Origin of the sequence: Brevundimonas sp. VNH65 (assembly GCF_049445955.1) — a bacterium.
Classification (GTDB): Bacteria; Pseudomonadota; Alphaproteobacteria; order Caulobacterales; family Caulobacteraceae; genus Brevundimonas.
Window position 1 is genome coordinate 55,561 of sequence record NZ_JBMSDX010000004.1, and the last position, 54,109, is coordinate 109,669.

61 protein-coding genes (2 of these 61 running past the window's edge) are annotated in these 54,109 nt (G+C 68.3%); 30 read left to right on the forward strand and 31 right to left on the reverse strand.

From position 1 onward, the window contains the following. Window positions 1-97, reverse strand: partial view of a TadE/TadG family type IV pilus assembly protein gene (locus ACO2Q1_RS08605; protein WP_423329090.1) — the 5' portion only. Its footprint begins 443 nt before the window's first position; the window shows 97 of its 540 coding nt (coding positions 1-97); the start codon lies at window positions 95-97; its stop codon lies beyond the left edge, outside the window. 2 nt (window positions 98-99) lie between these two features. Continuing rightward, entirely contained in the window at window positions 100-519 is a 420-nt protein-coding gene (locus ACO2Q1_RS08610) for a pilus assembly protein N-terminal domain-containing protein (protein ID WP_423329091.1), read from the reverse strand. A 281-nt stretch (window positions 520-800) separates the two neighbouring features. On the opposite strand from ACO2Q1_RS08610, the gene ACO2Q1_RS08615 reads away from it, so the two are divergent. The 10 genes from ACO2Q1_RS08615 (at window position 801) to ACO2Q1_RS08660 (ending at window position 10,661) form a co-directional block, all read left to right on the forward strand. After that, window positions 801-968 carry a Flp family type IVb pilin gene (locus tag ACO2Q1_RS08615; protein WP_423329092.1) on the forward strand — a complete coding sequence of 56 codons (168 nt, stop codon included), beginning with the start codon at window positions 801-803 and terminating at the stop codon, window positions 966-968. A 240-nt stretch (window positions 969-1,208) separates the two neighbouring features. Next, window positions 1,209-1,376: a Flp family type IVb pilin gene (locus tag ACO2Q1_RS08620; RefSeq protein ID WP_423329093.1), complete on the forward strand. Its 168-nt coding sequence runs from the start codon at window positions 1,209-1,211 to the stop codon at window positions 1,374-1,376. A 116-nt stretch (window positions 1,377-1,492) separates the two neighbouring features. Further along, window positions 1,493-2,008: an A24 family peptidase gene (locus ACO2Q1_RS08625; protein WP_423329094.1), complete on the forward strand. Its 516-nt coding sequence runs from the start codon at window positions 1,493-1,495 to the stop codon at window positions 2,006-2,008. Window positions 2,009-2,143: 135 nt separating this feature from the next. Further along, on the forward strand, window positions 2,144-3,085 hold the full coding sequence (gene cpaB, locus ACO2Q1_RS08630) for a Flp pilus assembly protein CpaB (RefSeq protein ID WP_423329095.1): 942 nt from the start codon (window positions 2,144-2,146) through the stop codon (window positions 3,083-3,085). Window positions 3,086-3,096: 11 nt separating this feature from the next. Then, complete coding sequence (locus ACO2Q1_RS08635) at window positions 3,097-4,698, forward strand: type II and III secretion system protein family protein (RefSeq protein WP_423329096.1); 1,602 nt, start codon at window positions 3,097-3,099, stop codon at window positions 4,696-4,698. Window positions 4,699-4,708: 10 nt separating this feature from the next. After that, window positions 4,709-5,410, forward strand: coding sequence for a CpaD family pilus assembly protein (locus tag ACO2Q1_RS08640; protein WP_423329097.1), 702 nt, complete (start codon window positions 4,709-4,711; stop codon window positions 5,408-5,410). A gap of 4 nt (window positions 5,411-5,414) precedes the next feature. Continuing rightward, window positions 5,415-7,055, forward strand: coding sequence for a cellulose synthase operon protein YhjQ/BcsQ (locus tag ACO2Q1_RS08645; protein WP_423329098.1), 1,641 nt, complete (start codon window positions 5,415-5,417; stop codon window positions 7,053-7,055). 7 nt (window positions 7,056-7,062) lie between these two features. Next, window positions 7,063-8,688 (forward strand): CpaF family protein, encoded by a 1,626-nt coding sequence (locus ACO2Q1_RS08650; RefSeq protein WP_423329099.1) that lies wholly within the window; start codon window positions 7,063-7,065, stop codon window positions 8,686-8,688. 5 nt (window positions 8,689-8,693) lie between these two features. After that, entirely contained in the window at window positions 8,694-9,674 is a 981-nt protein-coding gene (locus ACO2Q1_RS08655; protein ID WP_423329292.1) for a type II secretion system F family protein, read from the forward strand. Window positions 9,675-9,683: 9 nt separating this feature from the next. Then, entirely contained in the window at window positions 9,684-10,661 is a 978-nt protein-coding gene (locus ACO2Q1_RS08660; RefSeq protein WP_423329100.1) for a type II secretion system F family protein, read from the forward strand. A gap of 13 nt (window positions 10,662-10,674) precedes the next feature. On the opposite strand, the gene ACO2Q1_RS08665 is transcribed toward ACO2Q1_RS08660, so the two are convergent. The 3 genes from ACO2Q1_RS08665 to ACO2Q1_RS08675 form a co-directional block, all read right to left on the reverse strand. Continuing rightward, window positions 10,675-11,106, reverse strand: coding sequence for an SRPBCC domain-containing protein (locus ACO2Q1_RS08665; protein ID WP_423329101.1), 432 nt, complete (start codon window positions 11,104-11,106; stop codon window positions 10,675-10,677). Between the two features lie 80 nt (window positions 11,107-11,186). After that, complete coding sequence (locus tag ACO2Q1_RS08670; protein ID WP_423329102.1) at window positions 11,187-12,494, reverse strand: MFS transporter; 1,308 nt, start codon at window positions 12,492-12,494, stop codon at window positions 11,187-11,189. Further along, complete coding sequence (locus ACO2Q1_RS08675; protein ID WP_423329103.1) at window positions 12,491-12,868, reverse strand: hypothetical protein; 378 nt, start codon at window positions 12,866-12,868, stop codon at window positions 12,491-12,493. Before ACO2Q1_RS08675 ends, ACO2Q1_RS08670 begins: the two co-directional genes overlap by 4 nt. Before the next feature lie 107 nt (window positions 12,869-12,975). Here ACO2Q1_RS08675 and ACO2Q1_RS08680 point away from each other — a divergent pair, with 107 nt between their 5' ends. The 4 genes from ACO2Q1_RS08680 (at window position 12,976) to ACO2Q1_RS08695 (ending at window position 15,352) form a co-directional block, all read left to right on the forward strand. Next, window positions 12,976-14,319 (forward strand): amidohydrolase, encoded by a 1,344-nt coding sequence (locus ACO2Q1_RS08680; RefSeq protein WP_423329104.1) that lies wholly within the window; start codon window positions 12,976-12,978, stop codon window positions 14,317-14,319. A 20-nt stretch (window positions 14,320-14,339) separates the two neighbouring features. Then, the gene (locus tag ACO2Q1_RS08685) at window positions 14,340-14,681 is read left to right on the forward strand and encodes a RidA family protein (RefSeq protein WP_423329105.1); all 342 of its coding nucleotides are present in this window, start codon (window positions 14,340-14,342) and stop codon (window positions 14,679-14,681) included. A gap of 7 nt (window positions 14,682-14,688) precedes the next feature. Further along, complete coding sequence (locus ACO2Q1_RS08690; protein WP_423329106.1) at window positions 14,689-14,907, forward strand: hypothetical protein; 219 nt, start codon at window positions 14,689-14,691, stop codon at window positions 14,905-14,907. A 79-nt stretch (window positions 14,908-14,986) separates the two neighbouring features. Further along, window positions 14,987-15,352 (forward strand): endonuclease domain-containing protein, encoded by a 366-nt coding sequence (locus ACO2Q1_RS08695; protein WP_423329107.1) that lies wholly within the window; start codon window positions 14,987-14,989, stop codon window positions 15,350-15,352. Window positions 15,353-15,374: 22 nt separating this feature from the next. Here ACO2Q1_RS08695 and dapE read toward each other — a convergent pair whose 3' ends face one another. Further along, entirely contained in the window at window positions 15,375-16,595 is a 1,221-nt protein-coding gene (gene dapE, locus ACO2Q1_RS08700) for a succinyl-diaminopimelate desuccinylase (RefSeq protein WP_423329108.1), read from the reverse strand. Window positions 16,596-16,640: 45 nt separating this feature from the next. On the opposite strand from dapE, the gene ACO2Q1_RS08705 reads away from it, so the two are divergent. Beyond that, on the forward strand, window positions 16,641-17,117 hold the full coding sequence (locus ACO2Q1_RS08705; RefSeq protein ID WP_423329109.1) for a cupin domain-containing protein: 477 nt from the start codon (window positions 16,641-16,643) through the stop codon (window positions 17,115-17,117). Between the two features lie 6 nt (window positions 17,118-17,123). On the opposite strand, the gene ACO2Q1_RS08710 is transcribed toward ACO2Q1_RS08705, so the two are convergent. Further along, window positions 17,124-18,020: an alpha/beta fold hydrolase gene (locus ACO2Q1_RS08710; RefSeq protein WP_423329110.1), complete on the reverse strand. Its 897-nt coding sequence runs from the start codon at window positions 18,018-18,020 to the stop codon at window positions 17,124-17,126. A gap of 129 nt (window positions 18,021-18,149) precedes the next feature. On the opposite strand from ACO2Q1_RS08710, the gene ACO2Q1_RS08715 reads away from it, so the two are divergent. Continuing rightward, window positions 18,150-18,650 (forward strand): hypothetical protein, encoded by a 501-nt coding sequence (locus ACO2Q1_RS08715; RefSeq protein ID WP_423329111.1) that lies wholly within the window; start codon window positions 18,150-18,152, stop codon window positions 18,648-18,650. A gap of 36 nt (window positions 18,651-18,686) precedes the next feature. Here the strand turns inward: ACO2Q1_RS08715 and gyrB are convergent, their stop codons facing one another. Next, on the reverse strand, window positions 18,687-21,131 hold the full coding sequence (gene gyrB / locus ACO2Q1_RS08720) for a DNA topoisomerase (ATP-hydrolyzing) subunit B (protein WP_423329112.1): 2,445 nt from the start codon (window positions 21,129-21,131) through the stop codon (window positions 18,687-18,689). A 166-nt stretch (window positions 21,132-21,297) separates the two neighbouring features. Here gyrB and greA point away from each other — a divergent pair, with 166 nt between their 5' ends. Beyond that, window positions 21,298-21,789 (forward strand): transcription elongation factor GreA, encoded by a 492-nt coding sequence (gene greA, locus ACO2Q1_RS08725; protein ID WP_423329113.1) that lies wholly within the window; start codon window positions 21,298-21,300, stop codon window positions 21,787-21,789. A 30-nt stretch (window positions 21,790-21,819) separates the two neighbouring features. Here greA and ACO2Q1_RS08730 read toward each other — a convergent pair whose 3' ends face one another. Continuing rightward, complete coding sequence (locus tag ACO2Q1_RS08730; protein WP_423329114.1) at window positions 21,820-22,059, reverse strand: DUF1674 domain-containing protein; 240 nt, start codon at window positions 22,057-22,059, stop codon at window positions 21,820-21,822. A gap of 126 nt (window positions 22,060-22,185) precedes the next feature. Between ACO2Q1_RS08730 and ACO2Q1_RS08735 the strand changes: the two genes are divergently transcribed. Together ACO2Q1_RS08735 and ACO2Q1_RS08740 are read left to right on the forward strand one after the other, a co-directional pair. Further along, window positions 22,186-23,391, forward strand: a complete 1,206-nt coding sequence (locus tag ACO2Q1_RS08735) for an NAD-dependent epimerase/dehydratase family protein (RefSeq protein ID WP_423329115.1) — start codon at window positions 22,186-22,188, stop codon at window positions 23,389-23,391. Window position 23,392: 1 nt separating this feature from the next. Continuing rightward, window positions 23,393-24,253: an SDR family NAD(P)-dependent oxidoreductase gene (locus tag ACO2Q1_RS08740; RefSeq protein ID WP_423329116.1), complete on the forward strand. Its 861-nt coding sequence runs from the start codon at window positions 23,393-23,395 to the stop codon at window positions 24,251-24,253. 92 nt (window positions 24,254-24,345) lie between these two features. On the opposite strand, the gene ACO2Q1_RS08745 is transcribed toward ACO2Q1_RS08740, so the two are convergent. From ACO2Q1_RS08745 to ACO2Q1_RS08795, 11 genes are all read right to left on the reverse strand, one after another. Then, window positions 24,346-24,963 (reverse strand): DUF1134 domain-containing protein, encoded by a 618-nt coding sequence (locus ACO2Q1_RS08745; RefSeq protein WP_423329117.1) that lies wholly within the window; start codon window positions 24,961-24,963, stop codon window positions 24,346-24,348. Window positions 24,964-25,155: 192 nt separating this feature from the next. After that, window positions 25,156-25,698, reverse strand: a complete 543-nt coding sequence (locus tag ACO2Q1_RS08750) for a TIGR00645 family protein (RefSeq protein ID WP_423329118.1) — start codon at window positions 25,696-25,698, stop codon at window positions 25,156-25,158. A 4-nt stretch (window positions 25,699-25,702) separates the two neighbouring features. Further along, window positions 25,703-28,123, reverse strand: coding sequence for a phenylalanine--tRNA ligase subunit beta (pheT, locus tag ACO2Q1_RS08755; protein ID WP_423329119.1), 2,421 nt, complete (start codon window positions 28,121-28,123; stop codon window positions 25,703-25,705). Continuing rightward, window positions 28,120-28,503, reverse strand: a complete 384-nt coding sequence (locus tag ACO2Q1_RS08760; RefSeq protein ID WP_423329120.1) for a hypothetical protein — start codon at window positions 28,501-28,503, stop codon at window positions 28,120-28,122. The genes pheT and ACO2Q1_RS08760 overlap by 4 nt, the downstream gene beginning before the upstream one ends. A gap of 2 nt (window positions 28,504-28,505) precedes the next feature. Further along, window positions 28,506-28,898, reverse strand: a complete 393-nt coding sequence (locus ACO2Q1_RS08765) for a hypothetical protein (protein ID WP_423329121.1) — start codon at window positions 28,896-28,898, stop codon at window positions 28,506-28,508. Further along, complete coding sequence (locus ACO2Q1_RS08770; protein WP_423329122.1) at window positions 28,898-29,302, reverse strand: hypothetical protein; 405 nt, start codon at window positions 29,300-29,302, stop codon at window positions 28,898-28,900. Before ACO2Q1_RS08770 ends, ACO2Q1_RS08765 begins: the two co-directional genes overlap by 1 nt. Before the next feature lie 9 nt (window positions 29,303-29,311). Further along, window positions 29,312-30,388, reverse strand: coding sequence for a phenylalanine--tRNA ligase subunit alpha (gene pheS / locus ACO2Q1_RS08775; RefSeq protein ID WP_423329123.1), 1,077 nt, complete (start codon window positions 30,386-30,388; stop codon window positions 29,312-29,314). A 91-nt stretch (window positions 30,389-30,479) separates the two neighbouring features. Continuing rightward, window positions 30,480-30,833: a 50S ribosomal protein L20 gene (gene rplT / locus ACO2Q1_RS08780; protein WP_423329124.1), complete on the reverse strand. Its 354-nt coding sequence runs from the start codon at window positions 30,831-30,833 to the stop codon at window positions 30,480-30,482. 168 nt (window positions 30,834-31,001) lie between these two features. Then, window positions 31,002-31,199 (reverse strand): 50S ribosomal protein L35, encoded by a 198-nt coding sequence (gene rpmI, locus ACO2Q1_RS08785; protein ID WP_029416075.1) that lies wholly within the window; start codon window positions 31,197-31,199, stop codon window positions 31,002-31,004. 241 nt (window positions 31,200-31,440) lie between these two features. Beyond that, the gene (gene infC, locus ACO2Q1_RS08790; protein WP_423329125.1) at window positions 31,441-31,962 is read right to left on the reverse strand and encodes a translation initiation factor IF-3; all 522 of its coding nucleotides are present in this window, start codon (window positions 31,960-31,962) and stop codon (window positions 31,441-31,443) included. Window positions 31,963-32,096: 134 nt separating this feature from the next. Beyond that, entirely contained in the window at window positions 32,097-33,050 is a 954-nt protein-coding gene (locus ACO2Q1_RS08795) for a glycosyltransferase family 9 protein (protein WP_423329126.1), read from the reverse strand. Between the two features lie 156 nt (window positions 33,051-33,206). Between ACO2Q1_RS08795 and ACO2Q1_RS08800 the strand changes: the two genes are divergently transcribed. Then, on the forward strand, window positions 33,207-33,953 hold the full coding sequence (locus ACO2Q1_RS08800; RefSeq protein ID WP_423329127.1) for an alpha/beta fold hydrolase: 747 nt from the start codon (window positions 33,207-33,209) through the stop codon (window positions 33,951-33,953). A 17-nt stretch (window positions 33,954-33,970) separates the two neighbouring features. On the opposite strand, the gene ACO2Q1_RS08805 is transcribed toward ACO2Q1_RS08800, so the two are convergent. Next, window positions 33,971-35,338: a M23 family metallopeptidase gene (locus tag ACO2Q1_RS08805; protein ID WP_423329128.1), complete on the reverse strand. Its 1,368-nt coding sequence runs from the start codon at window positions 35,336-35,338 to the stop codon at window positions 33,971-33,973. A gap of 295 nt (window positions 35,339-35,633) precedes the next feature. Between ACO2Q1_RS08805 and ACO2Q1_RS08810 the strand changes: the two genes are divergently transcribed. The 3 genes from ACO2Q1_RS08810 (at window position 35,634) to ACO2Q1_RS08820 (ending at window position 39,577) form a co-directional block, all read left to right on the forward strand. Beyond that, window positions 35,634-38,894 carry an intermembrane phospholipid transport protein YdbH family protein gene (locus ACO2Q1_RS08810; protein ID WP_423329129.1) on the forward strand — a complete coding sequence of 1,087 codons (3,261 nt, stop codon included), beginning with the start codon at window positions 35,634-35,636 and terminating at the stop codon, window positions 38,892-38,894. A gap of 84 nt (window positions 38,895-38,978) precedes the next feature. Continuing rightward, the gene (locus tag ACO2Q1_RS08815; protein ID WP_423329130.1) at window positions 38,979-39,197 is read left to right on the forward strand and encodes a YnbE family lipoprotein; all 219 of its coding nucleotides are present in this window, start codon (window positions 38,979-38,981) and stop codon (window positions 39,195-39,197) included. Between the two features lie 20 nt (window positions 39,198-39,217). Beyond that, complete coding sequence (locus ACO2Q1_RS08820; RefSeq protein WP_423329131.1) at window positions 39,218-39,577, forward strand: DUF1318 domain-containing protein; 360 nt, start codon at window positions 39,218-39,220, stop codon at window positions 39,575-39,577. Window position 39,578: 1 nt separating this feature from the next. On the opposite strand, the gene ACO2Q1_RS08825 is transcribed toward ACO2Q1_RS08820, so the two are convergent. From ACO2Q1_RS08825 to ACO2Q1_RS08845, 5 genes are read right to left on the reverse strand one after another with little or no spacing between them, the layout of a single operon-like run. After that, window positions 39,579-40,484, reverse strand: a complete 906-nt coding sequence (locus ACO2Q1_RS08825; protein WP_423329132.1) for a hypothetical protein — start codon at window positions 40,482-40,484, stop codon at window positions 39,579-39,581. Further along, window positions 40,481-41,155: an ABC transporter ATP-binding protein gene (locus tag ACO2Q1_RS08830; protein ID WP_423329133.1), complete on the reverse strand. Its 675-nt coding sequence runs from the start codon at window positions 41,153-41,155 to the stop codon at window positions 40,481-40,483. Before ACO2Q1_RS08830 ends, ACO2Q1_RS08825 begins: the two co-directional genes overlap by 4 nt. Next, window positions 41,152-42,318, reverse strand: coding sequence for a chain-length determining protein (locus ACO2Q1_RS08835; RefSeq protein WP_423329134.1), 1,167 nt, complete (start codon window positions 42,316-42,318; stop codon window positions 41,152-41,154). The genes ACO2Q1_RS08830 and ACO2Q1_RS08835 overlap by 4 nt, the downstream gene beginning before the upstream one ends. A gap of 29 nt (window positions 42,319-42,347) precedes the next feature. Next, window positions 42,348-43,217: an ABC transporter permease gene (locus ACO2Q1_RS08840; protein ID WP_423329135.1), complete on the reverse strand. Its 870-nt coding sequence runs from the start codon at window positions 43,215-43,217 to the stop codon at window positions 42,348-42,350. Between the two features lie 24 nt (window positions 43,218-43,241). Next, a complete protein-coding gene (locus ACO2Q1_RS08845) occupies window positions 43,242-43,598 on the reverse strand; it encodes a hypothetical protein (protein ID WP_423329136.1) in 357 nt (118 codons plus the stop codon). 229 nt (window positions 43,599-43,827) lie between these two features. Between ACO2Q1_RS08845 and ACO2Q1_RS08850 the strand changes: the two genes are divergently transcribed. From ACO2Q1_RS08850 to ACO2Q1_RS08880, 7 genes are all read left to right on the forward strand, one after another. Continuing rightward, a complete protein-coding gene (locus tag ACO2Q1_RS08850) occupies window positions 43,828-44,598 on the forward strand; it encodes a glycosyltransferase family 2 protein (protein ID WP_423329137.1) in 771 nt (256 codons plus the stop codon). Further along, window positions 44,595-45,212, forward strand: coding sequence for a hypothetical protein (locus ACO2Q1_RS08855; protein ID WP_423329138.1), 618 nt, complete (start codon window positions 44,595-44,597; stop codon window positions 45,210-45,212). The genes ACO2Q1_RS08850 and ACO2Q1_RS08855 overlap by 4 nt, the downstream gene beginning before the upstream one ends. Continuing rightward, a complete protein-coding gene (locus tag ACO2Q1_RS08860) occupies window positions 45,209-45,829 on the forward strand; it encodes an HAD family hydrolase (protein WP_423329139.1) in 621 nt (206 codons plus the stop codon). The genes ACO2Q1_RS08855 and ACO2Q1_RS08860 overlap by 4 nt, the downstream gene beginning before the upstream one ends. Beyond that, on the forward strand, window positions 45,826-46,560 hold the full coding sequence (locus tag ACO2Q1_RS08865; RefSeq protein WP_423329140.1) for a hypothetical protein: 735 nt from the start codon (window positions 45,826-45,828) through the stop codon (window positions 46,558-46,560). Before ACO2Q1_RS08860 ends, ACO2Q1_RS08865 begins: the two co-directional genes overlap by 4 nt. Next, on the forward strand, window positions 46,550-46,870 hold the full coding sequence (locus tag ACO2Q1_RS08870) for a hypothetical protein (RefSeq protein WP_423329141.1): 321 nt from the start codon (window positions 46,550-46,552) through the stop codon (window positions 46,868-46,870). The genes ACO2Q1_RS08865 and ACO2Q1_RS08870 overlap by 11 nt, the downstream gene beginning before the upstream one ends. 74 nt (window positions 46,871-46,944) lie before the next feature. Next, the gene (locus ACO2Q1_RS08875; protein WP_423329142.1) at window positions 46,945-49,785 is read left to right on the forward strand and encodes an AMP-binding protein; all 2,841 of its coding nucleotides are present in this window, start codon (window positions 46,945-46,947) and stop codon (window positions 49,783-49,785) included. Between the two features lie 48 nt (window positions 49,786-49,833). After that, on the forward strand, window positions 49,834-51,372 hold the full coding sequence (locus ACO2Q1_RS08880; RefSeq protein WP_423329143.1) for a hypothetical protein: 1,539 nt from the start codon (window positions 49,834-49,836) through the stop codon (window positions 51,370-51,372). Here ACO2Q1_RS08880 and ACO2Q1_RS08885 read toward each other — a convergent pair. The 5 genes from ACO2Q1_RS08885 to ACO2Q1_RS08905 all read right to left on the reverse strand — a co-directional run. After that, a complete protein-coding gene (locus ACO2Q1_RS08885; protein ID WP_423329144.1) occupies window positions 51,282-52,106 on the reverse strand; it encodes an energy transducer TonB in 825 nt (274 codons plus the stop codon). The two genes, ACO2Q1_RS08880 and ACO2Q1_RS08885, sit on opposite strands and share 91 nt — an antisense overlap. A 23-nt stretch (window positions 52,107-52,129) precedes the next feature. Continuing rightward, window positions 52,130-52,408: an HPr family phosphocarrier protein gene (locus ACO2Q1_RS08890; RefSeq protein ID WP_423329145.1), complete on the reverse strand. Its 279-nt coding sequence runs from the start codon at window positions 52,406-52,408 to the stop codon at window positions 52,130-52,132. After that, window positions 52,405-52,812: a PTS sugar transporter subunit IIA gene (locus ACO2Q1_RS08895; RefSeq protein ID WP_423329146.1), complete on the reverse strand. Its 408-nt coding sequence runs from the start codon at window positions 52,810-52,812 to the stop codon at window positions 52,405-52,407. The genes ACO2Q1_RS08890 and ACO2Q1_RS08895 overlap by 4 nt, the downstream gene beginning before the upstream one ends. A gap of 111 nt (window positions 52,813-52,923) precedes the next feature. Then, window positions 52,924-53,367: an HPr kinase/phosphorylase gene (locus ACO2Q1_RS08900; protein ID WP_423329147.1), complete on the reverse strand. Its 444-nt coding sequence runs from the start codon at window positions 53,365-53,367 to the stop codon at window positions 52,924-52,926. Between the two features lie 4 nt (window positions 53,368-53,371). Then, window positions 53,372-54,109, reverse strand: partial view of a stimulus-sensing domain-containing protein gene (locus tag ACO2Q1_RS08905; protein WP_423329148.1) — the 3' portion only. 978 nt of this gene lie beyond the right edge of the window; 738 of the gene's 1,716 nt are visible here — the last part of the coding sequence; the start codon falls outside the window, past its right edge; it ends in the stop codon at window positions 53,372-53,374.

Genomic DNA, 54,109 nt, shown 5'->3' on the forward strand with positions numbered 1-54,109 from the left:
GCATGAAGAAGAAGGGCAGGCCGACCAGGGCGAATTCGATGGCGTTGGAGCCGCCTCGCCTGGCCCGGCGCGCGGCGCGCGGCGACACCCCGGCCATGATCAGGGCGTCGGGGTGGCGGCGGCGGCGTCGCCGGTCGGGGCGACGCGACGCACGCTGGGGGCGCAGCTGGAGGCGCAGACCATCTCGGTCGCCTGGGCCCCGCGCCACAGGCGGACCGAACCCGCCTGCCCGCCGGCCACGACGACGCGGTTCTGGAACAGGGTGCGGCCGATGGCGTCCACGGCGACCACCTCGGTCACCCCATAACCCTTGCCCGTGATGAACAGGGTGTTGGCGTCCGACACGGTCACATCGGCGATCTGGGGGTTGGCCACGATCACCGAGGCGGCGGCGCCGCGCAGGGACACGCGCTGGACTCCGTCGACGGCCAGGCTGACCGGCGAGGACTGGGCCTGCACGGAGCCGGCGACAAGGGCGGCGGCGAGGGCGGGCGCCAGGAGGGCGAGACGGCGGGACATGGAGTTCACCTCTGCGAACGCGGACCGAGAAGACAGCGCAGGCCCTGGAGAAGGCTTGGGGCGCGCGACCGCGCCCGATGCAACCTTGCGCTGAAAACCTCAACAAACGCTGAAGCTCCGGCGTCTTGTGAACCCTCGGTTCAATCAGATGAATTTCGCGGCAACCATGCTTGTCAGCCCTGTTTTTACGTCCGGGTGGCAAGGTGGCGATGTCGAACAGGGGGCCAGCGGGAAAACGATCACCCCGCCGTCATCAATCGATCGCTTTGAAGGGAATGCACATGACCAAGTTCATCACCAAGTTCGCCAAGGACGAATCCGGCGCCACTGCGATCGAGTACGGCCTGATCGCCGCTCTGATCGCCGTGGTCATCATCTCGGCCGTCACCGCCCTGGGCACCACCATTTCGGCCAAGTTCGAGGCCGTGACCGAAGGCATGGGCGGCTAAGCCCAGAGACCTCAGTCTTGAGACCGGCGAGGGCCGGGGCGGAAACGCCCCGGCCCTTCGCCTTTCCGCCCGCGTCGGGACCGTCTTCGAAAAAAATCGTCGTAAAACAGACGGTAACCACGAACGGCGACGACGCCTTAACGGCTCTGGGCGATGATCATCGTGCGTTTGGGGGTCAAGCGGGTCACCGGCCTCCCCCCAGCCGAAGGCTCGCTTAACCCGTCAAGAAAGGAAGTTCACATGACCAAGTTCATCACCAAGTTCGCCAAGGACGAATCGGGCGCCACCGCCATCGAGTACGGCCTGATCGCCGCTCTGATCGCCGTGGTCATCATCTCGGCCGTCACCGCCCTGGGCACCACGATCTCGTCGAAGTTCGAGGCCGTGACCGAAGGCATGGGCGGCTAAGCCCAGCGACCTCAGTCTTGAGACCGGCGAGGGCCGGGGCGGAAACGCCCCGGCCCTTTGCTTTGCCGGATCCGCCTCGAAACCCGGCCTTAACGGCGTCGGGTCATAGTGGGCCCATGTCGATCCTCAGCCTCGTCCTCGTCAGTCTCCTGCCCGCCCTGGTGATCACCGCGGCGCTGAAGGATCTGACCTCCATGACCATTCCGAACTGGATCTCGCTGGCGCTGGTCGCCGGCTTCGTTCCGGCGGCCTGGGGCGCGGGCCTGAGCCTGCCGGACATGGCGGGTCATCTGGCCGTGGGCATGGCCGCCCTGCTGCTGGGCATGGGGCTGTTCGCCGCGCGGGTGGTGGGCGGAGGCGACGCCAAGCTGATGGCCGCCGCCGGCCTGTGGCTGGGCCTGAAGAGCGGTGCGGTGTTCCTGTTGTGGACGGGACTGGCCGGCGGCCTGTTCTGCCTGGCCCTGATCCTGGCGCGCCGCACCTTCCAGCCCTATGCCGTCGGCGACCAGGGCTGGGTGGGCCAACTGCTGCACCCCAAGGGCGACATTCCCTATGGCGTGGCCATCTGCGCCGGCGCCCTGGCGGCGTTTCCTGACAGCCCGCTGGCGATCGGCCTGCTGGCCCCTTCCTAGGCCACGCGAAACCGTCGTTTACGATTCAACCGGGGCGCGCCTTAGGAGCGCGTTAACCTCAAGACTTCATCCTCGTTAACGGCAGAGGTCCGGAGTGTCGGTCCGGCGCGAGTGCGGCCCTGCCGGAGACCGCATATGAAGCCCGCTCGCATCCTGGTGATCTGCGTCGCCGCCGTGGCCGCCATCGGCCTGGCCCTGGTCGTGCGGGCCATGGGATCGTCCGGCAAGCCCGTGGCCGCCGCCAGCGCCCAGCAGGTCGAAAGCAAACCCATGGCCAAGGTGCTGGTCGCGGCGCGCGACCTGAAGCCCGGCCAGCGGCTGACCGAGGCTGATCTGGACTGGAAGGAATGGCCGGTCGACACGGTCAACCCCGCCTATATCACCGACGGCTCCGTGCCCCTTCCCGCGCCGCCGACCGCCAAAGAGGCCGAAGAGGCCGTCGAGAAGGCGGGTCCGGCCGACAAGCCGGCCAAGCCCGGCGGCGCCGTCGCCGCCGTCACCCGCGCTGCGGCCGAGTTCGCCGGAGGCGGGACCAAGTCCGATTTCCTGGGGTCGGTCGTGCGCGAGCCCATCCTGGCCGGCGAACCCATCCTGCCGCGCAAGATCGTGCGCGCGGGCGACAGCGGCTATCTGGCCGCCTATCTGGAGCCCGGCATGCGCGCCATGGCCATCCGCGTCACGGTGGAGACGGCCGCCGGCGGCTTCATCCTGCCGGGGGACCGCGTCGATGTGGTGCTGACGCGGCAGACCAGCCTGAACAACATCGGCGAGTCCGCCCAGGCGTCCAAGTTCAGCTCGGCCACGGTGATGCGCAATCTGAAGGTGCTGGCCATCGACCAGACGACGCGCGCCGCGGAAGACGAACACGCCGTCGTCGGCGCCACGGCCACCCTGGAGGTCGGCCCGGCCGACGCCGAAGCCCTGGCCCTGGCCAAGTCCGAAGGCGAACTGTCGCTGGTGCTGCGCTCTTACGCCGACGCCGCCGGCCCGTCCGGCCGCGTCGCCGCCCCGCCGCGCCAGAACGCCGCCGTGCGCATCTATCGCGGCGGCGAGCCCGAAACCGTGGTGGTGCAATGAGGTTTCCGCCGATGTTCCTCGCGTTCCCGACCCGGAGCTCGCGCCGCGCCGTGGTGGCAGCGGTCGCCGGCGCCGCCCTGACCCTGGCGTCCGCGCCCGCAGGCCTGGCCCAGTCCGGCGTCTCACCCGCCTCGGTCGCCGCCGCCGCGCCGATGCAGTCGGCCGTGCCCCTGGGCGGCGCGCCCCGCCCGGTCAGCATCGCGCGCGGGGCCTCGTTCGCCGTCGACCTGCCCACCGACGCCCGCGACGTCATCATCGCCGATCCGCGCGTGGCCGAGGCCATGCTGCACAACTCGCGCCGCATCACCATCATCGGCGTGGGCGCCGGCCAGACCGACGCCGTCTTCCTGGACGGCTCGGGCCGTCCGATCCTGTCGCTGAAGATCCGGGTCGACGCCGGGGTTTCGGCGCTGCAGGACACGATCAACCGCGTGGCGCCCGGCGCCCAAGTCACCGCCGAGGCGGTCAACGACACCATCATCCTGACCGGCTTGGCCACCAGCCCGGCCGAGGCCGACCGCATCGCCCGCGTCGCCGGAGCCTTCGTTTCGGGGCCGGAGAAGGTGCTGAACATGATCTCGGTGGCGGGGTCGGACCAGGTCACCCTGAAGGTGCGGGTGATCGAGGTGCAGCGCACGGCGATCAAACAGCTGGGCTTCGACACCAATGCGGTCCTGGGCCAGGTGGGAAACACCCAGTTCATGATCGGACAGGCCGCGACCTGGGGCGTGAACGGCAGCCTTCTGGGTGGATTCACGGGCGGAAGCTCCCGCGACACGACGCAGAACTTCCAGATGGAGACGCCCTGCCTGGGCCCCGGCTGGGCCGAAGGCGCGCTCTGTCCCGTGACGGTGCGCGGTCCTCAGGACGCGTCGAACTGGGATACGGCCCAACCCGGCACCGGGCCCGGCTCTGACGGGCTCAACAAGGGGTCGGCCATGCTGAAGGCGTTCGAGCGCGTCGGCCTGGTCCGCACCCTGGCCGAGCCGAACCTGACCTCGATCAACGGCGAGAACGCCAGCTTCCTGGCCGGGGGCGAGTTCCCCATCCCGACCGGCCGCGATCGCGACGGCAACATCAGCGTCGAATACAAGCCCTACGGCGTCAGCCTCGCCTTCCGCCCGATCGTGCTGACCGGGGGCCGCATCTCGCTGCAGGTCAAGGTCGAGGTGTCCGAACTGACCAGCCAGGGCGGCTTCACCCTGGGGGCAGGGACGGCCAGCGCCCTGACGCTGCAAGGACTGCAGGTGCGGCGCTCGGAGAACACGGTCGAACTGCCGTCGGGCGGGGCGATGATGATCGCCGGCCTGCTGCAGGAATCGACCCGCCAGGCCATCGACGCCCTGCCCGGCATGACCACCGTGCCCGTCCTGGGCCAGCTGTTTCGTTCGCGCGACTATCTGATGGGCGAGACCGAACTGGTGATCATCGTCGAGCCCTATCTGGTGACCCCGACGTCGCCGGGCCGGATGCAGACGCCGGCGGACGGCCTGCGGATCGCCTCGGACATCCAGACCACCCTCTTCGGCCAGCTCAACCAGGCCTATGGCACCCCGGCGCCCGTCGTCGGCGGCCCCGGCTGGCAGGGCCCGGTCGGCTATGTGATCGATTGAGGACCGGCAGATGACGCGCAAATCCACGCCCCGTCGGACATCCCTCCGCCTGTTCCCGGTGGGTCTGCTGGCGCTGTCGGCGGCGCTGGCCGGCTGCATGGGCGCCCCGGCGGGCGGCCATGGGCCCATCCCGCTCAATCCCACGAGCCGCTTCGTCCTACAGGTCGAGACGGGCACGGACCGGATCGCCCTGAACGTTCATGACGGCGGAGTGTCCGAAACCCAGGCCCAGGCCCTGCGCGCCCTGGCCGGCCGCTATGTCGCCGCCGGCGCCCCGGTGATCCGCGTCGAAGCCCCCGGCGGCGAGGACCCGGTCGCCAACCGTTTCGCCTGGAGCGTCAAGGAGATGCTGCAGGAGATGGGCGCGCCCGGCCAGATCCAGGTCGTCGCCTACGCCGCGCCCGATCCCCGCGCGCCGGTGGTGGTCGGCTTCGAGACCCTGAGGGCGGCCGTGCCCCAGTGCGGAGCCCATTGGGACAATCTTTCGCGCACCGCCAACAACGCCACCTCCAGCAACTTCGGCTGTGCGGTGACGGCCAATCTGGCGGCCCAGATCGCCAATCCGCGCGACATCATCCAGCCGCGCACGATCACTCCGACCGATTCCAGCCGGCGTACGGTGGTGTTCGACCTCTATCGCAAGGGCGAGCAGACCTCGGCGCCGCAGGAAGAGCTGATCGAGCGGGGCCGCGTGTCCCAGGCGGTGAACTAGAGCCATGACCAACGCCTTCCCCGCCTCAAGCCCGGTCTTCGACGACGCCTTCGACCTGGACGCCGACTTCGGCGCGCCGCCGGTGGGCGCGCCCTTCGCCGGCGCGGCGCCGGCGCCGGCGCATTCGGGCCAACCCTATCCCCCGGCGGATCCCTACGCCCAGACGCAGGCCTTCGCGGCCCAGCCCGGCGCGCATCCGGCCCAGACGGCCCCGACCTACCCGGCGCATGCGCCGCAGGCCCCGGCTCACCCGACCCACGCCCCTGCGACGCCCGCTCACCCGGCCCAGGCGCCCGGCCATGCGCCGCAGGGACACTACCCTGCTCATCCCGCCCAGACCCATGCGCCGGCCGCCTATCCGGCCCCGCAGGCGGCGCCGGTGGATCTGGGGCCCATCCGCGCCGATGTCTCGATCCCGCGCATCGCCATCCACGTCTTCGCCGAGCGTCAGGACACCCTGGCGGCGGCCGAGCGGGCCGGGCAGGACCGCAGGCTGAGCCGCGCCTCTACGCAGATCCGGCCGGGCGGCGTTCCGGCCGCCGTCGCCGCCTATCAGAACGAGCCGACGCCGCCGCTGATCGTGGTCGAATGTCTGGCCGATCCGGCCACCCTGCTGGGCCAGATCGACGCCCTGGCGGACGTCTGTGACGCCGGGACCAAGGTGGTGGTGATCGGCGCCACCAACGACATCCTTCTGTTCCGCGAACTGATGCGGCGCGGCGTCAGCGAATATCTGGTCGCACCGATCCAGCCGCTGCAGCTGATCGCCTCGATCGGCGGCCTGTTCTCGGATCCCAGCCAGCCGTTCGTGGGCCGCACCGTCGCCTTCGTCGGCGCGCGGGGCGGGGCCGGCGCGTCGGCCGTGGCCCATAATACGGCCTACGCCATCTCCGAGCGGATCGGCGCCAATGCGGTGATCGTCGACTATGACCTGCCGTTCGGAACGGCGGGTCTGGACTTCAATCAGGATCCGATCAGCGGTGTCGCTGACGCCCTGGGTCAGCCCGACCGGCTGGATGCGACCCTGCTGGACCGGATGCTGGTGCGCTGCACCGACAAGCTGTCGCTGTTCGCGGCGCCGGCGACGCTCGATTCCGACTGGGACATCGGTCCTGACGCCTTCGAGGAGGTGACGACCCGCATCCGCGCCACGGCGCCGTTCGTCATCCTGGATCTGCCGCACCTGTGGTCGCCTTGGATGCGCCGCACCCTGGTCAGCGCCGACGAGGTGGTTGTGGTGGCCACGCCCGACCTGGCCTCGCTGCGCAACGCCAAGAACATGATCGACCTGGTCCGCCAGGCCCGGCCGAACGACGCGCCGCCGCGTCTGGTCCTGAACCAGGTCGGGCTGCCCGGACGGCCGGAGATACCGACCAAGGACTTCGGCGCGGCGCTGGGCATTCATCCCAGCCTGGTGATCCCGTTCGACGCCAAGCTGTTCGGCGCGGCGGCCAACAACGGCCAGATGCTGCTGGACTCGGCGGCCAAGTCCAAGCCGGCCGAGGCCTTCCAGACCCTGGCCCAGATCATCACCCAGCGCGAACTGCCCCAGGCCCCGGCGCGCGGCGGCAAGGCGGCCAAGGCCGCCGCCCCGGCCAAGGCCGAGAGCAAGTCGCTGTTGGCCGGACTGTTCAAGAAGGGCTGAGGCGCAGGTGTTCGGAAAGCGTTCAGGTCCCGGAGAGACCCGCCCCCCGGCCTTCGACGCCGGCGCCGGTCACGCGCCCCAGCCCGCGCAGGGGGTGCAGACCCAGGCCTTTTCCTTCCCGGACGACATCGATGAGGACACGGAGTTCGTCTCCGGCGGCGGCGCGGGTCCCGGCCCGGCGGCTGCGCCCCGTCCGCGCCCCGCGCCCGAAGCGAAGCCCGACCGTCTGGACGCCCTAGCCGAGCGGCCGCGCGCCGCAGAGGCCGCGCCGGCGCCCTCCAAGGGCCCCGGCCCTCGCGCCACGCCCGGACTCGAGCAGCTGAAGCGCGCCCAGCCGGTGGCGGAGATCGTCCGCGAACAGTCGGACTACTACCACGCGACGAAGACCACGATCTTCAACGCGCTGATGAACACCATCGACCTGTCGCAGCTGGCCCAGCTGGACCAGAAGGCGGCGTCGGAGGAAATCCGCGACATCGTCGCCGAACTGGTGGCGATCAAGAACGTCTCCATGTCGGTGGCCGAGCAGGAGCACCTGGTCCAGGACATCGTCAACGACATCCTGGGCTATGGGCCGCTGGAGCCGCTCCTGGGTCGTGACGATATCGCCGACATCATGGTCAACGGCGCCGGCCGGGTGTTCATCGAAGTCGGCGGCAAGGTCCAGCTGACCAACGTGCGGTTCCGCGACAACGCCCAGCTGATGAATATCTGCCAGCGGATCGTGTCGCAGGTCGGCCGCCGCGTCGATGAAAGCAGCCCCATCTGCGACGCCCGTCTGCCGGACGGATCCCGGGTCAACGTCATCGCCCCGCCGCTGGCCATCGACGGACCGACGCTGACGATCCGGAAGTTCAAGAAGGACAAGCTGACGATGCGCAACCTGGTGGAGTACGCCTCCATCAGCCCGGAAGGGGCGCGCGTCCTGGGCGTCATCGGGGCCTGCCGCTGCAACGTCGTCATCTCGGGCGGCACGGGTTCGGGCAAGACGACCCTGCTGAACACCATGACGGCTTTCATCGACCCGACCGAGCGGGTCATCACCTGCGAGGACGCGGCCGAACTCCAGCTGCAACAGCCGCATGTGGTGCGTCTGGAGACGCGGCCGCCGAACCTCGAGGGCCAGGGCATGATCACCATGCGCGACCTGGTGAAGAACTGCCTGCGGATGCGTCCCGAGCGGATCATCGTCGGCGAGGTGCGCGGACCCGAGGCTTTCGACCTGTTGCAGGCGATGAACACCGGCCACGACGGCTCGATGGGGACGCTGCACGCCAACTCTCCGCGCGAGGCCATCAGCCGGATGGAATCGATGATCACCATGGGCGGCTACGGCCTGCCGTCCAAGACCATCCGCGAGATGATCACCGGCTCGGTCGACATCATCATCCAGGCCACCCGCCTGCGCGACGGGTCGCGCCGCATCACCCACATCACCGAGGTGGTCGGACTGGAGGGCGATGTGATCGTCACCCAGGACCTGTTCGTCTATGAGATCACCGGCGAGGACGCCAACGGCAAGGTCGTCGGGCGTCACCGCTCGACCGGCATCGCCCGTCCGCGTTTCTGGGACCGCGCCCGCTACTACGGCCTGGAGCGCGAACTGGCCGAGGCCCTGGACGCGGCCGAATGAACGGGATGCTGCCCATACTGGCGGCGGTGCTCGCCTTCATCACCATCGGCGGGCTGGGCTGGGCCTTCGTCGGCGGCGACGCGCCGAGCGATCAGGGGGTCAAGCGCGCCCGCGCGCTGGGCGCGGCGCCGAACGCCGCCGCGGCCCGCAAGCTGGCGGTGGCCCAGGCCAATACGCCGGAGGCGCGCCGCAAGCAGATCCTGCTGCAGCTCAAGGACGCCGAGCGCCAGGACCGCAAGGCGCGCCTGACCATGGCGGCCAAGCTGAAACAGGCCGGTCTGTCGATGGGGCTGCGGACGTTCTGGATCATCAGCGCCGTCGCCGGCGTGCTGGGTCTGCTGCTGCCGCTTGTGCTGGGAGCGCCGCCGCTGCTGTGCGTCGGCATCGGGGCGATCCTGGGTCTGGGCCTGCCGCGCTGGGTCGTCGGCTTCATGGGCAAGCGGCGGATGAAGCAGTTCTCGGGCGAGTTCGCCAATGCGGTCGACGTGATCGTGCGCGGCATCAAGTCGGGCCTGCCGGTCCACGAGTGCTTCAAGATCATCGCCAAGGAGAGTCCGGCGCCGCTGGGACCGGAGTTCCAGCGCCTGGTCGAGCAGGTCGGCGTCGGCCAGACCCTGTCGCAGGCCCTCGACAAGATGTTCGAACGCATGCCGACCAATGAGCTGAAGTTCTTCTCCATCGTCATCGCCATCCAGCAGAAGACCGGGGGCAATCTGGCCGAGGCCCTGTCGAACCTGTCGACCGTGCTGCGCGCACGGCGCATGATGGGCGAGAAGATCAAGGCCCTGTCGTCCGAAGCCATGGCCTCGGCCGGCATCATCGGCTCCCTGCCGATCGTCGTGATGGCGCTCGTCTTCATCACCACCCCGTCCTACATCCTGCTGCTGTTCACCGACCCGCGCGGCCAGGTGATGCTGCTGGGGGCGGGCGTCTGGATGTCCATGGGCGTCTTCGTGATGAAGCGCATGATCTCGTTCAAGTTCTAGGGCGCGGCGATGATCAGCTTCCTGACCCAACCCCAGAACCTGCTCAGCATCGTCGTCGGCCTGCTGGTGTTCGCCACCCTGATCACGGTGATGGCGCCCATGGCCGGGGGGGCCAAGCTTGAAGGCCGGATGAAGGCCGTGGGCGCGCGTCGCGAGGAGTTGAAGCGTCGGTCGCGGCAGGCCCTGGCGACCGGCCAGGGCGGCCTGCGCCACACCGACGAGGGTTTCCAGAAGGACATCGTCGATCGGCTGAACCTGTCCAAGCTGCTGGAAGACCCGAAGGTCGCCGAGAAGATGGCCCAGGCGGGCTTCCGGGGGCCGAAGCCCCTGACCGCCTTCTACTTCTTCCGGTTCGCCTCGCCGTTCGTCTTTCTGGCGATCGCGGCCTTCTACCTGTTCGTCTTCAACGATTTCGGCCTGCCGGTGATGATGCGGGTCACAGCGGTGATGACGGCGGCCATGATCGGCTTCTATGCGCCGAACATCTATCTGGCCAACCGGATCGCCAAGCGGCAGCAGTCGATCGTCCAGGCGTTTCCGGACGCGCTGGATCTGCTGCTGATCTGCGTCGAATCCGGCATGTCGATCGAACAGGCCATCCTCAAGGTGAGCCAGGAGGTCGGGCCGTCGTCGATCGATCTGGCCGAGGAGTTGAGCCTGCTGTCGGCCGAACTGAGCTATCTGCCCGAGCGCCGCATGGCCTATGAGGGTCTGGCCAGGCGCACCAACCATCCGGGCATCAAGTCGGTGGTCACCGCCATGGTCCAGGCCGAGCAGTACGGCACGCCGCTGGGCACGGCACTGCGCACCATGGCCAAGGAAAATCGCGAACTGCGCATGGCCGCCGCCGAGAAGAAGGCGGCCGCCCTGCCCGCCAAGCTGACGGTGCCGATGATCCTGTTCTTTCTGCCGGTGCTGTTCGTGGTGATCCTGGGGCCGGCGATCATCAACATCCAGGACACGATGAAATCGACGGGCGGCGGCTGATCGCCGCCGACCATCACAGCGTCTCGGCCAGCAGCTTCACCTTGTCGCACAGGCTCGCGTAGGCGGTCTTGATCAGGCGACGGTGCTTGTCGTGGTGCATCTCGGCCCGCAGCCCGTTGAAGATCATGCCGGTGGCGAAGATGCAGTTGCCCGGCTCCAGCTGTTCGATCTCGAAATAGCGCAGGGTGTTGAACCACAGGCCGCGCTTCTCGGCGATCACGAGCTGGGCGTGGGGTTGCCACTCCACGACCTTGCCGTCGACGGCGCGCGGCTCCAGCCCCTCGAAATGCTCGGTCATGGTGATCGCGCCGCCGAAGGCGATGGTCCCGGAGACATCGCGCTCGACGTCGTTCCAGCGCCCCCAGTCGCCGAGGGTCTCGATCAGCGGCCAGATGTCGTCGGTCGGGGCCTGGATGCCGATGCGGCTTTCGATACGGGTCTTCATGCCGCCGACATCGCACGGCGCGCGCGCGACGAAAAGCGGGGCCTCAAGGAAATCCCGCGCGGCGCGTCGTCGCTGTGGCGTTACCGATTGCCTTCCGGACCCGGCTGGGAGGCCGGCGGCGTGTCGGCGGGGGCGGTCGGGTCGGGGGCGGCGCGGGCGGCCTTCAGCGCCGGGCTGAACCAGGCGGCGGCGAGGGCGCCGATCAGCAGCAGGGCGTTGCCGACGAAGGGCGCGGGTTCGGACAGCTCGTACAGGGCCACGCCGATGACCGGCGGGGCCAGGAAGCTGAGACCCGCCAGCGACATCATCAGACCGGCCACCGCCCCCTGTTCGGCCGCCGTCACGGCGATGGAGGAGCCGGCGGTGAACCCCGGCCGGGCGAAGCCGACGCCCATCGACACCACGGCATAGCCGACCACCACGCCGAAATAGCCGGGCGCGAGGATGGAGATCAGATTTCCGAGCAGCGCCAGGGCGGCGCCCCAGCGCATCAGTTCGCGCGGCTGCAGCCGCAGCAGGGGGATCAGACCCCACTGCACCATGAGGGTGGCGATCGCCCCGGTCAGCATGGCCAGGCCGATGAAGGGCTGGGCCTGGCGGGCGGTCATGGCCGCGAGGCCAGATCCGGCCGTCGCCAGTTCGTCGATGACATGGAAGCCGAGGACCGAGATGTTCACCGCCTGGGCCCCGGTGACCAGCAGGCCGTAAAGCAGGAAGTCGCGGACGCGTGGATCCTTCCACAGACCCTTGCCGCGATGTTCGGCCTGTCCGCTGGGAGAAGGCGTCCGGACGGCGTCGCCGCTGGGCAGACGTCGCCAGACCACGAACAGGGCGACCGCGCCGATCAGGGCGAAGACATACATCGGCCCCGCCAGGCCGATGACGGGCAGCACAAGGAACGGGGCCAGCACCGGCCCGATCACCGTGCCCAGACCCTGTGCGGACGCCAGCAGGGACATGGCCTGGGTCCGTTCCGCCGCCGTGGTCCGGTCCGCCACATAGGCCTGGGAGGCGATGGGGGCGGCCGAGCCGAACAGGCCGTAGACGCTGCGCGCCACGGCCATCAGGGTGAAGGCCAGGGCCGCGCCGAGCCAATGCTCCAGCCCGGAGGTCGCCGCAAGGCCGAAGCCCAGCATCGACACGACGAAGCCCCACAGGCCGATCATGATGACCCGCTTGCGGCCCCTGAGATCGGACTGGCGCGCCCAGACCGGCGACGTCAGGGTCCACAGCAGGGCCGACAGGGCGAAGGCGCCCGCCACCAGGGTGTCCGACAGGTGGAACTCGCGGCCGATCGCCGGCAGGACCGACTGCAGGGCCATATTGCCGCCCGAAGCGATCAGGCTGACAGCGCAGAGGATAAAGAAGGCCGGGGATCTCAGGTTCACGAGGTCGCCTCTTTCACCGTCGCCTTGAGCCGGCGGTCGTCGCGCAGGCCGAGCCGCGCCTTGACCTCGAACAGGTCCGCCCCCGCCGGAACGATCAACAGGGCCTTCGGTTCGGCGGCGTTGACCGCCACCACCGCCCCCTTGGGGCAGACATCGAAACAGTCGGTCTCCTTGATCGCCAACTCGGCCTTCTTGCCCTTTCCGGCCTTCAGATATTTGCGGAGCGCCTTCTTGAGCGGACGGTCGCCGTCGGGACCGAAGCCGCCCTTCAGCTTCTTCTGGCACTTGCGACAGACCAGCACGACCTGGCGCCACTCGGTCCTGGCCGTCTTCACCGGGCGGGCCGTCTTCGGGATCAGGGGGGCGTCGGCCATGGACCGGTGATCGACCAGCTGACGTCGCGACGCAAGCCGCTTGCGTGGTCGTTCGTCAAAGCTTCATGATCACCCGGTTCCTGCACCGCTTCCCGAACGGACTTTCCATGCGACCGACCGCTCGCCCCCTTCGACACCTTCTGCTGGCCGCCGGCGCCGGGGTGGTCCTTCTCGCCCCGGCGGCTCAGGCCCGGCAGGCCCCGGCGGACGACGGCCTGACCGACGCCGTGGCCGCCGCGACGTCTGCGATCGAGGGCCGGGTCGTCGAATGGCGTCGGCATCTGCACGAACATCCGGAACTGGGTTTCGCAGAGACCAACACCGCCGCCTATGTCGCCGACCGGCTGCGGGCCATGGGGATGGAGGTCCGCACCGGCGTGGGTCGGACGGGGGTAGTGGCGATTCTCAAGGGCGACCTGCCCGGATCACGGGTCGTCGCCCTGCGCAGCGACATGGACGCCCTGCCGGTGCTGGAGGCGACCGGACTGCCGTTCGCGTCCAAGGCGACCGGGACCTATCAGGGACAGACCGTGCCGGTGGCCCATGCCTGCGGTCATGACGCCCACATGGCCATGCTGCTGGGCGCCGCCCAGGTGCTGAGCGGGATGAAGGACCGGTTCGGCGGCACGATCGTCTTCATCTTCCAGCCCGCCGAGGAAGGCGCGCCTCCGGGCGAGCCCATGGGCGGGGCGGCCCTGATGATCCACGAGGGCGCGCTGAAGGATCCGGCGCCGGAGGCCATCTTCGGAATCCATGTGGTGCCGGGGAAGACGGGGACGCTGTTCTATCGGCCCCAGGGCTTCATGGCCGCGTCGGATCGGGTGGACATCACCCTGAACGGCCGCCAGACCCATGGAGCCTGGCCCTGGCGCGGCGTGGACGTGATCGCCGCCTCGAGCCAGGTGGTGAACACCATCAACACCCTGACGGCGCGGACGGTCGATCCGACCACGACGCCGACGGTGTTCACCATCTCCACGATCAATGCGGGCGTCCGCTACAACATCATTCCGGACAAGTCGGTGATGAGCGGCACCCTGCGCACCTTCGACGTCGATCAGAGGAACGCCCTGGTCGAGCGGGCCCGGGCGGCGGTCGATCATGTGGCCCACATCTACGGCGCGACGTCGGAGTTCTCGATCTTCCAGAACGCCGCCCTGGTCTATAACGACCCGCCGCTGTCGCAGTGGCTGGCGCCAGTGCTGGTCGAGGCGGCCGGGGCGGAGAACGTCAATCCCGCCTCGCCGCCGACCACGGTGGCGGAAGACTTCAGCTTCTTCCAGCAGCAAATCCCCGGCGTCTTCTACCACCTGGGCGGATCGAAGACCGGCGTCGATCCGGCCGACAGCGCCCCCAACCATTCGCCCCAGTTCGACGTGGACGAAAGCGTCCTGCCGGTCGGGGTGCGCGCCCATGTCCTGACCGCCCTGCGTTTCCTGCAACGCCCCTGACCCCTTTCAAGGAGCCCTTCATGATCACCCGCATCCAGCCCGGCGCCCGCATGAGCCAGGCCGTCGTCCATGGCGGTCTGGTCTGGCTGGCCGGACAGGTCGGAGAGCCCGGCGACGACGTCGTGGCCCAGACCCGCACCGTGCTGAGCCAGATCGACGCCCTGCTGGCCGAGGCGGGGAGCGACAAGTCCAAGATCCTGAGCGCCACCATCTGGCTGGCCGACATGGCCGACTTCGGGGCGATGAACAGCGTGTGGGACGCCTGGGTCGACAAGGCCAATCCCCCGGCGCGCGCCACCGGTGAATCCAGGCTGGCGACGCCGGCCTACAAGGTCGAGATCATCGTCGTGGCGGCGGTCTGAGGCGGCCATGAGCGACCGCGAACTGGAGCGGTTCCGCGCCGCGCGCGTGACGGCGATCCATCGTCTGGACCTGATCGCCAAGGGCGCCCGGATCACCTACGAGGACGGCACGCCCGTCGACATGGCCGACGAGAAGGCGCGCCTGGAGCAGGTGGTCAAGGACATGGACCGCCGCATCGCCCGGCTGGAGCTGGCCGGGGCGAAGCCGAGGGGGCCGCTGCACTAGGTGAGCAAATCTCTTGGTCTATCCTCCCCAAGCTGTGCTTGGGGAGGGGGACCGCGCGAAGCGGGGTGGAGGGGGTTCTTTGTCAAAGCCGGACGCCGTCACCTATCATCGCGCCGCCGACCTGAGGCGCAGTCTGACGCCGCCCGAAGCACGATTGTGGCGACATCTGAAGAACGGCCAACTCTCAGGTCTGAAGTTTCGCCGCCAGAGGCCACAAGGGCCATATATCCTCGACTTCTACTGCGTCGCCGCCAAGCTGGCGGTCGAGATCGACGGCACCGTCCACGATCAGCCGGATCAGATTGCGCATGACCGGCGACGCACGGCGTGGCTCAACCAGCACGGGATCGAGGTCGTTCGCTTCCCCGCCCTGTCGATCCGAGATCATCTGGACGACGTCCTGAGGAGCATTCGGGAAACGGCTCATTCGCGGATGAACGGCTGACCCAAGAGCCCCCTCCACCACGCTACGCGTGGTCCCCCTCCCCAAGCTGTGCTTGGGGAGGACAGCTCAGCACCGAGCGGATCACCCGTTCATAGAAGCGTGTCAGGGCTTCCAGTTCGGCCGTCGGGACGCGTTCGTCGAACTGGTGCATGGTCTGGCCGACCAGGCCGAGCTCCAGCACCGGCGCCATGGCGCGGATGAAGCGGGCGTCGGAGGTCCCGCCGGTGGTCGAGGCCTCGGGCCGGCGGCCGGTCTCGGCCTCCACCGCGTCCTGCACCGCCGTGACGAAGGGTCCGACCGGCGTCAGGAAGGCCTCGCCGGAGCACATGTGGTCCAGGCTGATCTGCAGGCCGGTCTCGGCCTGGACCCGACCGGCCTCGGCGTTCAGCCAGGCGATCAGGCCGTCGCCGGCGTGCGAGGGGTTGAAGCGGATGTTGAGTCGCGCCTTCGCCTCAGCCGGGATGACGTTGGTCGCCGGATTGCCGATGTCGATGGTGGTGATCTCGAGGTTCGACGGCTGGAACGCCTCATAGCCGTCGTCCAGAACATGGGCGTCCAGGGCCGTGAGCAGCCGCACCAGCACCGGGGCCGGGTTGGCCGCGCGGTCGGGATAGGCGACGTGGCCCTGTTTGCCGTGGACGGTGATCCAGGTGTTCAGCGAGCCGCGACGGCCGATCTTGATCATGTCGCCCAGCTGTTGCTGCGACGAGGGCTCGCCGACCACGCAGGCGTCGATGACCTCGCCCTCGGCCATCAGGGCCTCGACCACCCGCTTGGTGCCGTGCAGGGCCGGGCCTTCCTCGTCGCCGGTGATCAGGAAGGACAGGGAGCCTTCAGGCTCTCCTTCCGCCAGCACGCGCGAGACGGCGGCGACCCAGGCGGCGATGCCGCCCTTCATGTCCACCGCGCCGCGCCCGTAGAGGACGCCGTCCTTCACCTCGGCGGCGAAAGGATCGGACGACCAGCCCTCGGCCGCCCCGGTCGGCACCACGTCCGTATGGCCGGCGAAACAGAGGTTGGGCGAGGCGGCGCCGCGCCGGGCGTAGAGGTTCTCGATCCGGGCATCCGCGCCCTGGCCCGTCGGCCCCTCGAAGGCCATGCGGCGGCAGGTGAAGCCGAGGCCGGTCAGAATCCGCTCCAGCGTATCCATGGCCCCGGCGTCGGCCGGGGTGACCGAGGGGCGGCGGATCAGGTCGCGGGTCAGTTCGACGGGGTCGATGGGCGTGGCGGCGGCGTCGGTCATGGGTCTATGCTTTAGGCGTTCAGCCACGGGGCGCAACCGACCGCCATGCCGAAGATCGACATCGAAACGGCCCCCACGGGCCATGGAACCTCCTATCCCGACGAATTCGCCGAGCGGTGCAAACCGCGTCGCCGCTGGCGGCTGGGCGATGCGGCCGGACTGGATCAGTTCGGAGTCAATCTGCTGCGTCTGCCCGCCGGCGCCTGGTCCAGCCAGAGGCACTGGCATGCGACGGAGGACGAGTTCGTCTGGGTGCTGACCGGCGAGGTGGTGCTGGTCGAGGACGAGGGGGAGACGCCGCTGCGCGCGGGGGACTGTGCGGGCTTCAAGGCCGGGGTCCCGAACGGGCACCGGATCGAAAACCGGTCGACGGCGGAGGCGGTCCTGCTGGAAGTCGGAACCCGCAACCCGACCGGCGACGGCGCGGACTATCCCGGCATCGACATGGTCCTGCCGCCGGGCGCGGACCGGTATTTCCATCGCGACGGGACGCCCTACCCCAAGACGGCGCGACGGACCTGAGGAGCCTCAGGACAGGAAACGCTCTGTCGCGGCGAGGAAGGGCTGGGGCCGGTCGATCATGACCATATGTTCGGCGCCCTCGATGCGTTCGAAGCGCGCCGGCGAGCGCAGGCCGGAGAAGGCCTCGCGCAGGCGGCCTTCCAGCTGGGCGCGCGGGGAGGCGTTGTCGGGGCTCCAGCCGTAGACGACGGTGACGGGCGCCGTGACGCGCGGCAGGCGCGGGCGAAGGTCCAGGGTCATGACCTCATAGAGGGACTGGGCCAGAACCGCCCGGTCTCCGCCCTGCCAGCCCACGCCGTTGAAGACCATGTCGGCCACCCCGCCCATGCCCTGTCCGCCGCCGAGGGTCAGGCTGGCGTTGCGCAGGCCCTCGTCGCCCAGCAGCCTCAGGGCCTGATAGCCGAGACGGGCCAGGGGCTCGACGTCGGCGACGCGGGTTTGGGGCCCGATCAAGGCCGGGAAGAAGGGCAGGCCGTCGACCACCATCACCCGGCCAGCCTCGGCGCCGCCATCGATCGCGGCCTGAAGCGCGACGAGGCCGCCCATGGAGTGGCCGATGATCGCGGGCCGGACCAGGCGCGCCTCGCGGATGTAGCGGCGCAGTTCGGCCGCGACCGGCTCGATGATCCGGCCCTGAACATTGGCGCCGGGGGGAACGGCGCCGAAGCCGCGAATGCTGACCACATGGACACGGCGTCGGCCGGCCAGGGTCCGTGCGGTGGCGTCCCAGACCTCGCCGGTCGAGGCGATGCCGGGGACCAGGATCACATCCGCCCCGAACGGCCGCGCGGGGCCGCGCGCCGCGACCAGGATGCGGTCAGAGGCGAAGGCGCGGGCCTGGGCGGCCGCGGGGGCCAGGACGGCGCCGGCCAGGGCGCAGGCGAGAAAGTCACGACGGATCATGCCGCTGAATAACCCATGGATCGTGGCGGAAGTTCAACGGCGTCGCGACGACCGTTCGCCCTCTTGCCAGCGAGGGGTGGGAGGGGCCATCGTGACAATCCTGTAATGCAGTCCCTGGGGAGGAAAAGCATGAGGAACGCATTCAAGACGCCGATCAAAACGCTGGCGGGCGCGCGCCGCATGGGCGTGATCTGCGGCCTGGCGCTGGCCATGGCCGGCGGCGGGGCGGCGGCGCAGGACGAGGTGCTGGACGGGGCCCAGGACTGGCATCCGTTCTCGCGAAGCGCCGTGCGGCTGTACATGGCCGAGATGAAGGGGATGGTCACAGAGGGCGACGTCCATCGGGTGACCCTGGCCGTCGTGCCGCTACAGGGCGAGGCCGGCGATTACTCCCACAGCGAGGAGATCGTCGAGTTCCGCTGCGCCGCCAAGGAGTCGCGGTCGGTCGCGGCCATGGATTTCGGCGCGGACGGGGTGCAGACCGACCGCTATGACGACGCCAGTTCCTGGGAGGCCTACAATCCCAATGGGCGCGACGGCTTCCTGGCCGGACTGGTGTGCGACGGCAATCGCGCCAATCCGCCGACCTGGCCGTCGATCAAGGCCTGGGTCGACGCGGGACGCAAATAGGCGCCCGTCCCGGCAGGGGCGGACCGGACGCAGCCGTCAGACGTCGACGGCGGCGTCCAGGGCGTTCTCCTGGATGAATTCGCGACGAGGCTCGACCACGTCGCCCATCAGCTTGGCGAACAGGTCGTCGGCGTCGTCGGCGTGATCCACCTTGACCTGCAGCAGGGTGCGGGCGTTGACGTCCAGCGTCGTCTCCCACAGCTGCTCCGGGTTCATCTCGCCCAGCCCCTTGTAGCGCTGGATGGCCAGGCCCTTCTTGCCGGCGTCCAGCACGGCGTTCAGCAGGTCCAGAGGACCGCGGATGGTCGTGGACTTGTCCTTGCGGCGATAGACGGCGGGCGTGTCGAACAGACCCTCGAACACGGCGATGCGCTCGGCCAGACGGCGGGCGTCCAGCGACCGGATCAGGGTTTCCTCAAGCACGATGCTTTCGCTGACGGCGCGACGGGTGCGGTTGAAGGCCACGGCGCCCTGGAGGCCCGGCCCGCCCGACCATTCGCCGTCGCCTTCCTCGGCGTAGAGGTTCAGCCGCGAGGCCGCGGCCTGAGCCGTCGCGGCGTCGGCGTTGTCGGCGAACAGGCCGGCGAGAGCCGACTGTTCGACCGCGAAGGCAGGCGCGCGTTGCGACAGGCGATCGACCAGGCCCTTCACCGCCTTGGCGTCGCGCACCAGGGACTGCAGGTCCATGCCGGTGCGGCGTTCGCCGTTGGCCAGATCCAGTTCGGCCTCGGAGCAGCCTTCCTCGATCAGATAGGCGTCCATCTCGGCCTGATCCTTAAGGTAGCGGCTCTGCTTGCCCTTGGAGACCTTATAGAGGGGCGGCTGGGCGATATAGACGTGGCCGCGCTCGATCAGTTCCGGCATCTGACGGTAGAAGAAGGTCAGCAGCAGGGTCCGGATGTGGGCGCCGTCGACGTCGGCGTCGGCCATCAGGATGATCTTGTGGTAGCGCAGCTTGTCGGCGTTGAAGTCGTCGCGGCCGATGCCGGTGCCCAGGGCCAGGATCAGCGTGCCGATCAGGTCCGACGACAGCATCCGGTCGAAACGTGCGCGCTCGACGTTCAGGATCTTGCCGCGCAGGGGCAGGACGGCCTGGTTCTCGCGGTTACGCGCCTGTTTGGCCGAGCCGCCGGCGGAGTCGCCCTCGACGATGAACAGTTCGGACTTGGCCGGATCGCGTTCCTGACAGTCGGCCAGCTTGCCGGGGAGGGACGAGATGTCGAGCGCCGACTTGCGCCGGGTGAGGTCGCGGGCCTTGCGCGCCGCCTCACGCGCCGAGGCCGCCTCGATGATCTTGGCGACGATCTGCTTGGCCTCGACCGGATGTTCCTCGAACCATTCCGACAGGCCCTCGGTGCACAGGCTTTCGACGGCCGGGCGGACCTCGGAGGACACCAGCTTGTCCTTGGTCTGCGAGCTGAACTTCGGGTCCGGCACCTTGACCGACAGGACACAGGTCAGGCCCTCGCGGGCGTCCTCGCCGGACGGGGCGACCTTTTCCTTCTTCAGGGCGCCCGAGCTTTCCATATAGGCGCCCATGACGCGGGTCAGGCTGGTGCGGAAGGCCGACAGGTGGGTGCCGCCGTCGCGCTGGGGGATGTTGTTGGTGAAGCACAACATCGTCTCGTGATAGCTGTCGTTCCACCACAGGGCGAGGTCGAGCTCGATCCCCTCCTTCTTGCCGCGAATGACGATGACGTCCTTGAGCAGGGGAGTTTTCGACTTGTCGAGGTGGCGCACGAAGGCCTCCACCCCGCCCTCGTAGTGCAGCAGGATCTCGATCGGCTCGGCGTGGCGCAGGTCGGACAGCTTGATGACCACGCCGGAGTTCAGGAAGGCCAGTTCGCGCAGCCGGTGCTCCAGCGTCTTCAGGTCGAAGTCGATGTGGCTGAAGGTGGTGACGGACGGATAGAAGGTGACCTCGGTGCCGCTCAGGGGCTGGCCGGCCTTGTCGCCGTCGGTGCGGATCGGGGCGACGCCGGTCACCTCCAGCGACTTGACGGTGTCGCCGCGCTCGAAGCGCATCTCGTGCTGCTTGCCGTCGCGATAGATCTTGAGCTGCAGCCAGTCCGACAGGGCGTTGACGACGGAGACGCCGACGCCGTGCAGGCCGCCGGAGACCTTGTAGGAGTTCTGGTCGAACTTCCCGCCGGCATGCAGTTGGGTCATGATGACCTCGGCCGCCGAGACGCCTTCCTCGGCGTGGATGTCGGTCGGAATGCCGCGTCCGTTGTCGGTGACGGTGACCGAGCCGTCGGCGTTCAGGATGACCTGGACCAGGTCGGCGTGGCCAGCCAGGGCCTCGTCGATGGCGTTGTCCACCACCTCATAGACCATGTGGTGCAGGCCCGAGCCGTCGTCGGTGTCGCCGATATACATGCCGGGCCGCTTGCGCACGGCGTCCAGGCCTTTGAGAACCTTGATGGAATCGGCGCCGTATTCCGCAGCGTTTTCCGGGGCGTCGAGGCTTTCGTCGGTCATGAAGTCTTTGGCTCTAGGTCCCGCTGGGGACGGTCTGGGGGCGGGGTCCGGAACAGGCCGAATCGACGGCTTGCGAAGCCGTCGCCCACGGTCGCCAACATATAGGAATTCGTCCGCGAAAGGCGAGCTTTTCGACCTTCCTGACCCTGTGGGCTATGCTGTCCCCATGTCCGTCGCCTTCACCCGCGAGGAGGATCTGGAGGCCACCGCCGCCGATCTTCCCGACCGTCCCGTATCGCCCCATCCGAACTGGGTCACAGCCGAGGGTCTGGAGGCCATCGAGGCCGCCCTGGCCGAGGCGCGCGCCGCCTATTCGGCCGCCCAGGCGCAGGGTTCAGAGGTGGGAGGCTCCATCTCGGCGGACCGCACCGCCATGGCGCGCGCCACCCGCGACCTGCGCTATTGGTCGGCGCGGCGCGCCTCGGCCCAGCGGGTCGAGACCGAGGCCGACGGCCGGGTTCGTTTCGGCGGATCGGTGACGCTGGAGCGCGCGGACGGGCGCACCCAGACGTGGCGCATCGTCGGCGAGGACGAGGCCGATCCCAGGGCCGGAACGGTCAGCCACGTCTCGCCCCTGGCCCGCGCCCTGATCGGCAAGCGCGTCGGCGACGAGGCCGTGGTCGCCGGACAGGCGGTGGAGATCACCGCCGTCGATTGACGCCGGTCCGGCGAACGCGGGTGCGGCGGGTCAGAAATCGACCGCGAGGCCCTTCTTTTCCCAGTCGCCGTAACGGGTCGGTTCGGGGCCGCGAGGGCCGCCGTGCTCGGCGGGGCCGTGGGCTTCGAGCTCAGCCGCGCGGCGGGCGGCGGCCTCTTCCAGGGCGCGACGGGCGGCGGGCGTCAGGGGGCGGTCGCGAACGGCGTGCGGCACGTCGGCGTTGAAGGCCGGGGCATCCGTATCGGGCGTGGGCGGCGTGGGCTCGGACATGCGACGGATATAGGCGTCCCGGCTGTCGCGGTCACCCCGCGACGCACAGCTCCGTCAGGCGAGGGCGCTTTCGTGGGGGCGGAGGATGCTCTAGGCAATCACATCTGACCTGAGAGAGACGATGCGATGAAGGTATGGGTTCTGGGCGGTGACGGCTTCTGCGGCTGGCCGACGGCGTTGCATCTGTCGGCCCGGGGCTGGGATGTGACGATCATCGACGACCTGAGCCGCCGCAACATCGACAATGAGCTGGAGGTGCAGTCCCTGACGCCGATCCGGCCGATGGGCGAGCGGATCGCGGCCTGGCGCGAACTGACCGGGCGGACGATCGGCTTCGTCAATCTGAGCCTGGGTCGGGACTTCGAGCGGCTGGTGCAGTTGATCCGCGACGAGGCGCCGGACAGCATCGTGCATTTCGCCGAACAGCGGGCGGCCCCCTATTCGATGAAATCGGCGCGGCACAAGCTGTACACCGTCGACAACAATCTGAACGCCACCCACCATGTGCTGGCCGCCATCGTCGAGAGCGGGCGGGACGTGCACCTGGCCCATCTGGGCACCATGGGGGTCTATGGCTACGGCACGGCCGGTCTGCGGATTCCCGAGGGCTATCTGAAGGTCACGGTCGAGACGGACAACGGCCCGGCGGAGCAGGAAATCCTGTTCCCGCCCAATCCGGGGTCGATCTATCACATGACCAAGACCCAGGACGCCCTGCTGTTCCAGTTCTACGCCCGCAACGACCGGTTGCGGATCACCGACCTGCACCAGGGCATCGTCTGGGGGACCCAGACCGAGGAGACGCGGCGCGACGAGCGGCTGATCAACCGGTTCGACTATGACGGCGACTACGGCACGGTGCTGAACCGGTTCCTGATGCAGGCGGCGGTGGGCTATCCGCTGACGGTGCATGGCGGGGGCGGGCAGACGCGGGCCTTCATCCACATCCAGGACACGGTGCGGTGCGTCGAACTGGCGCTGAAGAATCCGCCGGCGCGCGGCGACCGCGTCAAGATCCTGAACCAGATGACCGAGAGCCGCCGGGTACGCGACCTGGCCGCCCTGGTCGCCCGCATCGCCGGGGGCGAGGTCGCCCATGTCGCCAATCCTCGACAGGAGGCCGACGAGAACGAGCTGATCGTCATGAACGACGGGTTCAAGGCCCTGGGGCTGGAGCCGATCACCCTGGATGACGGCCTGCTGGGCGAGGTGACGGAGATCGCCCGCCGTTATGCCGACCGGGCGGACCTGAGCCGGATCCCCTGTGTTTCCGCCTGGAACGCCGAAAGGGCCGACGCCCTGGCCAAACCCGTGCGGGCGGTCGCGGGCTGAGATGACCGATCTGCTGGTCTTCGGCGGCGGCTATCTGGGTCGTGCGGCGGCGCGGGAGGCCATGCGGCGCGGCGGCCGGGCCTGGGCCACGTCGCGCGACGCGGACCGTCGGGCGTCGCTGGCGACGGAAGGGATCGAAGCGGTCGATCCGGGCGACGCCGAGGTCCTGACGGCGGCGGTGCGGGCGGCCTCGGCGATCCTGGTGACGGCGCCGCCGGAAGCGGGGAGATGTCCCGGACTGGCGCGCCTGTCGCGGGTCGGGGGCGGGGCCTTGGCCGAGGCCTGGCCGGACTGGATCGGCTATGTGTCGTCCACCGCCGTCTACGGCGACCGGGCCGGCGGCTGGGTGTTCGAGGACGACGCCCTGAACGCGGCCTCTCTGGAAGGGGCGCGACGGGTGCGGGCCGAGCACGACTGGCTGGACGCCGGGCGCGGCATGGGGCTGACGGTGCAGATCTTCCGCCTGCCGGCCATCTATGGACCGGGCCGGTCGGTGGTCGAGCGGCTGAGGGACGGGACCGCGCGGCTGGTCAGAAAGCCCGGCCAGCTGTTCAACCGCATCCATGTGGATGACGCCGTGTCAGGTCTGTTCGCCTCGATGGCGCGGCCGAGGCCGGGCGGGGTCTATAATCTGGCCGACGACGAACCGGCGGCGGCGGATGTGGTGATGGAGGGCGCGGCGCGGCGCATGGGCCTGCCTGTCCCGCCGGAGGTCGACTGGACCGACGCCTCCGTGTCCGAGGCGATGCGGCGCTTCTATCTGGACTGCAAGCGCGTCTCCAACGCCCGGGCCAAGGCGGAACTGGGTTGGCGGCTGAAGTATCCGACCTGGCGGGAGGGGCTGGAGAGCCTGATCGGGTGAAAAGTGAGCACAGAAGTGAAGAGTGAGTGGCGGCACAGGCGCCGCTCACGCCTTGCTCACTGCCGAAGGCCGCTCACGTTCGCTTTAGCCCCTTACAACGGCACGATGTTCCGCTGGCGGCTGTAGGCCATGGTGCCGACATTGGCGCCGAGGCGCAGGCCGACGCCGGTGCGGACCGGGGCCAGGGTGATGCCGTCGGCGCGCTGATAGTTCACGCCCAGGCCGGCGACCAGATAGGCCGAGCCCTCCACGCCGGGGTAGCGGCGGTAGATGGCGTCGGGGTGGAACAGGCCATAGACGAGGGTGAAGACCCGGCTGGCGTTGCCGCCGACGTCCCAGCCGATCGAAATGCCCTGCCAGAAGATGTCGCGCGGCGGCTGGCCGTCCTTCATGTGCAGGGCGCCGCGACCGTAGCGCAGGCCGACGCCGACGGCGCCCGCGCCTTCCTCGCCCGCAATATAGCCGACGGGGTGTTCGCCCTGGTCGGCGAAGATGCGTTCGATGGCGCCGCCCATGGCCTCGGCGGCGATGCCCAGTTCGCGCGATCCGGCCGCGATCAGTTCGTCGGCCGTGTAGGACTGGGCCGTGCCGTCCGCGCCGACCGGATAAGCAGGGCCGGTGTTCGTCGTCGAGGCGCAGGCGGCCAGGCCCAGGGGCGAGGCGGCGGCGGCGACGGCGAAGCCGGTGCGGATCAGTTGGCGGCGGTGCATGGCAGGCTCCAGCAGGGTCTCAAGGCCCGAGTATGCGGGCCTGACAAGCCTCGCCGGGCATTGAGTCAGACTTGCGGCGGCGAGGTTAACGGGAGCTTACGGACGCGCTGGCGCGGCGCGCTACGCTCGCGGCGCGGTCGCTCGCTACTTGAGCGCAGAATCCTCCGGAGCGCGGCGCGAAGCGCCCCAGCCCTAATGCTTGTCGGTCTTGGAGGTGAGCCAGTCCATCAGGGCCAGGAGCACGCCCGAGGCCACGAAGGTCAGGTGGATGATGACGCCCCACAGGGCCTCCTGGGTGTTCAGCTCATAGCCGGTCTTGCCGATGTTCATGAAGGTCTTGAGCAGCTGGATGCCCGAGATCGCCACGATGGAGGCGATCAGCTTCATCTTCAGGCCCGAGAAATCGACGGTGCCCATCCACGGCGGCCGATCCGTCTCGCCGTCCAGATCGAGCTTGGAGACGAAGTTCTCGTAGCCGGAGAACATGACGATCAGCAGCAGATTGCCGGCCAGGGACAGGTCCACCAGGGTCAGGACCGCCAGGATGGCGTCGTTGGAGGTCAGGCCGGCGTCGAAGCTGAACACCTTGGGCAGGTAGTAGATCAGCTCCTTGCAGAAGACGACCAGTAGCATGGCCAGGGCCAGGACCAGGCCGACGTAGAAGGGCGCCATCAGCCAGCGGGACTGGAACAGCAGACGTTCGAAGGCGGTCTCGAGACGAGGTTTCAGGCCCAAGGGGTCAGCTCCGCAGCCTGGCGCCGAGTTTTTCGGCGGCGGCGATGATCTTGTTCGACAGGGCCTCGATCTCGGCGTCGGTCAGGGTGGCCGTGCGCGGCTGGAGCACGACCTCCAGGGCCACGGACTTGAAGCCGGGCTCCACCCCCGTTCCGCGATAGACGTCGAAGACGCGGACGTCGGCGATCAGGGTCTTGTCGGCCGAGGCGGCGGCGCGGACCAGGTCGCCGACGGGTCTGGCGTCCTCGACCACGAAGGCGAAATCGCGGGTCAGCGGCATGAGGGTCGGCAGGTCGGCGTTTCCGCGCGCCTTGGCCTTCACCCTGGGCTCGGGCAGGGCGTCGAGGATCAGCTCGAAGGCCAGAATGGGCGCCTCGGCGTCCAGGGCCTTGAGCGTGCGGGGATGCAGGGCGCCGAACTCGGCGGCGACGACCTTGGGGCCCATCTGCAGACGGGCGGAGCGGCCGGGGTGCCACCAGTCGCGGTTCTGGCCCTGAACCAGCTGCAGGCCGGCCGTCGGCGCGCCGATTTCGGTCAGCAGGGCCATGAGGTCGGCCTTGAGCGCGAACAGGGCGTCCTCGCCGGCGGCGGACCAGTGGCGGGCCGCGTGCGGGGCGACCAGGCCGGCGATGGCCGTCCGCTGATCCTTCGGCCCGTCACTCAGATAGACCGGGCCGATCTCGAACAGGGCGACATCGGCGTGGCCGCGCGCGGCGTTGCGGGCGGCCGCCTGGATCAGATTGGGGAGGATGGACGGCCGCATGCAGTCCAGATCCGAGGCGATGGGGTTTTCGAGCTGCAGACGGACGTCGCCGCCGCCGAACAGGGCCGCTGTCGCCGTCGAGGTGAAGGACCAGGTGACGGCCTCGGAATAGCCGAGCGCGGCCAGGGCGCGGCGAGCGATGCGGACCTGGGTCTGGCGCGGGCTGAGCACGCCCTTCGACGGGCTGCCCTGGTCAGGCAGGGGCGTGTCGGGCAGGGCGTCGAAGCCCTGGATGCGCGCAACTTCCTCGACGAGGTCGGCGGGACCTTCGACGTCGCGCCGCCAGGACGGGGGGGTGACACGCCAGACGGCGCCGCCGGTCTCCACCCCGAAGCCGAGGGCCTTGAGGATGTCGGCGATCCGCTCGCGCGACAGGTCCATTCCGGACAGGCGCTTCACATAGGCGGGGTCGAAGTCGAAGGCCGCCGGGTCGGCCGGCGCCTGGCCGGCGACGACGATGTCCGACGGCTCGCCGCCGCACAGGTCGAGGATCAGCCGGGTGGCCAGCTCCAGCCCCGGGACGACCGAGGCCGGGTCGACCGTGCGGGCGAACCGGTACTGGGCGTCGGACGAGATGTTCAGGCTGCGGCCGGTCTGGGCCGTGACGATGGGATCGAACCAGGCGCTTTCGACGAAGACATCGACGGTTTCGTCCGAACAGCCGGTGGACTCCCCGCCCATGACCCCGCCCAGGCCGATGGGGCGTTCGCCGTCCGCGTCGGCGATGACGCAGACGGCGGCGTCAGCCGGATAGGTCTTGCCGTCCAGGGCGATCAGATGCTCCGGCTCGCCGGTGTCCGCAGACGTCAGGCCGGGTCGCACCACGATTTCGGACCCGACCAGTTTCGCCGCGTCATAGACGTGCAGCGGGCGGGCGCGGTCGTAGGCGATCAGATTGGTGACATCGACCAGACGGTTGATCGAACGCAGGCCGATCGAGGTCAACTGGCGTTGCAGCCAGTCGGGCGACGGGCCGTTCTTCACGCCGCGGATCAGGCGGCCGGCGAAGACCGGGCACTGTTCGGGCGCATCCAGCCGGATCGTGATCGGGCAGGGGAAGCCGCCGCGCACCGGCGCGATGCGATAGTCGAGGAAGTCGCCCAGGCCCGCCGCCGCCAGATCGCGCGCGATGCCGGACACGCCCAGCCAGTCGGGCCGGTTGGGGGTGACCTCGAAGTCGATGACCGGATCGGCGCCGAAGAGGGCGGCGGCCGGGGTTCCGACCCGCAGATCGGTCGGCAGGTCCATGATGCCGTCGTCGGGGCCGTAGCGGCCCTCGGGTTGTTCCAGTTCGGCGGCCGAGCAGAGCATGCCGTTGGACACCACGCCGCGCACGGGCTTCTCGACGAGGGTGACGCCGAGGCCGGGCACATAGGCGCCGATCGGGGCGTAGATGGTGACCAGGCCCGGACGGGCGTTGGGGGCGCCGCAGACGATCTCCTTCATGCCGTCGACGGTCTCGACCTGACAGACTCGCAGGCGGTCGGCGTTGGGATGCTGAACCGCTTCCACGATGCGGGCGACGGTGAACGGCGCCAGGGCGGCGGCGGGATCGTGGATCTCCTCGACCTCCAGACCGGCCATGGTCATGACCTCGGCGACGCGATGGATGTCGGCGTCCGTGGTCAGGTGGTTCTTGAGCCAGGAAAGGGTGAACTTCACGTCGCCGGCCCTCTTACGCCGTCATGCATGCTTTGAAGGAACTGGGGCGAGCCGGTGAAACCGACCGCGAAGAAGGTGCAGCCGCGGAAGGTGCAGTTGCGAAACGTCACGACGCCGGTGATCTTTTTCGGGCCGAGCGGCGCCAGCATCAGGTTGCGGATGTCGCCGTCGCTGGGGCCGAAGTCGCACCGTTCGAAGTGGACGCCGTCGAGCGGGCACATCACGGCGGGGCCTTCCAGATGGCAGTCCTCGAACGTCCGACCCTCGACGAACCGTTCGCCGCGCCGGATGCCCTCGGCGATCAGCTGCGGCAGCCAGATGTTCGTCTTGCGATAGACGGGGCCAGGGCCGATGGCGGCCAGGTCAAAGGTCTCCGCCATCCTCAACCGCCCTGGGCCTCGACCGACAGCAGCTGATCGAGGAAGCCCCGATCGCCGGTGAAGCCGACATTGATGAACTCGCAGCCGTCGAAGACGCAGTCGCGGATCGGCACTGTGCCCAGCGCGCGCGCGCCGGCCGGATAAAGGATCAGATTGCGGATGTCGCCGCCGCTGTCGCCGAAGTTGACGTCATCGAAGCTGCATCCGACGGAGATCAGCAGGATGGCCGGCCCCTGCAGGCGACAGCCCCGGAACACCCGGTCGCGGATGATGCCCACGCCTTGTCCCGCGCCGTCGGCGTAGAGGTCGAACAGGCTGATGTCCTGATCGGTGAAGACGGCCGCCTTCAGATCGCGGGCGACGTTGATGGGGCGTTGGATGGGCAGGCGCGACATCAGTTCGCCGCCTGCGGCTGGGCGGCGGCGGAGGTCAGGCCGGCGGCCATGTCGTCGATCAGGTCCGGGGCGCCGGTGAAACCGATCTGGATGAAGGTGCAGCGGATGAAGCGGGTGTCGGCGAACGGCACGACCCCGACCAGCACCGGGCCCTGGCCCTTGTAGAACAGGGATTTCGGGTCGGCCGTGCGGCCCAGGTTGCAGCCTTCGAAGGTGACGCCGTCGACGATCGCCATGAGGGACGGACCTTCGATGACGCAGTCGGTGAAGGTCTTGCCCCTGATGATCGCCTCGCCCGCGTTCTGCTGATGCACGGCGAGTATCGGCAGCCAGATCGACTCTTTCTGGAAGGTCGTGCGGGCCACCAGTTCGCGGCCGAAGGCTTCGGACATGATGTCGGTCATGGGTCGATCTCAGCTCAGGCCGGAGGCCGGGTTGGGGGCCGCGAAGGCCGAGAAGCCGTAGTGCGCCAGCCAGCGCACGTCGGCGTCGAACATGGGCCGCAGGTCGGGCACGCCGTATTTCAGCATCGCCAGACGATCCACACCCATGCCGAAGGCGAAGCCTTGATACTCGTCGGGATCGACGCCGCAGTTGCGCAACACGTTCGGGTGGACCATGCCGCAGCCCAGAATTTCCAGCCAGTCGTCGCCGGTGTTGAACACCAGCTTGCCGCCGGAACGATCGCAGCGGATATCCATCTCGGCGGACGGTTCGGTGAAGGGGAAATGGTGCGGTCGGAACCGGGCCTGGACCTCGTCCAGTTCGAAGAAGCGGGCGATGAAGGTCTGGAGCGTCGTCTTCAGGTGGCCCATGTGGATGTCGCGGTCGATCACCAGACCCTCGACCTGATGGAACATCGGGGTGTGGGTGGCGTCCGAGTCCTTCCGGAAGGTGCGGCCCGGCGCGATGATGCGGATCGGCGGCGTCTGGGACATCATCGTCCGCACCTGGACCGGCGAGGTGTGGGTGCGCAGCACCTTGCGCTCGCCCGTCTCCGGATCGGGCTTCAGGAAGAAGGTGTCGTGCATCTCCCGCGCGGGATGTTTCGGCGGGAAGTTCAGGGCGGTGAAGTTGTGGAAGTCGTCCTCGACATCCGGCCCCTCGGCGACGGCGAAACCCATCTCGGCGAAGATGGCGATCATCTCGTCCATCACCTGCATCGTCGGGTGAACTCCGCCCCGGCGGCGCGGCCGGGCCGGCAGGCTGAGGTCGAGGGTCTCGGACAACAGGCGGGCGTCCAGTTCGGCGGCCTCGAGTTCGACCTTGCGGGCGGCGATGGCCGCGCCGACGCGATCGCGCAGGCCGTTGATCATCGGCCCCTTCTCGCGGCGTTCGTCGGGGCTCATCGCCCCCATGCCCTTCAGCAGGCCGGAGATCGAGCCGGACTTGCCCAGGGCGGCGACACGCACCTCCTCCAGGGCGGCGACGGTCTCTGCCGAGCCGATGGCGTTGATGAGGTCGAGTTCGAGTTGGGCCAGGTCGGTCATGGTGGCCGTGGTCTAGCGGCTATGTCCGGAAGCAAAAAGCCCCCCGGCGCGGGCCGGAGGGCTTTTGATCGTTTAAATCCGTCGTCCGGCCTCAGGCCAGGGCGGCGCGGACCTTGTCGGCGATCGCCTTGAAGCCGGTCGCGTCGGCGGCGATGGCGGCCAGGACCTTGCGGTCCAGCTCGATGCCGGCCTTGCCCAGGCCATGGATGAACTGGCTGTAGGTGAAGCCTTCCAGACGGGCGGCGGCGTTGATGCGCTGGATCCACAGGGCGCGGAAGTTGCGCTTCTTCACCCGGCGGTCGCGGTAGGCGTATTGGCCGGCGCGATCGACGGCCGCCTTGGCGGTGCGGATGGTGTTCTTGCGGCGGCCGGAGAAGCCCTTGGCCTGCTCCAGAACCTTCTTGTGCTTGGCGTGGGACGTAACGCCCCTTTTGACGCGAGCCATGATTAGTCTTCCTTCGGAAGGGCCCTATCGCTCGCGACGCGGTCGCTCGCTGCTTGAGGGCCTTTGTTCTAAGAAGTGTCCCTATCGTTCGCGCCGCGGGCGCTCACTGCTTCAGGGACGGGTTCAAACTGAGTGTGCTGGGAAGTCTGTCCGTTCTGCGCCTGCGCCTTAGGCGTAGGGCATGTAGGACTTGATCTTCTTGGCGTCGGCGTCGGCCATGACCGAGGTGCCGCGGTTCTGACGGATGTACTTGGAGTTGTGGCTGATCAAGCGGTGACGCTTGCCCGCAACGCCGGCTTTCACCTTGCCCGTCGCCGTCAGTTTGAAGCGCTTCTTGGCGCCCGACTTCGTCTTCAGTTTCGGCATTTGTGTCTCCTTGTTGGAGGGCTACCGTCCTTCGGACTGCTTGAGCCCGAAGTCGCCAGACCTTCCAGAGTTGAGAACCGCCCAGGCATGCCTGTTCGCCCGGCGGTTCGGTACGCGAAGGCGCGGCTTCTAGGGGAAACGCCGCCGGAAGGCAAGGGTCACCTAGGCTTGGCCTCCACGCCCCAATGACAAACGCCCCGGCCGGGGCCGAGGCGTTTGAAGAAGCTGAGACGGCTGTCGCCTACTTGGGCGCCAGGATCATGATCATCTGGCGGCCCTCCATGCGGGGGGCGTACTCGACCTTGGCGATTTCCTCGAAGTCGGCCTGGACCTTGTTGAGCAGTTTCATGCCCAGTTCCGGGTGCGCCATTTCGCGGCCGCGGAAGCGCAGGGTGACCTTGACCTTGTCGCCCTCGTCGAAGAAGCGGTGCATGGCCTTGGCCTTCACCTCATAGTCGTGGGTGTCGATGTTCGGCCGGAGCTTGATCTCCTTGAGCTCGACGACCTTCTGGCGCTTGCGCTGCTCGGCCTTCTTCTTCTGCTCCTGGAAGCGGAACTTGCCGTAGTCGAGGATCTTGACCACCGGAGGCTCGGAGGTCGAAACGATCTGAACCAGATCCAGGCCCGCCTCCTCGGCGGCCTCCAGCGCGGCGGACGTCGGCATGACGCCCTGTTTCTCGCCGTTCTGATCGATCAGCAGAACGCGCGGCGCGCGGATGTCTTGGTTCATGGGCGGCCCGTCCTTGACGGGCGGCTGGTTCATCGGACGGCGAATGGGCGTCGTTTCCTTGCGTGGACGAAGAGGTCGTAAGTCTTGATGAGCGAAGGCGCGCGGCCGAAAGCCACGTTCCCCTCTGGAGGCGGAATATGGCCGCGAAAGCCCCGCGTTTCAAGGCGTCATGGCGCCGGGCGCACATGGGCGTCGTGCAGGCGCAACACCGCCTCGAAGACATGGTCCACCGTCAGATCCTTGATCGGGGCGAACTGGCCGCGTGTTTCATTGGAGGCGACGGTGGCCGTCTTCGGCCCCCAGGGGCCGTAGAGCCACCACTCTGTGGGACCGAACAGGCCCAATGTCGGCCGTCCGAGAGCCGCCGAGACATGCATCAGGCCGGAGTCGTTACCGACGAACAGGTCGGCGCGGTCGATGGCGGCGGCGGAGGCTAGGATGTCGCCCTTGCCGACGAAGTCGATGGCGCGATCCCCGGCTGTCTGCAGGGCCGGTGTCGCGGGCGGCCGGTCGCCGGGGCCGCCGACGGGCATGAAGCGCCAGCCGTCGAAGCGCGGCTCGGCCATCAGGCGGGCGACCAGCGCGCCCCAGCGGTCGGCGGGCCAGCTCTTGCCCGGCTGGTGGGCGATGGGCGCCAGGGCGATGATCTTGCCGGGGCCGGGACCAGAGGCCAGTTGAGGATCGATGACGGCGGCGGCCTCCGCCCGGGCCTGATCATCCAGCCAGATCTCCGGATCCAGCGGCGCGTCGGACCCCATCAGGCGCGACACCATCTCGACCTTGCGCAGGCCGGTCTCCCAGGAGCGGTTGTAGACGACGCGTCGCTTCGCCGGGATCAGATAGCTCAGGGCCGAACCGCGAATGTCGACGACCATGTCCCAGCGGGTCGAGCGGGCCTGTTTCCACAGCTCGAACCAGTGTCCTGCCATCTTTTTCTTGTCGAGGACGATGACCCGTTCGACGCCGGGGGCGGAACGGAAGAAGGGGGCGGGCGGACGGCCGCAGGCGACGGTGATGCGGGCTCCCGGCAATTGCCGCCCGATCTCGCGGATCACGCCCGACGAGATGACGCAGTCGCCGATACGGTTGGAGGTGACGAACAGGACCTGGGGATTGGGCACGCGTTTTCGCCTTCTGTGATTCCCTCACCGTGCACCCCGACGACGGCCGGGGTCCAGATGAGAGGCTGAGGCGAGGAAGGCAAGAAATTCTCTTTCGCAGTGGAAAGACAGGTCTGCGATCTGGACCCCGGCCGTCGCCGGGGTGCACGGTGACCTATGATCGATATCCGGCGTCTCACCCGCCCTGACGGCGAAACCCTGGCTTTCAAGCGCGTGGACGGCGACGGCGCCACCGTCGTCTGGATCGGCGGCTTTCGCTCGGACATGGAGGGGACCAAGGCCCTGGCGCTGGATGCGGCGGCGCGGGAGAGGGGCTGGACCTATGTCCGCTATGACCATTTCGCGCATGGTCGGTCGTCGGGCGACTGGCGTCAGGCGACGATCGGGCGATGGGCCGAGGACGCGGTCGCCCTGATCGACAGTCTGGACGGGCCGGTGATCCCGGTCGGCTCGTCGATGGGGGGCTGGGTCGCGCTGCTGCTGGCGCTGGCGCGTCCGGAACGGGTGAAGGGGCTGGTGCTCGTCAATCCGGCGCAGGATTTCAGCGAGCGCCTGATGTGGCCGGGACTGTCAGATCATCAGCGGCAGGAGATCCTGCGGGATGGCGAGACGCTGATGGTCGAGGACGGGTTGGGCGAATATGTGCTGACGCGGCGGTTCTTCGAGGAGGCGCGGGATCAGCTTTTGCTGGAGGCGTCGATCGATCTGGCCTGTCCGGTTCACATCCTGCAGGGGCGGGAGGACGATGTCGTCCCGTGGACGCATCAGATCGCCCTGATGGAGCGGCTGTCGGGCGGCGCGGATGTGCGACTGGACCTGATCGCGGGCGGAGATCATCGCCTGTCGTCCGAAGCGGACCTGGGGCGTCTGATCGAGGCGGTGGAGGCGATGCGGGCGGCCTGACGCCGCCCTGTGCGGGTTCAGCCGCGCGCGGGACGCAGGCCGGTCTTGGCGTCGGCCACGGCCGTGACCGGCGGGGCCACTTCGCGACGCTCGCCGCCGGCGGCGATGATGCGGTCGATGCGGGCCTTCTCGGCGCGGAAGGCGGTCAGGTCGGCGCCGGCCAGGGTCGTGCCCTCGGAGGTGCGGATGCCCGCCGGATTGATCCGACGGCCGTTGCGCCAGATTTCATAGTGCAGGTGCGGGCCGGTGGAGGCGCCGGTCGAGCCGACATAGGCGACGACCTGGCCCTGGGACACGCGCTGGCCGGCGCGAACGCCCGAGGCGTAGCGCGACAGGTGGCCGTAGCCGCTTTCCAGGCCGTTGGAATGCCGGATGCGCAGCCAGTTGCCGTAGCCGCCCCAGCGACGCGCCTCGACCACCACGCCGTCGGCCGGGGCGATGATCGGGGTGCCGGTCACGGCGGCGTAGTCCATGCCCTGGTGCATCTTGCGGAAGCCCGAAATCGGGTGCGTCCGCACGCCGAAGCCCGAGGAGACGCGGCGGAAGCTGGACAGGGGCGCGCGCATGGCGGTGGTGCGCATGTTCTTGCCCGAGGCGTCGAAATAGGCGTACTCGCGCGCGCCGGCGGGCTTGAAGCGATAGAAGCTCTGGCCGCGGATTTCGACGTATTGCAGGTCCCCGGTGCCGACGGTCCGGCCGTTCTCGGTCACCGAGCGGTCGAAGACCAGGATGTATTCGTCGGATCCACGCACGTCGCGGCGGATATCCAGCTTGCCCGAGAGGGCCTGGGTCGCGCGACGGATGATGGCGGCGGTGGCGCCGAACTCGCCGGCCGATCCGGCCAGCGACGCACCGACCTTGCCGCGCGCCACGACGGTCTCATGCGTGACCTTTTCGTCAAGGGCGCGAAGCTTGAGCGCGCCCTGGAAATCGCGCGACACGGTGACCTGGCTGGCCGGGCCGGTGCGAACGGTCAGTCCGATCAGCTTGGCGTCGCCCATGCCGCCACGCGGACGGGAGATGGCGGTTTCGAACTTCAGTCCGGCGCGCAGGTCGCCGAGGTTGGCGCCCGCCAGGGCGGCGGCCACGGCGCGGGCGTCCTCGGCCGCGACGCCGGTGCGCAAGATGGCCTGTTCAAGGGTTTCGCCGCGGCGGATCTGGACGGCGACGGCCTCGGGCGACTCGAGCCCGGCGGGCGCGCCGGCGGTGGCGAAGGCGCGGGCTTCCAGCGAAGCCTGTTGTTCAGATGTCAGTTCGGGAACTTCGGCCGCGATCGCGGGTTGATAGACCTTGCCGGCCAGCACGGCCACCGACAGCGCCGCAGCGGCGGTCAGGAGGTGGGGAGCGAAGCGGGTCGGCTGGCGACGCGGATCGAACTGAGCCATGGATCCTCAGGAAAAAGCGACGCCGACCCGGCGCCAAAACCATTGGTAAGCAGGCCCGCGCCCACCGGTCCCCCGTTTGGCGCGAAGGATCGCCTATAGCGCGCAGCGCCGAGAATGGGAAGAGATCGGTTACAACCGGTTAACATTGGCCCGATTTCGTTAACCATGGACATTTTTCGCCGGTTTGTGGCGAGGTGTCGATGAACGCCTCGTCGGACGACGGTGTTGGGCGCACATTGGCGTCACAGTTTGGCCTATGCTGGCCGCCGCTTCCCTCATTTCGCCCGGCGAACGCTTGACCTCTCCGCCCCATCAGACTGATCCGGAAAGCCCCGCCGAAACGAGGGGTGCGGCGACGGCGCGGGCGCCTCGTCGCGCCGGCCGTCTGGCGCCGCGAGCGGGGCTGATCCTCGTGGTCGTCCTGCTTCTGGCGGCGATGCTGGCGACCCTGCTCTACCTCAACCGCCGGGCGGCGGCCCGGTCCTTCCTGACCGGCTGGCTTGAGGACCGGGGCGCGCCGGCCGAGGTGGAGATCGAGCGGCTGGAGTTCGACGGCGTGACGGCGCGCCTGCGCATCGGCGACCCCCGCAATCCTGATGTGGTCGTCGAGCGGGTGCAGGTGGACTATGCGATCGGTCTGCCCTGGTCCCGACAGGGTCTGGGGCTGCGTCCCAGCCGCGTGAGAGTGCTGCGCCCCGTGGTGCGGGCCACCTGGAAGGACGGCAAGGTGTCGCTGGGCAGCCTGGATCCGATCCTGCGCGAGTTCACCGGGCGGCCGCCGCAGCCCGACGGCCGCGGACCGATCGTCGAGATCGAGGACGGCCGCCTCGTGCTGACGGGGCTGAGCGGAGACCGCGTCGAAGGTCTGACGGTGCGCGGCGACGCCCGGCTGAACGACGGCAAGCTGATGCGGCTTCGGGCCGATATCCCCTCGACGAGCCTGGACCTTCCGGCGTCCGGCGGCGGACGCATCTCGGCCGAGCAGGTTGCGGCGAGGCTGGTCCTGAACACCGCCGGCGACCGGGTGACTCTCCGGCTCGAGGCGTCGGCGGCGGCCGTGCGCCTGCCCGACGCCGGGGGACGGGAGGCGGCGGCGACGCAGGGCGAGGATCTGACGGTCTCGTTGCAGGGGAACCTGCCCTATCCGGACCTGATCCGTCGTCGCGGCGACGGGCGCGCGGCGATCAACGGGCGCCTGACGGCGGGTCGGCTTCAGGTTGGCCAGACACGGCTGGCGGGGACGTCGCTGGACACTGACTTCGACGGCGCGGTGAGCGGATGGCTCGAAACCTTCTCGGTCGAGGGGCGCGGACGGGTCCAGGGGGTGGCTCAGGCGGTCGATGGACCCGGCCAGGCGGCGCGGGGTCTTCGGATCGAGATGTCATCGTCCGCAGCGGGCGTGAAGCGGGACGAGCAGGGGCTGGCCTGGCGCGCGAACGGTCCGCTGCGGGCGACGGCGGTCTCCGCCGACCTGGGTGAACTGAAGCTGACCGGGGTGTCCGCGACGTCGTCCGGACTGGAGATCGGCGGTCTCGGTGGCGCGCTCGAGGCGGTGGGGCCGCTGAACTGGCGCGCGGATCGGGTGCGGTTCGGCGAACTGGATCTGAGATTCGCACAGGGCAGGGCCGACCTCGATCTGATGCAGGACGGGGCCCTGCTGTTGCGGGCCGAGACGTCGCTGGCGGCGCCCAGGGGCGCCTGGCCTCTGCTGGGCGCGGCCACGCCGGACGACGGGCCGGATCTGGCCGAGATGAAGCGGGCCTTCTCGGATTTCGCCGTGGACCTGCCGCGCCTGCGGCTGCTGGTCGGATCGGCGGGCACGGAGGTGGTTCTGGCCGCGCCGGCGACCGTCCGGCCTCGAAACGGCGGTGTCCTGACGGTCCGGCCTGCGGCGCAAGCCCTTTACGCCGCCCCGACCGGCGCGCTGGGCGGCGGCGCCCTGAGTCTCGTGGCCGCCCCCGGACGCGGCCTGCCCGAGGCGACGATCGACATTCCCGACTGGCGACTGACGTCCGAAGGTTTCGAGGCCCGGCTTAACGGAGAGGCGGCCCTGGACTTCGACGTGGCGCGTGATCTGACCGTGACGGGCGGCGGCGTGCTTGCGCTGCGCAACGGCATGACAACCTTCGCCATCGACGGCTGCCCGCGTTTTGCTGTCGAACGGCTGGAGCTGGGCGAGAACGACGCCGAGGACGTGTCCGGCCGCCTGTGCGCGACCGGCGGGCCGGTGGTCCAGCTGACAGAGGGCGGATGGCGCGTGGACGGGGCGTTGCAGGACGTAGCCGGGTCTCTTCCCTTCCTTCAGGCTCGTTTTGCGGATGCGGCGGGTCCCCTGGCCGTGCGAGGCGGACCCGACCGGCTGGACATGGATGTCCGCGTGACCACCGCGCGTCTGGACGACGACGCCGAGCCGCGCCGGTTCCACCCTCTGGCCGCCCAGGGAAGCGCCCGATTGTCCAACGACGTCTGGACCGGCGATTTCAGCCTGAGTTCCGGAGATCGTCCGGTCGCCAGGGTGACCCTGAGGCACGACGGGCCGAGCGAGCGCGGCGGTCTGACCTTCGACACCGGTGAGGTGGTCTTCGATCCCCAGGGGCTTCAGCCGCACGACCTCACGCCCCTGACCGTCGCCGTGGTGCGCTCGCCGGTGAGCGGCTCGGTGCGGTTCGCCGGCCGTTTCGACTGGGACCCGGCGCTGCCGGACGGCGGCGCGTCTTCCGGGCGACTGACGGTCCCGGGCCTGGATTTCGACAGCCCGGCGGGCCCGGTGCAGGGGCTGAGCGGCACGGTCGACTTCACCTCCCTGGCCCCGCTGACGACGGCGGAAGGCCAGACGCTCAGGGTGGCGCAGCTGCAGACGGTCACGCCGCTGACAGACCTGGGTCTCACCTTCACCCTGGGCCAGGCCGCCCTGAGGGTCGAAGGGGGGCGGATCCAGGCGGCGGGCGGCGCCTTGCGTCTGGAGCCGCTCAGCGTGCCGCTGGACGGGAAACAACCCTTTGACGGCGTTATCGCCCTGGATCGCGTGCAACTCGGTGAGCTGATCGCGGGCGCAGGGTTCGGGGAGAAGGTGGCCCTCGACGCGGTGGTTTCCGGCCGGCTGCCGTTCCGCTGGGACCCGGAAGCGGGGGTGACGATCCAGGGCGGGGTCCTGACGGCCGATCAGGCCGGGCGTCTGTCGATCGGGCGCGAGGCGCTGAGCGGGCTGGCGGCGGGCGGGGGCGGGGCGGACATCCCGCCGGGCACGGTCGAGGACCTGGCGTACCAGGCCATGGAGAATCTGGCGTTCAGCGACCTGAGCGCCGAGGTGAACAGCCTGGACGGCGGACGTGTCGGCGTCCTGTTCCGGATCAAGGGGCGGCATGATCCGCCGCAGCGGCAGGAGCTTCGCCTGTCGCTGGCCGAACTGATCAGCCGGCGATTCCTGGAGCGACGACTGCCGCTTCCGTCGGACACGGGCATCGACCTGACGCTCGACACGAGCCTGAACCTGAACGAGCTGATTCAGGATCTGCTGGCGGCGCAGCGCGCGTCGCGACCGGAGCCGCAGCCGTGAACCCGGTCATTCAGCCCGCGTTCACCCTCGCAGCCCTAGTGCCATGGGTGTAGTCTGCCCCCGCGTTGATCGGAGCCCGTGCCCATGACCTATCTCCCCGCACCTCCACAGGCTCGCCGCCGGTTCGTCCTGGGCGCAGCCGCGATCGGGGCCGTGACAGCAGGGGCGCTGGGCGCCTGCACCCCGACGGTGAGGCTGGAGGTGGCGCCGATCCAGATCTACGCCAAGCTGGACGCCGACATCCGCGTCAAGCTGGATCGCGAACTGCAGGATCTGCTGCGCGAAAACCCCAACCTCTTCTAGGTCGAACAGGAGAAATCGCCATGTCTTTCCGCCCCCTTCTGCTCGCCGTTCCCGCCGCCGTCGCCCTGGCCGTCGCCACGCCCGGCCTGGCCCAGACCGCAGCCCAGAAAGCCCAGATCGATCAGGCCAAGGCCGCCGGCGTCGTCGGCGAACAGGCAGACGGCTATCTGGGCTTTCGGACCCCGTCGTCCGACGCCGGTCTGAACGCCGCCGTCACCACCACCAACGCCGCCCGCCGTCAGGCATACGCCGCCAGCGCGGCCCAGGCCGGCACCACCGCAGAGGTCGCCGGCGCCCGGATGTTCGAGGCCAATCTGCTGGCGCGTATTCCCGCCGGCCAGTGGTACCGGAACGCCCAGGGTCAATGGGTGCAGAAGTAGGTCAGGCGCCGGCGGCGTCCTCGAGCACCGGAGCGGCCGGGGCGACATAGTCGCCGATCCGGGTGACCACGGCCCCGTGGAAATCCAGATGACCGGCCAGGGCCGGGATCATCAGGCTGATGCGGAAGTCGGCGGCGGCGACGCGGGTCCACTCCTGCTCCAGGCTGACCGAATAGCGGCCGGGATGTTCGATGACGACCGACAGCGACCGGGCTCCCTCGCCGAACCCCCATTCGATCAGGAGTTCGGTCCTGGCCGGCGGATTTATGGAAAACTCTGCGTCCAACCGCCAGCGGCCGGGCGGAAGGAAAATATTCGGCCCGTTGAACAGCATGCGACGTCGGCCGAGCAACTCGATCCGACCGTCTTCCGGGGCGGCGGCGAGGCCGGGGTAGGAGAAGACCCGGGGGGGCCAGCGTATGCTGTCGCCCGTCTTTAACGGAGCGGACTTGTAGAGCGCCAGCGGATGGTCGGAGCCGAGCTGTGAAACGGCGATCTCGCAGGGGCGACTGACGTCGCCGAGGCCTTGAAGCGTCACCACCTCATCGTTCATGTCGATCAGGTCGGCGCCGTTCTGGAGCATCAGTTCGGCCGCCGCCAGCCGGAGCGATCCCTCGTACAGGGCCTCCGACGGCCCCAGATCGCCTGCCCGGGCGAGGATGTCGGGACTGTCGTCCGCCGTGCCGCGCTGGACGTAGAAACGCGTGACCGGCTGCCCCTCGAACCAGTCCAGCCATGAAACGGTCAGTTGAGACCGGCTCGGGTCAGGCGGCGGAGCGGGCTCGCCACGCTCGTGGACGGCGAACGCCCAACCGCGATCCTCGCAAGCCCTGGCGAAGGCCTCCCTCCAGGCCGGACCCATGCGGCTCGGCGTCTGCATCAACCAGATTCGCTCGAGGTGGTTCATGCGGCCTTCAGCCATTTGTAGACATCGATGCCTTCTTCGATGTCCTCGAAGATTTTCGCGCGGCCGCTTTCGACCACCAGGGCCCGATCGCAGTGGGTCTGGATGAGGTTGGTGTCGTGCGACGCCATCAGGAACGCCCGGTCCGCCCGTCGTTCGAACAGTTCCTGGTTGCAGCGCAACTGGAACCGAGCGTCGCCGACCGAGACCAGTTCGTCGATGAGATAGCAGTCGAACTCGATGGCGAGCGAGAGGCCGAACGCCATGCGCGCGCGCATGCCGGAGGAATAGTGTTTCATCGGCCGGTTGAGAGCCGAACCCAGCTCTGCGAAGCCCTCTACCCGATCGTAGATGTCTTCGAACCGCTTGCCGTAGATGCGCGAGATGAAGCGGATGTTGTCAATTCCGGACAGGCTGCCCTGGAACCCGCCGCTGAACCCGATGGGCCAGGAGCAACTCATGCGCCAGTGCACGGAGCCCTCGCTCGGCGGCAGGGCGCCGCCGAGAATCTTGATCAGTGTGGATTTGCCCTGACCGTTGCGCCCGAGAATCGCTAGCCTGCCCTGACGGCCGACTTCGAAACTCAGGTTGCTGAACACCGGCTTGGCGCCCGGCACGGGATAGGTGAGCCCCAGATTCTTGACCCGGAGCCCCACGCCGCTCTTGGCTGTCATTCGGCCTCGACCCGGCTTTCGCGAATGCCCGCCCAGACCATCCAGCCGAGGGCATAGATCAGCAGGGTCGAGATGAGGACGGTCAGAATGCCCCGCATCCGACGGGGTTGAGTGGCCTTGTCGGTCGCGATGGGATTGACGACGCGATCAAGGTACAGGCGCTGACGCCGGGCCTCGATCTGGGCGGAGTTCAGGGCCGCCGCCGAGGTGGCGACCAGCTTTTCAGCGAACTCGCGTTCCGTCATCAGGGACTCATAGGCCGAAATCTTGGGGGCCAGGGAGCCGGCGTCGCCGACGATCTTCTGGCGTTCGGCGGCGATCTGGCGCTCGAACGCGCGAATGCGGCTGTCGAGGAACGGCAGTTGGGGGCTGTTCGGGGCGTCGGCGGCGACCTGGGCGCGTTCCGCGCGCAGATTGGCGACGCTGACGGTGAGTTCGCCGATGAGTTCGCTGCCTGCCTTGGCGGTGGTGGCCGGATCGATCAACCCCTCGCGGTTGCGGAACTCCGTAAGCCGGGTCTGGGCATTGATCAGCCGGGTCTGGGCTTCCGACACCTGGCGTTCGGCGTCCCTGACGGCGTCGGTGGCGGACCGGTCGTTGAGGCGGTTCACCAGACCCTCGCCGCCCTCAAGCATGGCGTTGGCGATGCGTTGGGCGTCCTGGGCGGTGAAAGCCTGAACCCGAAGCGTGCTCAGCCCGGTCTGGGAATCGTAGCCGATGGTCAGATATTTCAGAAACTGCTTGCGGAAGGTTTCCTCCGAAGAGTCGCTGAACGGTTTGGGCAGTTTGGAGAAGGCGTCCACGCCCGGTCGTGCGTACATCCGGCGAACATCGACGCGGGTCTGAAGGTCGCGAAGGCCGTCGGCGGATTCGAAATATTCGAGCACGGCGTGGGCGTCATTGGTCCCGCCGGAGATGCCGACCGATCCAAGAGCCGCGCCCAACCCGGCGGCGGCCGGCTTTTCCTCGGCCTGACGCACCATGAAACGCGCCTCGGCCACATACCGTGGCGTGGCGATGAAAAGCAGATAGACGGCGGCGATCAGGGTCGGCAGGACGACGACAAGTCCGAAGGCCAACGGCGCCGCCAGGTTCCGGCGACTATGGCGAGGGCCCGTCAGCTGTGGCAGCGGGCCGACATAGTTGATCTTGGGATCGGTCATTCAAGTCTCGCCAGTTCCGTCAGCGACGGTCATTCAACTTCGACATAGCGCCGGGCCTGGGCCAGCATCAAAAGGCCGACGAACGTCATAACGCCCCCGAAGGCCAGGGGATAGACGGGGTTGTAGTGCGTCTTCACGAACTCTCCGAACACTCCGTCCCGAACCATCTCGATGGTGTGGGGCAAAGGGTTAAGAAGAAGAATTTCCCGATAGCCCGGCGGTATCCAGTCCATCATGAAGAAGGCCCCGGACAGCGGGATGATCAGATACATCGACACGGGCAGGACACGCTCGATCACTTCATAGCGGATCGCGAGCGAAGAGATGGTGAGGGCGAATCCGACCGAAACCCAGCCCATCAGCAGATAGCCGCTGTAAAGCTTGAGATAATCTTGCGGCGGCTCCACCCATTCGATGGCGAGAAGAACAACATAAACGACCAGGAAGGCCAGGGCGCAGCCGATGAACTCCATCACCGTCCTGGCGGCGTAGATATGAAGGGGGCGCACGATACGATGCTGCATCAGGCCAATGTTCGCCTGAAGTGCGCCGGTGCTTATCCCCACGACATGCCGGAAAACCAGGATGCTCATATAGCCGGTCATGATGAACGGCCCGAGGCGGATTCCGTGTTCGTATTCCGGCTTGATGAGGGTCCACATGCCCATGACGCCGAAACAGAAGACGAGCGGCTCGAGCACCAGCCAGAGGAAGCCCAGACCTTCGCGCCCATAGCGGGTCACGAGTTCCCGCAGGATCAGGGCGCCGACGATGCGGACTTGCTTCTTCAGTTCGCGCATGGGGTCCAAAAAACATCCGGCGACGAGCTTGCGCCGTCGCATTTTCAGCCGACGCTTCGCCCGGGCGACTGCTGTGCCCCCAACGGCGGCGAGACGCAAGGGGGCGCGCCGGACGTCAACGGCTCAAAGAAGGGTGACGCTGGTCAGGACGAAGGACAGGTCGCGCGCGTCGTCGCCGCGGGACGCCCGGTGTGGGGTGGACAGACGGACCCCGAGCTCGTCGCCCTCTGACAGGTTCATCGAGACGGTCAGCTCGGAGCGGCGGTCGAGTTCCACGAAATCGACGGTGGGCGCGGCGCCGTCGGGTCCGACAGTGAAAAGGACGCGCCTGGGGCCGTGCTCCTCGGGCTTGAACCAGACGCCGATCCGCAGTTCACGGGCGGGCTGGAGCGCCTTGAGCGACAGCCGGGTCTGGGGCCAGCACCATCCGTCGTCATGAAGTCCGTCCGCAGCGATCAGGCTCGCTCCGCTCAAGATCATCCGACTGCTCCTCAATACGCGATACGCTACACGGCCCCGGGCGGGCGCCGACGCGCCCGGCCCGATGAGGTCTTCTGACGTCGGAGGCGTGTGCGAATCAAGTGCCATCGCGAACTGCACGGGCGCCGCCGTTCATCGGGGTTCACTTCGCCCCCGTCCATGCGCTAGGGAGGGCGTTGATGCCTCGCCGGCGCGCGGCCCTCAATCCAGCTGGAAAGCAGTCGTCTTCATGGCGGACGAAATCCTGACCATCGTCGTTCCCATGGCCGGGCGCGGCAGCCGGTTCGCAGACGCCGGCTACGCTGACCCCAAGCCCCTGATTCCGGTGGCGGGCGAGCCGATGATCAGGCTGGTCATCGACAATCTGGCGCCGTCGCGACCGCATCGTTTCGTGTTCATCTGCCAGCGCACCCATGTGGCCGAGTATGGCCTGCGGCCGCGATTCGAGGCCTGGGCGCCCGGCTGCGCCATCGTCGAGCTGGACGGGGTGACCGAGGGCGCCGCCTGTACGGTCCTGACCGCGCGCGAGCATATCGGCCCAGGTCCGCTGATGATCGCCAACAGCGATCAGTACGTCGATATCGACATCGACGACTATCTGGCGGCGCAGGACGGGGCGGACGGCCTGATCATGACGATGACGGCGGACGATCCGAAATGGTCCTTCGTCGCCCTGGACGACCAGGGTCGGGTCACCCGGGTCGTGGAGAAGGAGGTCATCTCCTCCGAAGCGACGGTGGGCATCTACAACTTCACCTCGGGCGCCGACTTCGTCCGGGCCGCCGACGGCATGATCGCGGCCGACAAACGGGTGAACGGGGAGTTCTATGTCGCCCCGGCCTATGAGGAGCTGATCGCCGAAGGCAAGGCGATCCGCATCTTCAACGTCGGCGCCGAGGCCGACGGCATGTACGGTCTGGGCACGCCGGCGGACCTCGACCTGTTCAACAGCCTGGGCATGCCGGAAAAGATCGCTGCGGGCCGAGAGGCCGGGGCATGATCGTTCTCAGCCATCGCGGACACTGGCTGAAGGCCGACGAGAAAAACGAATGGGTCGCGTTCGAGCGAACCGTCGCGGACGCGTTCGGCACCGAGACGGACGTCCGCGACCATGACGGGCGGCTGGTGATCTCGCATGACCCCGCGCCGGCGACGGCGCGTGACTGGGCGGACCTGGTCGATCTGTTCGACGGGCGCGGTCTGCCCCTGGCGGTGAACGTCAAGGCCGACGGTCTTTCCGGCCTTCTGGACGCGGCCTTCGCCGGCCGGGACATCGACTGGTTCGCCTTCGACATGTCCGGGCCGGAAACCGTGCGCTACGCCCGTGCGGGCCTGCCCTATTTCACGCGACACAGCGACGTCGAGGCCGAGCCGGTGCTCTATGCCGAGGCCCAGGGTGTCTGGCTGGACGCCTTTCATGATCACGGCTGGATGACGACCGATGTCATCCGGCGACATCTGGATGCGGACAAGCGGGTGTGCCTGGTGTCGCCGGATCTGCATGGACGGTCCCATGAGGCGTTCTGGGAGACCCTCGCCGATCTGGCCCCGCAGACGGACGATCTGATGCTGTGCACCGATCTGCCGCTCAAGGCCCGGGAGATGTTCGGATGATCAAGGCGGTCGTGTTCGACATGGACGGCGTCCTGATCGACGCCAAGGAATGGCACTATGACGCCCTGAACCAGGCCCTGCGGCTGTTCGGGCTGGAGATCAGCCGCGCCGATCACCTCACCACGTTCGACGGCCTGCCGACCCGGCGCAAGCTGGAGATGCTGACGGTGACGGAGGGGTTGCCCCAGGAATTGCACGGCTTCATCAATGCGCTCAAGCAGGCCTATACGATGGAGATCGTCAACGCCCGCTGTCGCCCGACGTTTGTGCATGAGTACGCCCTGGCGAAGCTCAAGGCGCGCGGCCTGAAGCTGGCGGTCGCCTCAAACTCGGTTCGCAACAGCGTGACGGCCATGATGGAGCGGTCGCGGCTGGATCGTTACCTGGACGTGCAACTGTCGAACGAGGACGTTTCGCGGGCCAAGCCCGACCCGGAGATCTATGTTCAGGCGATGGAACGGCTCGGGGTCAGACCGGAGGAGACGCTGATCGTCGAGGACAACGAGCACGGCATACGGGCGGCCCGGGCGTCGGGCGCCCACGTCCTGGTCGTCCGCACGGTCGATGATGTGAACCTGGCCAACATTGACCGCCGCATCGCAGAGATCGCCGCATGAACGTTCTCATTCTCGCTGCGGGCGATCGAGGCCCGGGCGCCGAAACCTATCCGATCTGGCTGTCCGAGGTGGACGGGCAGCTGGTGCTGGAGCGTCAGGTCGCCGCCCTGGACCTGGGAAAGGAGACGCGGTTCGTCTTCGCCTTCGGCCAGAGCGACATCGAGGAACACCACGTCGATGACATCGCGCGCCAGATCGCGCCCGATGCGGCGGTGCTGTCGATCCGTCGGCGCACGGCGGGCGCCGCCTGCACGGCCCTGCTGTCGGTCGGCCATCTCGATCTGGAGGCCGAACTGATCGTCGCCAGCGCCACGGATCATGTGGAGGCGAACTATGCGACGATCATTTCCGGATTTCGCAGCAAGGGCGCCGACGCGGGAGTTCTGACCTTCGAATCCCTTCACCCGCGATACTCCTATGTCCGGCTGGATGCGGAGGGATGGGTGATCGAGGCCGCCGAGAAGCGACCGATCAGTCGTCGCGCCAACTCAGGCTTCTACTGGTACAGGCGGGCGGGGGATTTCGTGGCCAGCCTGCAGGAGATGATCCTGAAGGGGGCGAGCGTGAACGACGTCTTCTACATCGCGCCGTCGCTCAATGAACTGGTGCTGCAGGGGAAGCGGATCGCCGCCCACGCCCTGGCCCCAGATCAGTACCATCCGATGAAGGACCAGCGCATGGTCGATCAGCTGGGCCACACGTTCGAAGAGAGAATCCGCCATGCGTCATGATCGTCTGGAGACGATGACCAAGGGATGGTTCGTCGGCGATTTCGCGCCGACCGCCCTGCGCAGCGAGGCCTGTGAAGTGGCGATCAAACACTATGCGGAGGGTGATCACGAGGCCTCCCACATGCACAAGGTGGCCACCGAGATCACCGCCATCGTGTCCGGCCGCGTTCGCATGCTGGGCGCCGAATGGGGGCCCGGCGACATCCTGACCATCGAACCGGGAGAGGCGACGGATTTTCTGGCGCTGACCGACGTGGTCACGGTCGTGGTCAAGACGCCCTCGGCGCCGGACGACAAATACGTGCTCTGATCGCGAAAGTGGGCTCCGCCTCGCCTTGCGCGGGTTGTCGACAGAAAAGCGCCGTCCCTATAGACGCCTGAGCCATGAACGTCGGAGTCATCGGCAGCTGCCTTTCCAACCTGCCCGCAGCCTTGCTGATGGCAGATTACGGGTGGACGCGGCTGAACAATTCCGCCGCGCAGCGCAGCGACCTGTTCGTTTCCCAGGTGATCGAGGGGCGTGAACCGCCGCCGCTTCCGCTGGTGCAGGAGCTGTTCGGCGTGGATCCGGCTGCCGACGACGCCAACCGCTTCCTGCGCGAAAACTATCGCCACCTTTGCGGCATGACGGAGATCGAGCCGTCGCGCCCGGGCCTCTGGGCCAACCTCCATCAGGCGAAATTCGACCTGTTGTTGCTCGACAATCTCAACGATCTCAGCGCCGAGATTGTCCGCTACAAGGGCGCCGCTTGCGACCCGTTCGACATCTTCTTCCCGCTGCACTTGATTGACGTTCATGCCGCGCTGGCGGAGTCGATCGAAGTCGGCACGCCGCTCACGCCTCAGCAGTCGGCGGACAATTGGATCGAGATCACCCGTTTCGTGAAGGCGCTCCAGCCGCGTGCGCGCATCATCTTCTCCAGCGCCCCCTATTGCACGGCCATCGGCGATCCCGGGCGCTACGAAAGGGCCATCGGCTTTCATGACCTGTTCGTCGACAGGGCGTCGGCCATGGGGGTGGAGGTTCTGCCGCCGACGAATCTGCCCGTGTCGCTGACCAGGCTGCCGGACGATCGCAATCACTTCGACATGTCGGTCTATCGCGCCCTGGCCGGCCACATGCACATGTCGGTGCTGAGCGGTTGGAGCAACTGGACCAACAAGCCGCTTCCGCGTGAGGTTGTCGAGGCCGAGGTCGATCATTCATGCACGCCCAGCCCGCAGGTCGCAGAGGCTGTGTCGGACAGCGACAAATCGCTTCTGCCCGTGGTCGCCGCCGCGATCGGGGCACCGGCCGAGGAAATCGGCGAGGACGCGGCGATGAATCGCACCGAGAAATGGGACAGCCTCAAGCAGATCGGAGTGGTTCTGGCGGTCGAGGAGGCGTTCGACGTCAAACTGCCGTTCGAGGCGACGACCGAGGCCGTCAACGTACCCGCGCTGCGTCGATTCCTTCTGGAGGTCGGCGTTCGAGCGGCGGACCATGTCGATGCGGCGGAGGCGCCTGACAAGGCGGACAGGCCGCCGGCCGTATCTGCCCCGGACGCGCCGAGAGATTCACTCGGTCCACGTCTCGTCGCTGCGCCAGTGGACTGGGGCGGAGCCGATTCGGGGCGCAATCTCTTCGCTGATTTCCTCGCGCGTGCGCGCAGCCATCCACGCGCCCCCTACCTGCTCCTGGTCCACGGAAAGGAGCGGCGCGTCATCTCAAACGGCGAGGTTCTGGCGGATGCCTTGAGTGTGGCGGCGCGCCTGACGCACCTGCCGCGCGGGGCGGTCGTCGCCCTGGTGCTGGATCATTCGGCCCATCTCTATTCCGGCTTCATCGGCTGTATTCTCGCCGGGCTCACGCCGACCATTCTGGCGCCCCGCACGCCGCGTCAGGACGCGTCGGTGTTTCAGGACTCGATGTCGGTCCTGTTCCGCCGCATCCGGCCTGCCGCCGTTCTGACCGGCGGCGCAGCCGCTGACTCCGTGCCCTCGGGAGACTTCGACCTCGTGGATATGGCCAGGCTGGCCCCTGCGGACGCCGACGAGGTGGCCGGTTTCGCCCCGCCGTCGCCGACGGAAGGTTTCGGCGAGGTCGTCGCCTTCCTGCAACACAGTTCCGGGACCACGGGACACAAGAAGGGGGTCATGCTGACCCATACTCAGGTGCTGGAGCAGGTGCGGCTGTACTCGGCGGCGATCGGCCTGGAGGCCGGGGATCGCATCGCCAGCTGGCTGCCGCTCTATCACGACATGGGATTGATCACGAGTTTCATCCTGCCGACGATCATGGGCTGCCCGATAATCAGTCTGGACGCACAGGAATGGGTGGTCCGCCCGGGCCTGCTGCTGGATCTGATCGAGTCCGAGCAGGCCCAGTATTGCTGGCTGCCGAACTTCGCCTTCCTGCATATCGTGCGCAACGACCGGACCCGAGGCCGGAATCTCGGATCGATGCGGATGTTCGTCAACTGTTCGGAGCCCTGCCGCGCCGCAGCGTTCGACGCCTTTCTGGAACGGTACGCGGAAGCCGGGATCACTCCCGACAGGCTGCAGGTTTCCTATGCGATGGCGGAGAACGTCTTTGCGGTGACCCAGACCGAGGCCGGCCAGGTCACGCGGCGGCTGGCCGACGATGGCGCGGAATACCTGTCCAGCGGGCGGCCGCTGCAGGGGGCGGCGGTTGAAATTCGTGATCCCGACGGCTGGCCCGTTCCCCTCGGACAACTCGGAGAGATATGGCTGAGGTCCAGCTGTCTTTTCGGCGGTTATCACCGGCTGCCCGAACTGACGAGCAAGAGGCTGATCGACGGCTGGTACAGGACCGGTGATCTGGGCCGGCTGAATGACGGAGAACTGTTCGTCGTCGGGCGCACGGACGATCTGATCCTCGTCAACGGACGCAACATCGTCGCCCACGAGGTGGAGGATCAGATCGCCGCCGTTCCGGGCGTCGCGCCGGGGCGGGTGCTGGTCGCCGGCGAGTTCGATGACGAGGTCGGCACAAGCCGTATCATCGTGCTGGCGGAATCCTTGCCCGACGATGTGCTGGACGAGGCGGCGATGTCGGCGGCGATCGGTGAGATGGTGTTCGGGTCGACGGGCGTGACCCCCGCCACAATTCGGCTCCTTCCCCGCGGGTATCTGGTGAAATCGTCAAGCGGCAAGCTCGCGCGCAGAGCCAGCTTGAACAAGTTCGCCAATGACGGCATGTCTCTGGTCGAAGCCGAGGCCTGACGTCCGGCGTTAGTGGCGGCCGATCAGGACGCAGGAGTCATTTCTTCGATGTCGAAGCCTTGGGTTGTCGTCTGCGGCATGATTCGCGACGCGGCGGTTTTCGCGACCAAGCTCGAAACCCTTCGGGCCTGGAAGGCGGACGGTGTGATCGAGGACGTCGTTCTGTCCACCTGGGCCGGAGAGATCGACCGCTACCCCGAGGTCGGCGAGGCCTGGTCGCGCGGCGAGTTCATCCTGGTCGAGACCGACCCTCCGATCCTGAAAACCGTGGGCCATACCGTCCACCAAGCGCGCAGCCTCTACTACGGCCTGCAGGCGGTGCCGGAAGGCGTGAAGGTGCTGAAGACGCGACCTGACTTGGGCGATCTGACGGGCCCGGTGCGTGCGATCCTCGAGCAGATCGATCTGACGCTCACGCCCAAGGCGGGATGGCCGGAGGTGTTCGGCTCCAAGATCGCCGTGGTGATGCATTCGCTGGAAATCCCCTTCTATGTGAACGACATCATCTATTTTGGCGTGCGGGAGGACCTGCTGCGCCTGGCGAACTTCGACCTGTCGACCGAGTACCTCTGCAGCCATATGGCGCCCGAGCAGTTCTTCTTTCGAGGGGCCTTCGCCGGCCAGTTTCCACTGCTGGAGGCCTATTTTCAGGTCGCGCCGCCTCTGGTGTTCAATGATGCTGTCGATGGACAGGCGAGACAGGACATCCTGTTGCAATCCGACGTCTTCCTCGACGCGGTGGCGTTGAACACCCGGCTGATGAATCACTATTTCCGCATCGGCTTCGTCGCTGACGAACAGCGGCGGGCGCAGGGGCCTCTCCCCGAAGGCTTTGATCTGAGGGCGATGTTCGGGCCAAGCCAGACGCCGGGGGTGCGGTTCTACGAGCCCATTCATTCGTCGAATGTCTTCGAGGAACGCGCAGGGGCGGCGATTCTGGAGAGACGGTTCGCCATGGACGACCTTGGCGCGCGCATGGCCGAGGCGCTCGATCGCACGGAAGACCCGGCCTATTGGCGATCCTATTCGGCGAACCCTCTCAACCCGTCAGACAGCATTCGAGCCCTGCAGCGGTCCATTGCAGACCGCTTCCCGAACACGGGACACCGCCTCGTCGAGGAAGACGCCGGATCAAGGCGGCGGCGGATCAAGCTCTCGGGCGAGCGGATCAGTCTGATGGTGGACACCCAGGAGGGCGTCCGCCTGAGCGAGGAGGTCAATTTCCTGCGTCGGCTGGTCAACGATCTCCAGGGCGGCCGTCCGATTTCTCCGGAACGGTTGGCTGCTGCGTCGGGCCCGGTGGACGCCATCGTGCAGAGCGACTTCGCCGATGAGCCGGACGCCCCGTCGGCCCCGGATGTCGCCGCGACGGACGACCGCGTGCTGAACCAACCCGGTGGCGACGTGGCGGTGTCAGAGGCCGCAGCCGTTTCGCCGGTTGATGTCGTCGAGGACGGAGGGCCGCAAGAGAGCGCGGTTTCGTCCTCCGGGACGGGTCAGGCGCCGGAGGCGACCGGGGCGGCGGCCCCTACCGGATTCACGAAAACGCTCGAGCGCCTGCTCGGCCGAGGTTCGGCGCAGTCGTAGCGGGCGCAATACCGGGCCCTGAGGTCCGCCATCGCCTCATCGTCGACGGCGGACAGGCGGTCGCCCGCGCTGGCCAGTTCGGCATCTGAAAGATCGGGACGCGGCGGGCGACGGTTGCCGAAGCGCAGCATCTCCAGGGTCGAGACGGGAACGGTTCGGGCCATGGCCAGGGCGGTGGCCTCGGCCCGGCGCGATCGCCAGGTCTGGTCAAGCGTCCGCACCATGGACTGAACGGCGACGACCCGATCCGCCGGCAGGCCATCCAGGCTGACGGCGCCCGGTCCCTGGGTCAGGGGCGCGGTGAAGCGGGGGGCGATCTCCTGCGCCAGGGACAGCGCCTCTGCCGATGGTTCGGCCCCGCTCCAGGGCGACGGCGGTTCATCAGGGGCCAGTTCGAACCGCACGGTGAAACGGACCTCGGAGGCTACAGGCTCGCCGTCGCGCGTGCGGGGGGCGGTCTGGAAGCGATCGACCAGATCAAGCGCGGCCTGATCAAAGCCCAGGCCCGAGGGGCGAACGCGGTCCGGCTTGCAGTCGGCCAGACGCCCGTCCGGTCGGGCCTGACAGGTGAGGCGCGCGGACCCTCTGAGACCCAGCGCCGCCGCGAATCCGGGATAGGCGTCGGCCATGTCGTCGCCGCTGGGAACACTGCGCCAGGAGGCGTTGACGATCTCGCTGGTGGCGCAGCCGCCGAGGACCGTCAGGGCGGCCAGCGACAGCACGAACGGGCGCATCGGAAGCCGGAGCCCGACCACCCTCAGGCGTCTTCGTCGAACTTGCGGGCGACGAGGTCCAGCAGGGCGTCGACGGCCGCGCGGGCGTCGGGGCCCTCGGCCTCAATGTCGATCGAACAGCCGATCCCGGCGCCCAGCATCAGAAGCCCCATGATCGACAGGGCGTTCACCGTCGCGCCGTCGCGGCTGACGCGGATGTCGCTCTCGAAGGCCGAGGCCGTCTTGACGAACTTTGCGGAGGCGCGGGCGTGCAGGCCACGGGTGTTGCAGATGTCGGCCGTGGCCCGGACGGTCTCGCTCATCCCTTCTCCCCGGCCAGCACCCAGGAGGCGACGGAGATGTATTTGCGGGCGGCGTCCTGGGCGTGGGCGACGCAGGCCTCCAGCGTCTCGCGCTGGCGCACGCTGGCCAGCTTGATCAGCATGGGCAGGTTCAGGCCGGCGATGACCTCGGCATGGGTTTCCTCCATGACCGAAATGGCCAAGTTGGAGGGCGTGCCGCCGAACATGTCGGTCAGCAGAATGACGCCGGAGCCGTCGTCCACGGCGCCGGCCGCATCGACGATGTCGCGCCGTCGGCGCGCCATGTCGTCCTCGGGACCAATACAAATGGCGGCGACGCCGCGCTGAGGGCCGACCACATGCTCCATGGCCGCCAGAAACTCCGACGCCAGGCCGCCGTGCGTGACGATGACCAGGCCGATCATGAAGGCTTCACCAACTCGCCGCCTCGTTCCGCGCCCGGCCGTCGGGAAGGACGGTGCGGGCAAGGGGGCCTTGAATAGAGGAAAGCCGACCGGGTTTAAAGCGTCCCCTCGTCACAGGCGTGTCGCCTCCCTGAGGGCGGCTTCGACAAGGAGAACGGCGGACGCCGGTCGGATGTCGACGGCCATCCGGGGAAGCGACAGTCCCAGGAGCGGGCGACGGTCCGGGTCCGGCAGCCTCTCGGGGGCGGTCTGGAGGCAGTCGCAGATCAACGCGATCCGCGCGAGGGCCAGCGGCGGTCGCGGCGTCGTGGAAATTCCGAAGCCGCGAAGCTCGATCAGGCCGGAAATGCTGCGGCCCATGGCGGGCGGGAGGGCGGCGTAGAGGGCCGGGCCGGAGCGCCACAGGAAGGTCTGGTCGTCCGCGACCAGACGCCATCCCCGGTCGATGAGTCGCAGCGCCAGGTCGCTCTTGCCGCTGCCCGGCGCGCCTGTGAGCAGGACGCCGCGCCAACTCTCGAGCTCGCGACGCGCGACCGCTGTGGCGTGCACCCGCATGGCGTCAGGCGCGTCGGGACGGCGTCAGGTGGGTCACCGGCAGTTCGACCACGAACCGGGCGCCGGTGACAGAGCCGTGGGTATTGTGGCGATTCTCGGCGCGAACCTGTCCTCCGTGAGCCTCCACGATCTGGCGCACGATGGACAGGCCGAGGCCTGAGTTCGAGCCGAAGGCCGCTCCCCTGGGCCTGGAGGTGTAGAATCGCTTGAACACGGTCTCCAGATTGTCCGCAGGTATGCCCGGGCCGTCGTCGTCCACCACGACACGCACCCGTTCCGGTTCGGGGCCCTGGCGACCGATGGAGATCCGGACCTCGCCGCCCGCCGGGCTGAAGGAGCGGGCGTTGTCGATCAGGTTGCGGAACACCTGGCCCAGGGGGCCGTCTCGTCCCAGGACGGGGGCGGTCGCCTCCGTGACGGTCAGGCGCACCGGGACGTCGCCGTCTCTCGCCGTGGTGTCGTAGACGCCGACGATATCGCTGATCAGCACATTCAGGTCGATCGGCCGGGGACGCTCGCGCGACAGCTCGGCGTCGAGTCGCGAGGCGTTGGAAATGTCGGTGATCAGGCGATCCAGACGTTTCACGTCGGCCTGCAACAGGGTGGTCAGCTTCTCCCGCTGCTCCGCCGTCTTGACCAGCTCCAGCGTCTCGAGCGCAGAGCGGATCGAGGTCAGGGGGTTCTTGATCTCGTGACTGACGTCGGCGGCGAAGCTTTCGATCGCATCCATACGGTCCGACAG

Coding starts and splice junctions, on each gene's coding strand:
- ACO2Q1_RS08705 (WP_423329109.1), top strand. CDS start 16,641: ATGCCGAAGATCGACATCGAAACGGCCCCCACGGGCCATGGAACCTCC.
- ACO2Q1_RS08825 (WP_423329132.1), bottom strand. CDS start 40,484: ATGAACCACCTCGAGCGAATCTGGTTGATGCAGACGCCGAGCCGCATG.
- ACO2Q1_RS08745 (WP_423329117.1), bottom strand. CDS start 24,963: ATGCACCGCCGCCAACTGATCCGCACCGGCTTCGCCGTCGCCGCCGCC.
- ACO2Q1_RS08770 (WP_423329122.1), bottom strand. CDS start 29,302: ATGACCGACATCATGTCCGAAGCCTTCGGCCGCGAACTGGTGGCCCGC.
- ACO2Q1_RS08855 (WP_423329138.1), top strand. CDS start 44,595: ATGATCGTTCTCAGCCATCGCGGACACTGGCTGAAGGCCGACGAGAAA.
- ACO2Q1_RS08620 (WP_423329093.1), top strand. CDS start 1,209: ATGACCAAGTTCATCACCAAGTTCGCCAAGGACGAATCGGGCGCCACC.
- ACO2Q1_RS08875 (WP_423329142.1), top strand. CDS start 46,945: ATGAACGTCGGAGTCATCGGCAGCTGCCTTTCCAACCTGCCCGCAGCC.
- ACO2Q1_RS08710 (WP_423329110.1), bottom strand. CDS start 18,020: ATGATCCGTCGTGACTTTCTCGCCTGCGCCCTGGCCGGCGCCGTCCTG.
- rplT (WP_423329124.1), bottom strand. CDS start 30,833: ATGGCTCGCGTCAAAAGGGGCGTTACGTCCCACGCCAAGCACAAGAAG.
- ACO2Q1_RS08690 (WP_423329106.1), top strand. CDS start 14,689: ATGAGCGACCGCGAACTGGAGCGGTTCCGCGCCGCGCGCGTGACGGCG.
- ACO2Q1_RS08805 (WP_423329128.1), bottom strand. CDS start 35,338: ATGGCTCAGTTCGATCCGCGTCGCCAGCCGACCCGCTTCGCTCCCCAC.
- greA (WP_423329113.1), top strand. CDS start 21,298: ATGTCCGTCGCCTTCACCCGCGAGGAGGATCTGGAGGCCACCGCCGCC.
- ACO2Q1_RS08730 (WP_423329114.1), bottom strand. CDS start 22,059: ATGTCCGAGCCCACGCCGCCCACGCCCGATACGGATGCCCCGGCCTTC.
- cpaB (WP_423329095.1), top strand. CDS start 2,144: ATGAAGCCCGCTCGCATCCTGGTGATCTGCGTCGCCGCCGTGGCCGCC.
- ACO2Q1_RS08740 (WP_423329116.1), top strand. CDS start 23,393: ATGACCGATCTGCTGGTCTTCGGCGGCGGCTATCTGGGTCGTGCGGCG.
- ACO2Q1_RS08610 (WP_423329091.1), bottom strand. CDS start 519: ATGTCCCGCCGTCTCGCCCTCCTGGCGCCCGCCCTCGCCGCCGCCCTT.
- ACO2Q1_RS08835 (WP_423329134.1), bottom strand. CDS start 42,318: ATGACCGATCCCAAGATCAACTATGTCGGCCCGCTGCCACAGCTGACG.
- ACO2Q1_RS08870 (WP_423329141.1), top strand. CDS start 46,550: ATGCGTCATGATCGTCTGGAGACGATGACCAAGGGATGGTTCGTCGGC.
- ACO2Q1_RS08880 (WP_423329143.1), top strand. CDS start 49,834: ATGTCGAAGCCTTGGGTTGTCGTCTGCGGCATGATTCGCGACGCGGCG.
- ACO2Q1_RS08895 (WP_423329146.1), bottom strand. CDS start 52,812: ATGATCGGCCTGGTCATCGTCACGCACGGCGGCCTGGCGTCGGAGTTT.
- ACO2Q1_RS08800 (WP_423329127.1), top strand. CDS start 33,207: ATGATCGATATCCGGCGTCTCACCCGCCCTGACGGCGAAACCCTGGCT.
- ACO2Q1_RS08675 (WP_423329103.1), bottom strand. CDS start 12,868: ATGGCCGACGCCCCCCTGATCCCGAAGACGGCCCGCCCGGTGAAGACG.
- ACO2Q1_RS08850 (WP_423329137.1), top strand. CDS start 43,828: ATGGCGGACGAAATCCTGACCATCGTCGTTCCCATGGCCGGGCGCGGC.
- ACO2Q1_RS08820 (WP_423329131.1), top strand. CDS start 39,218: ATGTCTTTCCGCCCCCTTCTGCTCGCCGTTCCCGCCGCCGTCGCCCTG.
- ACO2Q1_RS08665 (WP_423329101.1), bottom strand. CDS start 11,106: ATGAAGACCCGTATCGAAAGCCGCATCGGCATCCAGGCCCCGACCGAC.
- pheS (WP_423329123.1), bottom strand. CDS start 30,388: ATGACCGACCTGGCCCAACTCGAACTCGACCTCATCAACGCCATCGGC.
- ACO2Q1_RS08900 (WP_423329147.1), bottom strand. CDS start 53,367: ATGCGGGTGCACGCCACAGCGGTCGCGCGTCGCGAGCTCGAGAGTTGG.
- ACO2Q1_RS08660 (WP_423329100.1), top strand. CDS start 9,684: ATGATCAGCTTCCTGACCCAACCCCAGAACCTGCTCAGCATCGTCGTC.
- gyrB (WP_423329112.1), bottom strand. CDS start 21,131: ATGACCGACGAAAGCCTCGACGCCCCGGAAAACGCTGCGGAATACGGC.
- ACO2Q1_RS08885 (WP_423329144.1), bottom strand. CDS start 52,106: ATGCGCCCGTTCGTGCTGTCGCTGGCCGCCCTGACGGTCCTCGGCGGC.
- ACO2Q1_RS08845 (WP_423329136.1), bottom strand. CDS start 43,598: ATGATCTTGAGCGGAGCGAGCCTGATCGCTGCGGACGGACTTCATGAC.
- ACO2Q1_RS08765 (WP_423329121.1), bottom strand. CDS start 28,898: ATGTCGCGCCTGCCCATCCAACGCCCCATCAACGTCGCCCGCGATCTG.
- ACO2Q1_RS08655 (WP_423329292.1), top strand. CDS start 8,694: ATGCTGCCCATACTGGCGGCGGTGCTCGCCTTCATCACCATCGGCGGG.
- ACO2Q1_RS08635 (WP_423329096.1), top strand. CDS start 3,097: ATGTTCCTCGCGTTCCCGACCCGGAGCTCGCGCCGCGCCGTGGTGGCA.
- ACO2Q1_RS08890 (WP_423329145.1), bottom strand. CDS start 52,408: ATGAGCGAGACCGTCCGGGCCACGGCCGACATCTGCAACACCCGTGGC.
- rpmI (WP_029416075.1), bottom strand. CDS start 31,199: ATGCCGAAACTGAAGACGAAGTCGGGCGCCAAGAAGCGCTTCAAACTG.
- ACO2Q1_RS08865 (WP_423329140.1), top strand. CDS start 45,826: ATGAACGTTCTCATTCTCGCTGCGGGCGATCGAGGCCCGGGCGCCGAA.
- ACO2Q1_RS08760 (WP_423329120.1), bottom strand. CDS start 28,503: ATGGCGGAGACCTTTGACCTGGCCGCCATCGGCCCTGGCCCCGTCTAT.
- ACO2Q1_RS08640 (WP_423329097.1), top strand. CDS start 4,709: ATGACGCGCAAATCCACGCCCCGTCGGACATCCCTCCGCCTGTTCCCG.
- ACO2Q1_RS08645 (WP_423329098.1), top strand. CDS start 5,415: ATGACCAACGCCTTCCCCGCCTCAAGCCCGGTCTTCGACGACGCCTTC.
- ACO2Q1_RS08815 (WP_423329130.1), top strand. CDS start 38,979: ATGACCTATCTCCCCGCACCTCCACAGGCTCGCCGCCGGTTCGTCCTG.
- ACO2Q1_RS08830 (WP_423329133.1), bottom strand. CDS start 41,155: ATGACAGCCAAGAGCGGCGTGGGGCTCCGGGTCAAGAATCTGGGGCTC.
- ACO2Q1_RS08715 (WP_423329111.1), top strand. CDS start 18,150: ATGAGGAACGCATTCAAGACGCCGATCAAAACGCTGGCGGGCGCGCGC.
- infC (WP_423329125.1), bottom strand. CDS start 31,962: ATGAACCAGCCGCCCGTCAAGGACGGGCCGCCCATGAACCAAGACATC.
- ACO2Q1_RS08860 (WP_423329139.1), top strand. CDS start 45,209: ATGATCAAGGCGGTCGTGTTCGACATGGACGGCGTCCTGATCGACGCC.
- ACO2Q1_RS08625 (WP_423329094.1), top strand. CDS start 1,493: ATGTCGATCCTCAGCCTCGTCCTCGTCAGTCTCCTGCCCGCCCTGGTG.
- ACO2Q1_RS08685 (WP_423329105.1), top strand. CDS start 14,340: ATGATCACCCGCATCCAGCCCGGCGCCCGCATGAGCCAGGCCGTCGTC.
- ACO2Q1_RS08615 (WP_423329092.1), top strand. CDS start 801: ATGACCAAGTTCATCACCAAGTTCGCCAAGGACGAATCCGGCGCCACT.
- ACO2Q1_RS08735 (WP_423329115.1), top strand. CDS start 22,186: ATGAAGGTATGGGTTCTGGGCGGTGACGGCTTCTGCGGCTGGCCGACG.
- dapE (WP_423329108.1), bottom strand. CDS start 16,595: ATGACCGACGCCGCCGCCACGCCCATCGACCCCGTCGAACTGACCCGC.
- ACO2Q1_RS08680 (WP_423329104.1), top strand. CDS start 12,976: ATGCGACCGACCGCTCGCCCCCTTCGACACCTTCTGCTGGCCGCCGGC.